The sequence below is a fragment of the Bradyrhizobium sp. RD5-C2 genome (genome assembly GCF_019972155.1).
Taxonomy (GTDB): domain Bacteria; phylum Pseudomonadota; class Alphaproteobacteria; order Rhizobiales; family Xanthobacteraceae; genus Bradyrhizobium.
Genome location: NZ_BOVL01000059.1, coordinates 55,430 through 111,212, shown reverse-complemented (window position 1 = coordinate 111,212; position 55,783 = coordinate 55,430). Strand labels below are relative to the sequence as shown.

Annotated in this window: 48 protein-coding genes, 1 tRNA gene and 1 pseudogene (1 of these 50 only partly in view); 20 read left to right on the top strand and 30 right to left on the bottom strand. The window is 63.0% G+C overall.

Annotated elements, in window-relative coordinates; translation table 11 throughout:
- Window positions 1-1,632: molybdopterin-dependent oxidoreductase (locus BraRD5C2_RS37700; RefSeq protein ID WP_223977251.1), on the bottom strand; the 1,632-nt coding region annotated here is incomplete at its 3' end.
- A 408-nt stretch (window positions 1,633-2,040) separates the two neighbouring features.
- Between BraRD5C2_RS37700 and BraRD5C2_RS37695 the strand changes: the two genes are divergently transcribed.
- The 7 genes from BraRD5C2_RS37695 to fabF all read left to right on the top strand — a co-directional run bounded on the left by BraRD5C2_RS37695 (window position 2,041) and on the right by fabF (window position 9,026).
- The gene (locus BraRD5C2_RS37695; protein ID WP_223977249.1) at window positions 2,041-2,700 is read left to right on the top strand and encodes a hypothetical protein; all 660 of its coding nucleotides are present in this window, start codon (window positions 2,041-2,043) and stop codon (window positions 2,698-2,700) included.
- Window positions 2,701-2,782: 82 nt separating this feature from the next.
- The gene (locus BraRD5C2_RS37690; protein ID WP_223977248.1) at window positions 2,783-3,601 is read left to right on the top strand and encodes a hypothetical protein; all 819 of its coding nucleotides are present in this window, start codon (window positions 2,783-2,785) and stop codon (window positions 3,599-3,601) included.
- A gap of 288 nt (window positions 3,602-3,889) precedes the next feature.
- A complete protein-coding gene (locus BraRD5C2_RS37685; RefSeq protein WP_223977246.1) occupies window positions 3,890-4,156 on the top strand; it encodes an HGGxSTG domain-containing protein in 267 nt (88 codons plus the stop codon).
- Between the two features lie 162 nt (window positions 4,157-4,318).
- Window positions 4,319-4,684 (top strand): hypothetical protein, encoded by a 366-nt coding sequence (locus tag BraRD5C2_RS37680; RefSeq protein WP_223977244.1) that lies wholly within the window; start codon window positions 4,319-4,321, stop codon window positions 4,682-4,684.
- A 127-nt stretch (window positions 4,685-4,811) separates the two neighbouring features.
- Entirely contained in the window at window positions 4,812-5,573 is a 762-nt protein-coding gene (locus BraRD5C2_RS37675; RefSeq protein ID WP_223977241.1) for a hypothetical protein, read from the top strand.
- 102 nt (window positions 5,574-5,675) lie between these two features.
- A complete protein-coding gene (locus BraRD5C2_RS37670; RefSeq protein ID WP_223977239.1) occupies window positions 5,676-7,328 on the top strand; it encodes a hypothetical protein in 1,653 nt (550 codons plus the stop codon).
- A gap of 441 nt (window positions 7,329-7,769) precedes the next feature.
- Window positions 7,770-9,026, top strand: coding sequence for a beta-ketoacyl-ACP synthase II (gene fabF / locus BraRD5C2_RS37665; protein WP_223977237.1), 1,257 nt, complete (start codon window positions 7,770-7,772; stop codon window positions 9,024-9,026).
- Between the two features lie 28 nt (window positions 9,027-9,054).
- Here the strand turns inward: fabF and BraRD5C2_RS37660 are convergent, their stop codons facing one another.
- From BraRD5C2_RS37660 to BraRD5C2_RS37645, 4 genes are all read right to left on the bottom strand, one after another.
- Window positions 9,055-11,742 carry a carboxypeptidase-like regulatory domain-containing protein gene (locus BraRD5C2_RS37660; RefSeq protein WP_223977235.1) on the bottom strand — a complete coding sequence of 896 codons (2,688 nt, stop codon included), beginning with the start codon at window positions 11,740-11,742 and terminating at the stop codon, window positions 9,055-9,057.
- Complete coding sequence (locus BraRD5C2_RS37655) at window positions 11,739-13,979, bottom strand: hypothetical protein (protein WP_223977233.1); 2,241 nt, start codon at window positions 13,977-13,979, stop codon at window positions 11,739-11,741. Before BraRD5C2_RS37655 ends, BraRD5C2_RS37660 begins: the two co-directional genes overlap by 4 nt.
- 24 nt (window positions 13,980-14,003) lie before the next feature.
- Window positions 14,004-14,432 carry a hypothetical protein gene (locus BraRD5C2_RS37650; RefSeq protein ID WP_223977231.1) on the bottom strand — a complete coding sequence of 143 codons (429 nt, stop codon included), beginning with the start codon at window positions 14,430-14,432 and terminating at the stop codon, window positions 14,004-14,006.
- Window positions 14,433-14,555: 123 nt separating this feature from the next.
- Window positions 14,556-15,152, bottom strand: a complete 597-nt coding sequence (locus BraRD5C2_RS37645) for a TetR/AcrR family transcriptional regulator (protein WP_223977229.1) — start codon at window positions 15,150-15,152, stop codon at window positions 14,556-14,558.
- Between the two features lie 94 nt (window positions 15,153-15,246).
- On the opposite strand from BraRD5C2_RS37645, the gene BraRD5C2_RS37640 reads away from it, so the two are divergent.
- From BraRD5C2_RS37640 to BraRD5C2_RS37625, 4 genes and pseudogenes are all read left to right on the top strand, one after another.
- Window positions 15,247-16,542 (top strand): MFS transporter, encoded by a 1,296-nt coding sequence (locus tag BraRD5C2_RS37640; protein ID WP_223977227.1) that lies wholly within the window; start codon window positions 15,247-15,249, stop codon window positions 16,540-16,542.
- 358 nt (window positions 16,543-16,900) lie between these two features.
- On the top strand, window positions 16,901-19,210 hold the full coding sequence (locus BraRD5C2_RS37635; RefSeq protein WP_223977224.1) for a tetratricopeptide repeat protein: 2,310 nt from the start codon (window positions 16,901-16,903) through the stop codon (window positions 19,208-19,210).
- A gap of 13 nt (window positions 19,211-19,223) precedes the next feature.
- Window positions 19,224-19,544 (top strand): annotated as a pseudogene (locus BraRD5C2_RS37630) (MFS transporter); the annotation flags it as partial.
- A gap of 102 nt (window positions 19,545-19,646) precedes the next feature.
- A complete protein-coding gene (locus tag BraRD5C2_RS37625) occupies window positions 19,647-19,931 on the top strand; it encodes a GlsB/YeaQ/YmgE family stress response membrane protein (protein WP_223977598.1) in 285 nt (94 codons plus the stop codon).
- 1,395 nt (window positions 19,932-21,326) lie between these two features.
- Here BraRD5C2_RS37625 and BraRD5C2_RS37615 read toward each other — a convergent pair.
- The 6 genes from BraRD5C2_RS37615 to BraRD5C2_RS37590 form a co-directional block, all read right to left on the bottom strand.
- On the bottom strand, window positions 21,327-21,521 hold the full coding sequence (locus tag BraRD5C2_RS37615; protein ID WP_223977220.1) for a hypothetical protein: 195 nt from the start codon (window positions 21,519-21,521) through the stop codon (window positions 21,327-21,329).
- 213 nt (window positions 21,522-21,734) lie between these two features.
- A complete protein-coding gene (locus tag BraRD5C2_RS37610; RefSeq protein WP_223977218.1) occupies window positions 21,735-22,115 on the bottom strand; it encodes a DUF6894 family protein in 381 nt (126 codons plus the stop codon).
- Between the two features lie 102 nt (window positions 22,116-22,217).
- Window positions 22,218-22,634 (bottom strand): hypothetical protein, encoded by a 417-nt coding sequence (locus BraRD5C2_RS37605; protein ID WP_223977216.1) that lies wholly within the window; start codon window positions 22,632-22,634, stop codon window positions 22,218-22,220.
- 548 nt (window positions 22,635-23,182) lie between these two features.
- Complete coding sequence (locus tag BraRD5C2_RS37600) at window positions 23,183-23,899, bottom strand: Crp/Fnr family transcriptional regulator (protein ID WP_223977214.1); 717 nt, start codon at window positions 23,897-23,899, stop codon at window positions 23,183-23,185.
- A gap of 7 nt (window positions 23,900-23,906) precedes the next feature.
- Window positions 23,907-24,134, bottom strand: coding sequence for a DUF6894 family protein (locus BraRD5C2_RS37595; protein ID WP_223977212.1), 228 nt, complete (start codon window positions 24,132-24,134; stop codon window positions 23,907-23,909).
- A gap of 589 nt (window positions 24,135-24,723) precedes the next feature.
- Window positions 24,724-24,798, bottom strand: a tRNA-Glu gene (locus tag BraRD5C2_RS37590).
- A 517-nt stretch (window positions 24,799-25,315) separates the two neighbouring features.
- Here BraRD5C2_RS37590 and BraRD5C2_RS37585 point away from each other — a divergent pair.
- The 3 genes from BraRD5C2_RS37585 to BraRD5C2_RS37575 all read left to right on the top strand — a co-directional run bounded on the left by BraRD5C2_RS37585 (window position 25,316) and on the right by BraRD5C2_RS37575 (window position 28,423).
- Window positions 25,316-25,768 (top strand): (2Fe-2S)-binding protein, encoded by a 453-nt coding sequence (locus tag BraRD5C2_RS37585; RefSeq protein ID WP_074130888.1) that lies wholly within the window; start codon window positions 25,316-25,318, stop codon window positions 25,766-25,768.
- A 1-nt stretch (window position 25,769) separates the two neighbouring features.
- Window positions 25,770-28,097 carry a xanthine dehydrogenase family protein molybdopterin-binding subunit gene (locus tag BraRD5C2_RS37580; RefSeq protein WP_223977210.1) on the top strand — a complete coding sequence of 776 codons (2,328 nt, stop codon included), beginning with the start codon at window positions 25,770-25,772 and terminating at the stop codon, window positions 28,095-28,097.
- Window positions 28,098-28,207: 110 nt separating this feature from the next.
- Window positions 28,208-28,423, top strand: coding sequence for a hypothetical protein (locus BraRD5C2_RS37575; RefSeq protein ID WP_223977208.1), 216 nt, complete (start codon window positions 28,208-28,210; stop codon window positions 28,421-28,423).
- A 127-nt stretch (window positions 28,424-28,550) separates the two neighbouring features.
- On the opposite strand, the gene BraRD5C2_RS37570 is transcribed toward BraRD5C2_RS37575, so the two are convergent.
- The 3 genes from BraRD5C2_RS37570 to BraRD5C2_RS37560 all read right to left on the bottom strand — a co-directional run bounded on the left by BraRD5C2_RS37570 (window position 28,551) and on the right by BraRD5C2_RS37560 (window position 31,514).
- Window positions 28,551-30,281 carry a methanol/ethanol family PQQ-dependent dehydrogenase gene (locus BraRD5C2_RS37570; protein ID WP_223977205.1) on the bottom strand — a complete coding sequence of 577 codons (1,731 nt, stop codon included), beginning with the start codon at window positions 30,279-30,281 and terminating at the stop codon, window positions 28,551-28,553.
- Window positions 30,282-30,404: 123 nt separating this feature from the next.
- Entirely contained in the window at window positions 30,405-31,052 is a 648-nt protein-coding gene (locus BraRD5C2_RS37565) for a QcrA and Rieske domain-containing protein (protein ID WP_223977203.1), read from the bottom strand.
- A 126-nt stretch (window positions 31,053-31,178) separates the two neighbouring features.
- The gene (locus BraRD5C2_RS37560; RefSeq protein ID WP_223977202.1) at window positions 31,179-31,514 is read right to left on the bottom strand and encodes a hypothetical protein; all 336 of its coding nucleotides are present in this window, start codon (window positions 31,512-31,514) and stop codon (window positions 31,179-31,181) included.
- Window positions 31,515-31,579: 65 nt separating this feature from the next.
- Between BraRD5C2_RS37560 and BraRD5C2_RS37555 the strand changes: the two genes are divergently transcribed.
- Together BraRD5C2_RS37555 and rpoH are read left to right on the top strand one after the other, a co-directional pair.
- Complete coding sequence (locus BraRD5C2_RS37555) at window positions 31,580-32,560, top strand: RluA family pseudouridine synthase (protein ID WP_223977596.1); 981 nt, start codon at window positions 31,580-31,582, stop codon at window positions 32,558-32,560.
- Window positions 32,561-32,777: 217 nt separating this feature from the next.
- The gene (rpoH, locus tag BraRD5C2_RS37550) at window positions 32,778-33,674 is read left to right on the top strand and encodes an RNA polymerase sigma factor RpoH (protein ID WP_021077401.1); all 897 of its coding nucleotides are present in this window, start codon (window positions 32,778-32,780) and stop codon (window positions 33,672-33,674) included.
- A gap of 548 nt (window positions 33,675-34,222) precedes the next feature.
- Here the strand turns inward: rpoH and BraRD5C2_RS37545 are convergent.
- From BraRD5C2_RS37545 to BraRD5C2_RS37505, 9 genes are all read right to left on the bottom strand, one after another.
- Window positions 34,223-34,828: a CarD family transcriptional regulator gene (locus BraRD5C2_RS37545; protein WP_223977200.1), complete on the bottom strand. Its 606-nt coding sequence runs from the start codon at window positions 34,826-34,828 to the stop codon at window positions 34,223-34,225.
- A 350-nt stretch (window positions 34,829-35,178) separates the two neighbouring features.
- Window positions 35,179-35,697 carry a hypothetical protein gene (locus tag BraRD5C2_RS37540; protein ID WP_223977198.1) on the bottom strand — a complete coding sequence of 173 codons (519 nt, stop codon included), beginning with the start codon at window positions 35,695-35,697 and terminating at the stop codon, window positions 35,179-35,181.
- A gap of 209 nt (window positions 35,698-35,906) precedes the next feature.
- Window positions 35,907-36,287, bottom strand: a complete 381-nt coding sequence (locus BraRD5C2_RS37535) for a hypothetical protein (RefSeq protein ID WP_223977196.1) — start codon at window positions 36,285-36,287, stop codon at window positions 35,907-35,909.
- Window positions 36,288-36,496: 209 nt separating this feature from the next.
- Window positions 36,497-37,282: a L,D-transpeptidase gene (locus tag BraRD5C2_RS37530; protein ID WP_223977194.1), complete on the bottom strand. Its 786-nt coding sequence runs from the start codon at window positions 37,280-37,282 to the stop codon at window positions 36,497-36,499.
- A 224-nt stretch (window positions 37,283-37,506) separates the two neighbouring features.
- Window positions 37,507-38,124 (bottom strand): peptidoglycan recognition protein family protein, encoded by a 618-nt coding sequence (locus BraRD5C2_RS37525; protein ID WP_374708096.1) that lies wholly within the window; start codon window positions 38,122-38,124, stop codon window positions 37,507-37,509.
- Window positions 38,125-38,156: 32 nt separating this feature from the next.
- On the bottom strand, window positions 38,157-39,371 hold the full coding sequence (locus BraRD5C2_RS37520; protein ID WP_223977193.1) for a GGDEF domain-containing protein: 1,215 nt from the start codon (window positions 39,369-39,371) through the stop codon (window positions 38,157-38,159).
- Between the two features lie 641 nt (window positions 39,372-40,012).
- Window positions 40,013-40,624 carry a LysE family translocator gene (locus tag BraRD5C2_RS37515; protein WP_223977191.1) on the bottom strand — a complete coding sequence of 204 codons (612 nt, stop codon included), beginning with the start codon at window positions 40,622-40,624 and terminating at the stop codon, window positions 40,013-40,015.
- 40 nt (window positions 40,625-40,664) lie between these two features.
- Window positions 40,665-41,504 (bottom strand): dienelactone hydrolase family protein, encoded by an 840-nt coding sequence (locus BraRD5C2_RS37510; protein ID WP_223977188.1) that lies wholly within the window; start codon window positions 41,502-41,504, stop codon window positions 40,665-40,667.
- A 153-nt stretch (window positions 41,505-41,657) separates the two neighbouring features.
- A complete protein-coding gene (locus BraRD5C2_RS37505; RefSeq protein WP_223977186.1) occupies window positions 41,658-42,059 on the bottom strand; it encodes a response regulator in 402 nt (133 codons plus the stop codon).
- 157 nt (window positions 42,060-42,216) lie between these two features.
- On the opposite strand from BraRD5C2_RS37505, the gene BraRD5C2_RS37500 reads away from it, so the two are divergent.
- Complete coding sequence (locus BraRD5C2_RS37500; protein ID WP_223977183.1) at window positions 42,217-43,083, top strand: SDR family NAD(P)-dependent oxidoreductase; 867 nt, start codon at window positions 42,217-42,219, stop codon at window positions 43,081-43,083.
- 278 nt (window positions 43,084-43,361) lie between these two features.
- Here BraRD5C2_RS37500 and BraRD5C2_RS37495 read toward each other — a convergent pair whose 3' ends face one another.
- The 4 genes from BraRD5C2_RS37495 to BraRD5C2_RS37480 all read right to left on the bottom strand — a co-directional run bounded on the left by BraRD5C2_RS37495 (window position 43,362) and on the right by BraRD5C2_RS37480 (window position 46,476).
- Window positions 43,362-44,207 carry an FRG domain-containing protein gene (locus BraRD5C2_RS37495; RefSeq protein ID WP_223977181.1) on the bottom strand — a complete coding sequence of 282 codons (846 nt, stop codon included), beginning with the start codon at window positions 44,205-44,207 and terminating at the stop codon, window positions 43,362-43,364.
- Between the two features lie 181 nt (window positions 44,208-44,388).
- Window positions 44,389-45,195, bottom strand: coding sequence for a lytic murein transglycosylase (locus tag BraRD5C2_RS37490; protein WP_223977179.1), 807 nt, complete (start codon window positions 45,193-45,195; stop codon window positions 44,389-44,391).
- An 89-nt stretch (window positions 45,196-45,284) separates the two neighbouring features.
- Window positions 45,285-45,911 (bottom strand): hypothetical protein, encoded by a 627-nt coding sequence (locus BraRD5C2_RS37485; RefSeq protein WP_223977177.1) that lies wholly within the window; start codon window positions 45,909-45,911, stop codon window positions 45,285-45,287.
- A gap of 154 nt (window positions 45,912-46,065) precedes the next feature.
- Window positions 46,066-46,476 carry an ester cyclase gene (locus BraRD5C2_RS37480; RefSeq protein WP_223977175.1) on the bottom strand — a complete coding sequence of 137 codons (411 nt, stop codon included), beginning with the start codon at window positions 46,474-46,476 and terminating at the stop codon, window positions 46,066-46,068.
- Window positions 46,477-47,000: 524 nt separating this feature from the next.
- Here BraRD5C2_RS37480 and BraRD5C2_RS37475 point away from each other — a divergent pair.
- Together BraRD5C2_RS37475 and BraRD5C2_RS37470 are read left to right on the top strand one after the other, a co-directional pair.
- Window positions 47,001-49,820: a CHAT domain-containing protein gene (locus BraRD5C2_RS37475; protein ID WP_223977173.1), complete on the top strand. Its 2,820-nt coding sequence runs from the start codon at window positions 47,001-47,003 to the stop codon at window positions 49,818-49,820.
- A 120-nt stretch (window positions 49,821-49,940) separates the two neighbouring features.
- Complete coding sequence (locus tag BraRD5C2_RS37470) at window positions 49,941-50,177, top strand: hypothetical protein (protein WP_223977171.1); 237 nt, start codon at window positions 49,941-49,943, stop codon at window positions 50,175-50,177.
- A gap of 255 nt (window positions 50,178-50,432) precedes the next feature.
- On the opposite strand, the gene rpoD is transcribed toward BraRD5C2_RS37470, so the two are convergent.
- Together rpoD and dnaG are read right to left on the bottom strand one after the other, a co-directional pair.
- Window positions 50,433-52,565, bottom strand: a complete 2,133-nt coding sequence (rpoD, locus tag BraRD5C2_RS37465; RefSeq protein ID WP_223977169.1) for an RNA polymerase sigma factor RpoD — start codon at window positions 52,563-52,565, stop codon at window positions 50,433-50,435.
- A 253-nt stretch (window positions 52,566-52,818) separates the two neighbouring features.
- Window positions 52,819-54,831: a DNA primase gene (gene dnaG, locus BraRD5C2_RS37460; protein WP_223977166.1), complete on the bottom strand. Its 2,013-nt coding sequence runs from the start codon at window positions 54,829-54,831 to the stop codon at window positions 52,819-52,821.
- A gap of 207 nt (window positions 54,832-55,038) precedes the next feature.
- Between dnaG and BraRD5C2_RS37455 the strand changes: the two genes are divergently transcribed.
- On the top strand, window positions 55,039-55,593 hold the full coding sequence (locus BraRD5C2_RS37455) for a chlorite dismutase family protein (protein WP_223977164.1): 555 nt from the start codon (window positions 55,039-55,041) through the stop codon (window positions 55,591-55,593).
- Window positions 55,594-55,645: 52 nt separating this feature from the next.
- Here the strand turns inward: BraRD5C2_RS37455 and BraRD5C2_RS37450 are convergent, their stop codons facing one another.
- Window positions 55,646-55,783 carry the end of a gamma-glutamylcyclotransferase family protein gene (locus BraRD5C2_RS37450; protein WP_223977162.1) on the bottom strand. The gene runs 261 nt beyond the window's last position, so 138 of the gene's 399 nt are visible here — the last part of the coding sequence; its start codon lies beyond the right edge, outside the window — the gene reads right to left on this strand; it ends in the stop codon at window positions 55,646-55,648.

Genomic DNA, 55,783 nt, shown 5'->3' with positions numbered 1-55,783 from the left:
CGGCTCGAAGAGCCCCCCCAGCCACTCTCGCGACGTGCGCCCCTCGGTGAACGGCTCGCGGGCCCCTAACCGCTCGGCGAGATCGGCGAAGATGTCGTAGTCGTCGCGGGCGAGGCCGAACGGCTCGGCGATCCGGTGCATCGCGACCATCAAGGGATCGTTGGTGGAATAGCCGATGTCCTCGCGCTCCAGCGTCATGGTCGCAGGCAACACGATGTCGGCGTGGCGCGCGGAGGCGGTCCAGGCGAGCTCATGCACGACCAGCGTGTCGAGCCGCGCAAACGCCTTGCGCAGGCGGTTGAGGTCCTGGTGATGGTGGAACGGATTGCCGCCGGCCCAATAGACGAGGCGGATATCCGGATAGGTTCGCGTCTCGCCGTTGTAGCGATAGGTGGTGCCGGGATTGAGCAGCATGTCGGCGATGCGCGCCACCGGAATGAAGTCGGCGACGCCGTTGCGGCCTTGCCCCAGCGTCGGTCCGGGTACCGCGTTGACGCGACGCCCGTAATAGCCGATTGCGCCGAGCGAATAGGCGTAGCCGCCGCCGGGCAGCCCAATCTGGCCGAGCGCCGCCGCCAGAACCATGCCCATCCACACCGGCTGCTCGCCATGCTCGGCGCGCTGCAGCGAGTGCGACACGGTGATCAGCGCGCGCCGTCCGGCAAGCCGCCGCGCGAGCGTCCTGATCGTGCCGGCGTCGATGCCGCAGATCGCGGCGGCCCATTCGGCGCTCTTCGGCACACCGTCGCTCTCGCCGGTCAGATAGCGCAGGAACACCGGCCAGCCCTCGGTGTAGCGATCGAGGAACGCCTGGTCGTGCAGGTCCTCGCTGACGAGCGTGTGGACGATGCCGAGCATCAGCGCGGTGTCGGTGCCGGGCAATGCGGTCAGCCATTCGGCGCCGGCCTCGACCGGCAGATCGTCGCGCAGCGGGCTGACCAGGATGAACTGGCAGCCGCGCCGGTGCGCTGCTTCCATCGCACCGCGCTCGACATGCTTGCTGATCGAGCCGCCCGCCACCATGGAGTTCTTCAGCGCCATGCCGCCGAACGCCAGCACGATGTCGGTCTCGGCCGCGATCTGCTCCCAGGTGACGTTGCGCTTGGTGATGTCCTCGTAGCCGGCGAGGATCTGCGGCAGCAGCACCGAGGACGCGCCGGAGGAATAGGTGTTCACCGAACGCACATAGCCGCCGAGTGCGATGTTGAGAAAGCGATGCACCTGGCTCTGCGCGTGATGGAAGCGGCCCGCGCTCGACCAGCCATAGGAGCCGCCGAACACCGCGCCGGGGCCGACCGTGTCGCGGATCCGTCCGAGTTCGCCGCCGAGCAGGTCGAGCGCCTGCTCCCAGCTGACCGAGACGAACTCATCGCGGCCGCGGCGATCGTCGGGACCGGGCCCGCGCTCGAGCCAGCCGCGGCGGATCGCAGGCTGGGCGATGCGCGCCTGATGGCGCAGCGCGCCGGGGAAGTTGTTGATGATGCCGTTCGGATCGGGATCGCCGCCATAGGGCCGGACTTCGAGACCTTGTTGGCCGAGCCGCGCCGAGAACACGCCCCAATGCGAGGTATGCGGCTTGAAACCATCGGACAGATCGAGGTCGGGATCGGGGAAGCCAATGGTCTCGCTCATCGGGTCTCGCTCATCTGTCAGGCCGCGCCTGGTCGCAACGTTCGGGGCAGTATAATGATCCAGCCGGCGCGCGGTACCCGAAAGCACGGCTATCGCCGTGCCGTGCCGGCATGACTGCGCCTAACGGTGGCGGAACTCCCCGCCGCGGGGGCGCGCAGCCAAAATATCGAAAACAACCCCATGCACAGTAAGCGGCTGGCCGCCGGCGCTCGACGTGGCACCTTGACACGTCGGGCAACTCAGGGGTACATTTCCAATATTCCGAAATCGTGCAAGCGCCCCTCGCCCGCAACAACGGGCGCGACGATTGCGCTTGCGACCAAAACCCCTCCCCACAATCGACATCGCACCGGCGCCCGCAGCGAGCGATCGCCTGCGCGTGCCGCGCGCGTTCTGGAGACCATCGACATGACGACTGCACCCGACATCACCGTGCCGACGATGCCCGCCGCAACCGGCCAGAGCCAAGCCACCGCGACGCCGCGCATAAAGCTCTCGCGGCGCGGATACGCGATCGACCATCCCGACCGGAAGCTCGGCGAAGCGCTGATGGCGAACGCGCTGGGCGCCGCCGATCGCGAGGCGATGGACGGCATCCTGCGGCAATTGGTCAAGGCCAGCGTCAGCGGCGGCAAGCCCTGCGAGCTCAACCTCGCCTTCATGATCTCGATGGTGAAGAGCATTGGCCCGCGGGATTCCATCGAGGCCATGCTGGTGGCGCAGATGGTGTCGGTGCATGTGATGGCGATGCGCTGCGCCCATCACCTCGCGCATGCCGACGACCTCGCCCAGCACGACAGCGCTGCGCGGGCGCTCGGCCGGCTCACCCGCACCTTTCCCGCCCAGATCGACGCGCTGACCCGCTACCGCAGCCAGCGCGAGCCCGCCATCACCGTGCAGAATGTGAAGGTGGAGGACGGCGGCAACGCCATCGTCGGCACCATCACCCAGCATGCGAACGTGATCGTCTCGGACCAGACCCCGACCGCCGCGGCGCGGGCACTGAGGCCCGCGGGCGCCGGGCGACGGCATGATGTCGCCGACGCCGGGCGGGACCCACAGGCATGAGTGGTCACATCAGAAATGGGGATATTGTACCCAGTAGCGCGGTGCTAGCATGAGAGAATCGTGCAACCCGGACGGGCGCAAAATGCTGCGACTTTCACTACCGTATGTTTTTGAGTTGGCAGAACAACTTGAAGGACTCTCTCGCCTCCCTGACGCAGACGCGAAGCTCGAGGACATCTACGTCACCCTAATTATCGGCGCAGGTGCGATCAATGGTCTGGCCGGCAGTGTGTATGCGCAATATTTGCGTTCATCGTATCCGCTTTCGCAAACTCTGCTTTCTAAGATCAATGCAGAGACTGCCAAAGGACTAGCGGACAAGGTCGACCGGTGGTCGCTCTGGAATATCAGGAACACTTACAGCCAGTATAAGACCGTTCTGCTAGCTGAATTCGGATCATTCAACACCTACCTAGTGACGCAGCACGGCGGCTACGACATGTATGCGCTGCTGGCAGCGGGAGAGACCATATTCCCCTCGGAACTGGCAATGAAAGTGCCAGAGGCGGTGATCGATGCGCGAGAAGCTGCGCGGGCTTTGGCATACGAGGTTCCTACTGCCTGCGGCTTCCATGCGTTTCGCGTAACGGAATCCGTTCTGCGCAAGTATTACACTCACGTCACGGGCGGCGCCGCTCCGCCCAAGGTCAGGAACATTGGCGTGTATCTGAATGCCTTGAAGCAGTCGAAGAAGGGCGATGAAAAAATTCTCGCGGCGCTAAAGCAGATGACCGATTTGCACCGTAACCCGCTTATCCATCCTGAGGTCGTATTGACGACCGAAGAGTCGATTGCAACGCTCGGCATTGCGAGAAGCGTCATTACTGCAATGCTCGCAGTATTGCCGGTGCAACTGCCGACAACCACTACGGCTGTTACGGCCTCAGGGACGTTTCCTTAGATGTCACTATTTCTTTTGAAATCACTCTCGAATAGCTCTCCGCTCTCATCAGCACCAGGCCCCGAGCGATTCGTTTAATCCACTCGGATTGCTTTCTGTCAGTCAGCTTAGGGTTTTGCTTTTCTGGCGCGCCTGCTTTTGGGCCAATGGCCGCGCTTGAAGATGCTATAATACCCTCAACGGTGTTAATGGTGATGAGCCGGTCGGCTTCGCGGCGCGACAGGCGCCGAAGATCGCGGGCTCCGGGCGACGGCGCTATTCCGCAGATGCGAGGCGGGACGCACAGGCATGAACGATCACATCAGAAGCACGGGCCCAATGCTGGCAAGCTTGCGCTGTGGCGCCAAGACCCGCCGCGGCGGCGCGTGCCGCGCGCCGGCGGTGCACGGCAAGACGCGCTGCCGCATGCACGGCGGCGCACCGGGATCCGGCGCGCCAAGGGCAAACCAGAACGCGCGCAAGCACGGCTCGTTCACCAGGGATGCGATCGCCGAGCGAAGGCAGATTCAGGTGTTGTTGGGGGAAGCGCGGAGGTTACTCGAAGGGATGAAGTGATTACTACGGTGACGGGGCACCAATTATATGTGCAACTGAGGGATCATCCGAGCATCATCCGCCCCGCGGGCGTTGAACCGAAGCCGCGATTGAGATGGATCGAAGGCACGACAGATATTTGAGTGCCTTGCCACCGTAACTCTGACGAAAGACCACGACCAGTTGTTCGCCGAAGCGACACATCTGTACCGGGTCGGAGAGCCGTGGTGGCCGGTCCGGCAGTTCGAGCAGGCAACGATTAAACCCCCGCAGAATGCACGTTATGAAACCGATGCGTGGCAGGAAACGATCGTCGACTACCTCAAGAGTAACCAAAAAGTCGCGATCGGCAAAGTCGCCATGGAGCTCTCGGCTTCGACAGGGCGCGTATCGGCAGGGCCGAGCAGGACCGGATCATCGCGATCCTTGCACTACTCAGCTGGCAACGGCTGGAAAGAGATTGGAAGGGTCGTCAGTGGTGGGCAAAAAATTGCACCGCAAGCCATCTTTGGTCGGCTGGGTTCACCTTCCAGTATTTGCTCTCGTTGAGTTCAGCTCTCTAATGCTGCCACGAAGCAAGGATTAAAGCCTTACAGGCTCGCCATTGATAAACACGTAATTTCAGGCCACAATCTGTAGTGATATTGGTACCGCCATGCCGTGGAGGGTGCAGGCAATGAGATGGTCCAAATCTTTCATTTCTGCAGCACTTATATCGTTCATTGGCTTTTCGGCCTTCGCGGAGCCTCCAAACGTTGGGCTGCATGGAGATCAAGCAGGCAACGTCAAAGACTGGCAAGAGCTAATCATCGATGATGGATTTACGCGCGCGTTTTGGACAAGATTCAAATCATTCGATGACGACGTGCATAATGCTGCCAAACAGAACAACGGAGTTCTGTTCTTTATTTTGGTCGACCACAACGAAAATACTACGGAGCGCATCGTAAAGATATTCAAGCCGCTCGCCACAGGTCCAGATTTTAGGCGGACACTTATCGTTAGCCTAGCTTCGTCACCCGATGTCTTGTTACCGGGCGCCGATGGCCACAAATCCGTTTACGGATATGCATTTGCACATCGGGGGAAGGATGGAATGATCTATAGAGCCATTGCAACCGATACCTTCTACAAGGTCGCCATGTCGGAAGCGATGAAGGTAAGGGAAATACAAGCAATTCGACAGGAGCGAGTGAAGGAGCAGGGCCGCGTGATAGATGATGAGCGTGCAAAGTGGCAGGCTCATCTCGAACGAGTCAAACAGCAGGAAGACATCGAGTCGCTGCGCCGAATGCTTGAGGGATCATACAAAGCAGGTGTCGGCGAGCCAACTCCCCCAGTCGATACTCGGCACTGGATGTACCTTGGACCGCCTAATTCAGCGCCGGGCTCCCCGTTTGTTCTTAGAGACGTTATTGAGCTGCCTCAACGCCCCTAACTAAGTCCATCGAGTGCCGGGTAGAGAGATATTGGTTCCAGCCATCATTACCGTTTAGGAGGAGCCACAGCCACCATGCGATGCATCAAATTTGTGGGCACAATGATTTCGCTGCTCATCGCTGCACTTTCTCCAACCCGTGCCGCAGAGCCTTATCGATTCACCGTCAACTCTCAATGTCCGTTCAGCAATCCGGCCAACTCTTGGAGGGATTACTTGTATGGCAAATTCAAGACTGAGAACTGGCTCGGTGCCGCTCCTCAAGTAACGAATCCGAAAAAGTACTCCGGGGTTGCAAGCGTTCAATTTCGAACAGCAAATGATATCAATGATCGCATTGCACTACCGGGAATTGATCCGGCGGCCTGCTACGGAATTTCGTATATTAGAAGCAGCCCGGACTTCCCCGACGGTTACCAGAGCATGCAAGCATGGAGCTACGGACATCCCAATATTCAGCCGAGTGATGCCCACATAATGAACGGGTTACCGGGCGATCCACGCAAATATGAGATCAACGTCAATGGCCTAATCCTCCGGTATGACGAAGGTGGTCGGGTATTCAATCTTAGAGGCGAATTCGTTGGGACGCTTCTCTGTTACCGATCAAATGAATGCGAACGATACAGATATACAAAGCCGGCGCCTGCTTCTACGCAGACTAAACCCTGTCCGGGCAAATCATGGACTGACGTTTCGTTTGAAATAGCGAAACGTATTCCCATGGAGACGGGAGCGAACGTTTTGAAGGGGTTGAGTTTACCCTGCTTTGTAAAGAGCCCATCGTTGCCTCCGGCTGAGGACATACAAGCCGCGCTTGAACAGTATCTTAGCTCAAACGGCAGCGACGAGTTGGATACGCTTTATAGTACCTTGGAAGGGGCGATTGGGTACGCCCATACGTCCGTCTCTAACGCGCCTAACTATGCGGTTCTGGGCAGCGTTTGGATAGCAGTCGCAAAGGAGGAGGCGGCTCGTAGAGTGGAGGCTTGGGACAAGCTCGTGTACGCCCTCACAACCGTAGTTGACGGTATAGCGGGGTATGAAGATCAAATCCGAGCCGCGGTGGATTCTAACTACACGGAAGTGGGACCGTCACCCAAAGGCGGTTGGTCTCATAAACGAAAAAGCGATGGAGCATGGCATGACCCATCGAGCACCGAAAACGCAGCTATCGACATACGTGTAACGGATGTGGCCAATACGGCCTCAAAATCTATATCCGGCAATGCCGCCTTGAATAGTCTTAAGGAGATTGGAGCCCAATGGCGTTGTTTAGGAGAGACCAATCCATTGGTCATCCCGGATGCGGAGTCCGAAGAAATCCGGGCGGAGGTCTCGTTTATTCTCAAACAACTGCTAACGAAGGTAGGTCTTACGGAAATTGAAGTTCAATCCGACCCCAAGATAGGCCTAGGAGCAACAGTGTGGCGATCTGGCGAGTTGCACGGAACGATGCTGATAGTTCCGGGCGAATGGGACATTCCCGCGCTTTGGTCGAAAGTTTATTCGTTTTACTGCAAGAAATGTACGGGCGGTGGAACCGACAATCTGAGAAATCCTGGCGAACGCATCGCGCAAGGAGTGCTTGTTGAGGTCTTAGTTGAGAGCGAACGAGTCCCGATCTATTTTGAATTGTTTCCGAGAGGAGAAAGTGCAGCGTATGTTTTTTCAATTACTGGACCACTGAAAGCCGGCAAGGTAGTCGAGGCGGCTGATGCGAAGGTCCACACGGTAATTGAGGCGCTAGAATAAGCTATCATGCCTGTCGGTGGAACCAAGGATGACCGATGCTGACTTCCTAACGAGGGTCTAGAGATTTTTGAGATCCTCTATGGGAAAGTCATCCGGGCCAGCATTGTGATCCATGATCGCATTGACGTAGGAACTGCGTCGCGCCTCTTTCGCACTCATGCCCGACTGCTTTGGCCTGAAAGAAGCTAGTCGAGGATGACGACACGGACGAGGCGGGATGACTACGATGCAAATAGTGAGTGCACTGCCACTGTAGTGACGATGTCGCCGGATTCAGCGTTGCGGGAGACGCAGAAGCCCCCGCGAGCGGCGTGACGCCGCACCTTGACGTCCGACCGGTCAAGATCATAGATGACATTCAACATATAAAACCGACCCGACGCCCGGCCGATCTCGCGTCCCGGCCACCCCGGTTCGCACGAAGGGCGCGACAGGAGCACCATGCGTCGAATTGTTGTGACGGGCCTGGGGACGGTGTCCCCGCTGGGCTGTGGCACCGAACTGGTCTGGTCGAGGCTGCTGGCGGGGCGGTCCGGGCTCACTGCATTGCCGGCTTGGGCGGCGGCGCTGCCGGGGCGGGTCGCGGGACAGGTGCCTGGCAAGGCCGCCGATGCTGAGGGCGGGTTCGATCCTGATCTGGCGGCGCCGCGCAAGGACCAGAAGAAGATGGACCGGTTCATCCTGTTCGCGCTGCTCGCAGCAAGCGAGGCCGTGGCGCAGGCCGGCTGGATGCCGAGCGAGGCGCAGGCGCGCACCGCGACGGTGATCGCATCCGGGATCGGCGGGTTTCCCGCGATCGCGGACGCCGTGCGCACCGCGGAGACGAGCGGGCTGCGCCGGCTGTCGCCGTTCACCGTTCCCTCCTTCCTGGCCAATCTCGCGGCCGGGCACATCACCATCCGCTACGGCTACAAGGGGCCGATCGGCGCGCCGGTGACCGCGTGCGCGGCGAGCGTGCAGGCGATCGGCGACGGCGCGCGGCTGATCAGGGCGGGCGAGGCTGATGTTGCGATCTGCGGCGGCGCGGAGGCCTGTATCGACCCCGTAGCCCTCGGCGGCTTTGCGGCGGCGCGGGCGCTGTCGACCTCGTTCAACGACACGCCGGCGCTGGCGTCGCGGCCGTTCGACCGCGACCGCGACGGCTTTGTGATGGGCGAAGGCGCCGGCGTGCTCGTGATCGAGGAGCTCGACCACGCGCTGCGGCGCGGCGCGAAGCCGATCGCCGAGCTCACCGGCTACGGCACGACCGCGGACGCCTATCACATCACCGCGGGTCCCGAGGACGGCGACGGCGCGCGACGGGCCATGGAAGCGGCACTGCGGCAGGCCGAGTTGCCTCCCGGTGAGATCCAGCATCTCAACGCGCATTCGACCTCGACGCCGGTCGGCGATCTCTCCGAGCTCGAGGCCATCAAGCGCGTGTTCGGGCGCGAGGGAGGCGTTGCCGTCAGCGCGACCAAGTCGGCGACCGGACACCTGCTTGGCGCTGCCGGCGGCGTCGAGGCGATCTTCACCATCCTGGCGCTGCGCGATCAGGTCGCGCCGCCGACGCTCAACCTGGAGAATGCCGATCCGGCCGCGCAGGGCATCGACCTCGTCGCCACCATCGCGCGGCCGATGGCCATCGAACACGCGATCTCGAACGGCTTTGGATTTGGCGGCGTCAACGCCAGCCTGGTGTTTCGACGCTGGTCCTGAACCGTTGGCGCGGCTTGCCGGACGGCGGCTACTGCGAGGCGGTCACGCTTTCCTTCTTCGCACAAGCGGACAGATCGAAGTCGAGCTCGGCCTCGTCCTGGCGGAGCTCGAGCTCGGCGCCGCGCTTCGGCGCGCAAGGACCGGATGCGGTGCTGGCGCTCACCGAAACCAGCGAATCCCGCTTGACCTTGCCGAGGATGTAATAGCCGCCCGCATCGCTCGCCGTGGTGCGCGTCGATCCATCCTCATTGCGCAGCGTGATCTCGACGCCCTGCTGCGGCCCGCCCGATGCTGCTACGACCTGCCCCGCAATCAGCAGGCTGCGATCCGCGGCAACCGCGTTGCCGGTCGGCCGCAGCCCCTGCATGGCGCCGATCTCGAGGATGTCCCCCGGCTCCGCGTCGATCAGCCTGATCTCGACGGAGCGGATTTTTCCAAGCGCCAGCGGCAGAACGCGCCACTTCTCGAAGCCCGGCTTCCAGAGAAAATCGTGCTGCGCGACGGTCACCGCGTGCCATTTGCCGTCGCGCTCGAACGGCTTGATCCATCGCCCGGTGTCGGCATCCTCCGGCGGCCTTGTGCCGGAGCCTTCGGCGACCGAAACCATCGCGCCGGCTTCGGTGCGCCAGACGAGCGCCAGCTTTGCTTTCGCGATCCTGCCGTCGTCCCTGTGGATCCGGTAGGACCAGGACAAATGCGTGATGTTGAAAAGCTTGAGGTCGCCGGGCACCAATGTGAGCGAGGCTTCGCGCGACGCTGCCGTGAGCTTCGCATAGGCGGGCGGCGCCTCGGACGCCTGACCGGCCGAAGCCTGCCATTGGTACGTGCCGCCCGCGACCTTCGTTTCGCCCGATCGTTCCAGCGGCAGCCTGTTGAAGAATGTCGTGGGCGTGTTGTCGTCGACGATCGTGATGCTCTCGCGGCCGGTTGCGTCGGCGGGGTTTCGCGTGAAGGACGTGATCGGCTTGCCGTCGATCGAGACGGTCGCGCGATCGGCGTTCGGGACGTAGATCGTGATGCCGTGCAGATCGCGGGTGCCGGCGTTCGGGTCCGGCAGCTTCTCCTGCAGGACCTTGTCGACGAACGACGAGATGTCGACGGCGGAGGTGTCCGGATTCACCGCGACGTGCTCTGCGATCTGGGAATGCACGATCCGGTAGTTCGACCAGACCGCGCTCGGCGGCACCCACACGCGCTTTGCTTCCGGCAGCTCGCCGGTCGGGTTGTAGTAGTCAAGTGCGAGGTTGCGAAACTCCTGCATGGCCACCGGAGGGAAAGGCGCTTCCGATGTCGCCGTGAACGTCGGGTCGAAACGGACGGTGCCGAAATGGGTATACCAATGGTGCTGAACCGAGGCGCCCTTGGCAATGAGATGCCGGCCAAGCGCGATCTGGCCCCCCGCGGTGGATCCCTGTGACGCTTCGCGACAATAGATGCTCACCGTACAGACATAGGCCTTGAGATCGAAGTCCTCGAGCCGGGGATCAAGCTTCGCGAGCGCGGCTTTCGACGCGTCAATCGTTTCACTGGTCACATCGCCAAAGCTGACGTGGCTCTTCGCAAGCGCGTAGAATCCCGGGAAGACCGAAGCGAGCGGGGCGACGCCCCGGTGGAATGACCACGTCTCGCTTGGGTCACCGTTCCAGATTGACGTGACGCTTCGGAATCCCGTCTGCTTCAGGATGTCGGCATAATAGCCGTGCGTGCCCGCCGCTCCCGCCAGCCCCATCGACTCCTGCCGGACGTCTGCGCCAAGCTTGTAATCCGGCTTGTAGTGCGGCCCTGGTCCCTCGAATGACGGGTGATAGCTCAGACCGCCATGCGAGGTGAACGACGAGGGGCGGATGTTGAGAAGATCGACCAGGTTCTTCTCGGCCAGCACCGACCAGCGGCTGAAATTGTCGCGCTCGATCGCGACCAGGTTGACGGCACAGGAATCGCCGCACGAACCCGACTTGATGCGCAGCCCCGTCAAGGCCGGAAACGGGCCGTCCCGCCCCGGCATGACGCCGACCGGCCAGGGTTCATTCAGGATGATGGTGACCGAGGTGGGCGCTGCCGACGGCGCCTTGCCTGAACTCATCCGAAAGCGTGCCGTGGTCTCGGCGGGAAACACATAGGTCGCGCCGTCGGCGAATTGCGCCTCGACGACCAGGTCAGCCGGCGGATCGCGGTCGAAGATCATCCGCAATTGCTGGTATCCGCGCGCGTCCTTGCCGCCAACCACTTCGAACGCGCGCATCCACTCGCCGGCCCCCTTCAGGTCCAGCGAGATTCCGCCGACCGAGAGCGGCAATGGCTCCGGCAAGACGCGCCGAAACTGCGGGAGCATGTCGTCGGACCATGAATGGATCGTATCGATGTTGCCGCGATGCCATTGCCGAAGCAGCAAGCCGTAAACGGAATGCCGCCCGACACGCGACGGCTGCGTGCTCAGACCGATGTAGGATTTGAACAGCGCGCTGACGTTGTCGCCACCGGTGGAGCTGCTGATCCAGAAGCTGTCGGTGATGGGAAGCCCGAGCTCTTCGTTGAGGTAGCGGTGGATCGCATGTCCCTCCCACGGCGTCTGATAGTCGACGTCGCTCGAGAACGTGATCATATTGCCGAACGGGTAAGGCAGCGGGCGGATATCCGCGGCAAGGAATTGCGCAGCAAAAGACGACGAGCCGGCGGCGATCAAGACAAGGCCTATGGCCAGCGCCCGACGCATCATTTGGTGATTCCGGAACGCGGCCTGGACAGCATCGCGGCGAGCTGGTCCGCGAAATGATACGCCAACCATTGATGTCCGCGAACCGAATAATGGGCATCGTGCTGATACGTCAGGTTCTCTTCCGCCGGCGGTATCGGGGGTTGCACGCAGTCGATCGACGCCTGCTCGCACAGCCTGGCGAAGTTCTCGAGCAGTTGCGCGGTGCCCTTGCGGACGGTGCGACCATCCGGCATCGCGAACGTTCCGTCGCAATTGTTGCTGCGGCGGCAGACAGCCTGATCATGACCGGTCGTCAGGACGAACCGCGTCTTTGGATAATCGGTGCTCAGCTTCCTTGTGATGGCCGCGAACAGATCGAACGATGCCTTGGCCTCAGGCGCAAAATCCGCATAGGGAATACTGAAGCTCTCGAAGATGCCGAGGCCCTTGATCAGCTGCTCGTTGGTCGGGGCGACGGCGTCCAGCGCCCAGCTCGGATCCCATGGCCGGAATGTCAACGCGCCGTTGGCGCCGAGATCAAAGTCGTCGAGCACGTTGTGCTCATAGCTCCATCCGAGCGTGCTCTTCAGAATCCTGGGGTTCATCTGCGTCGCGAGCCCGCTCATCTGCTCGATGAGAACGACGTCCGGGTCGAACTTCATGATGTAGTCGCGGATGACGCGGTAGTTGGCCGCAAGATCGCCATTGTCACGCCCGGCGGAAATGACCTCGACGCAGCGACCCAGACGCCGTCCGAGTTCACCCTCGAGCACCACGTTGAATTTCTCGGTGGCCTTGACCTGCAATGCGACGAACGTGCTGCCGCCGACTGCTGCAATGCGGAGACAGCGGTCGCGGTTATCCAATGCGCGATCGCGGTCGAGGTGTCCGAAATTGTTGGCGAAGGCCCGGCCGGCAAACTCGCGGGGAAATCCCGGACCGCCCGGCCATACTGTGCGGCGGTGCTTCGCGTAGTGGAAGATGGTCAGATTCTTCTGGTCGTCGACGTCGAACTCGGACTTGATGTCCGTTTCCGCGGCGTTCGGTTCCTTGCGGCCGGGGTTGTCGAACTCCGGGCGGACCGGAACGTCCACCACCATGGCGCCGGACAGCGGGCGAAACCAGCGTCCGAGCGACGCATAATAGTCCTCATCCGCAAACCGGTACCGCAACGATGCCGCAAGGCGCGTCGGGACATCCGAAAATGCAAAACTGCCATCGAGCCCAAGCTCGGTCGATCGCGTCTGATTGTCTTCAAGGACGAGTTCGATGCGTTGCCCGGCGGTGGCCAGTCCACCAACGACCTTCCCGGAGATATTCGAGGCCGCGGCGTCGGATGTCGCGGTATCCGATGCGGTCAAGGCGAGGCGTCGAATGGCAAGCTCGCCTGGCCCGGCGCCATCCAGAATGACGACCCATGACCTGACGCTGTGTCCCGAAGCGCCAGCGAGCACCGTTCTCACCGATCTCGGCAAGGGTGCGACGTAGCGGCCGTTGCCGGCCCCCCGCAATTGCCCGGGCGTGCCGGCCTTCTCGACAGGTCCGGCGAGATCTGACGGAACATCTGCCGGCTTGAGGGCGGGATCCGGCGGCATATCCGGACCCAGACGCACCGACCATCCGGTGAAGGTGTAATCATCGAGGATCAGGCCGACGGTGAGGGTTCCGGCCCGGATGGTATCGCTGTCGAGTTCGACCTCGATCTGCTTGGCGTTGATCGCAGGAGTGTTGTCCGGCGACCAGGCCAGCCACGACTTGCGCGCGGTCGTGGTCAGGACCGCGGATTTCACTCCGATCGGCCCGCTACGTTTTTGCGTCAGCGTGCCGCCGTAGACTTCGAGGAGGCCGGCCTTCTGATAGACATCGACGTCGTTCAAAAATGCCCATTCACCGAGCTGATGCGCGCTTCCCTGGATAGCATTCGACGACGCGGAGTCCGCGGTATCCGTCCTCAAGTCTGATAGGTGTTCGCGAAGGTCCGAGATCTCGTCCTTGATCTCCGCGCTCTGCTTTGACTGCGCTGCTTGAATGGCGGCCAGCTCAGAAGCCCGCTTCGCATGCTCGGCCTGGAGGTTGGCGAGCACGGCCGACTGTCTCAACTGCTCCCCCGGCATCGCCTTCAGGATGCTCACGTAGTAGCGCAGTTTCGGGTACACGCGCGGACCGATGACAGCGACGCCCGCGACTGCGGCGACCAGCAGAACGATGACCGTCCGCGCCTTCCACGAGCGCAAACCTCTGGATGGGAGCTCCGCCAATTAACCGGTCCTTTGAGATTGAAATTAGCGGAGGGTCTTCGGGTCGAGGTTGGTCGCTGTGACGCTGATATCGGTCCCTTCCCGCTTGAAGGACACTGTTCCAATCCTGACCATCCCGCCGTAGTTGGGGCGCGCGTATTCGTCCATGCTTGTCACGAGCGCGAAGATGACCTCGACAGTCGAAAAACTCCGATAGCGCTCGTCGTTCAACAGCTCGGAGACGTAGCGCTTTCCCGTTTCGACCAAGGTCGAATTGACATCATCGGCGGGCAAAGCGCGCAGCTTGTCGCGATCCGGCTGCAGGTTCAGCAGCATCAGCAACCGTTCGCCGCGCGGCGCGGCGACGATATTGCTCCGCGCAACGTCGAGCGCTTTCGGCGCCTCAGCGGAGACGCCGGACATTGGAAGAGCGACGAAAAACGTCATCAGGCAGGCGAGTAGCGGCTTCCACATACGCTTGGTCCACACCAGTTTGGCGTGGGGTAACAGACTTAAAATCTCAAGTCTACATATATGGGGTGGGGCTTACCAAACCCGCGCTTTCACTTGGTTAAATGGCGGACGGGACACCACGCCTCACGCCTTCGCCACGCTCGCATCGATCACGAGCTTGGCCACCGCGAGCGCCGACTGCGCCGGCCCCTCCTCCGACTGCTGGCCGGTGACGTAGATGCCTTCGATCAGCAGCAGCAGCGCATCGCCGAGCACCGCGGGGTGACGCGCGCCCATGCCGGCTGCGAGCTCGCGCAGGCGTTTGCGAAACACCTTCTTGTGCGCTTCGGCGACCTGCCGCGCGGGATTGTCCCGCGCCGGATATTCCACCGTCGCGTTGGTGAGGCCGCAGCCGCGATAGCCTTCGGCCACGGCGTTGGCCGACAGCACGCGGATATAGGCCAGCACATGCTCGCGCGGATCGCTGTATGATTTGCCGCCGGGCTTCTCGAACTTCTCCCAGAAGTTCGCCTCGTAGTCGCGCATGTAGGCGGCCGCGAGATCGTCCTTGGAGGCGAAGCTGCGATAGAGGCTCGGCTTGGTGACGCCGGCGCGGTCGACCACCTCGTCGACGCCGACGGCGCGGATGCCCTCGCGATAGAACAGCTCGGCCGCGGAGGCGCGGATCCGGTCGGCGGCGCGGACCGGGCGCTCCGCCGACGGTTCGACTGATTTCTTCATGGCAGCCATCCGGATCCTCCCAGCGCGACACGCTTGACAATGTTACTTACCGGTACGTATACACGGCCCATCGCAATACGTACCGGTAAGTAACATGCCAGACACCCCCATTCAAGCCGCCCCCACCTCGAGACGGCCGTTCGGCCAGAATTACGCGTTCGTCGTCGTCGCCGTGATCTTCCTTGCGCTGCTCGCGTCAGCCGGCCTGCGTTCAACGCCGGGCGTGCTGATGCTGCCCCTGCAAAAAGCCTTCGGCTGGGACGTCGGCGTGATCTCCTCATCCGCCGCGGTCGGCATCTTCCTCTACGGCCTCGCCGGCCCGTTCGCCGCGGCCGTGATGCAGCGCTTCGGCATCCGCCGCACGGTGCTGGGCGCGCTGGTGCTGATGTCGGCCTCGACCGGCATGAGCTATTTCATGACCGCGCCGTGGCAATTGTTCATGAGCTGGGGACTGCTCTCCGGCATCGGCTCGGGTGCCGTCGCCAACGTGCTCGGCGCCACCATCGTCAATCGCTGGTTCACCACCAATCGCGGCCTCGTCATGGGGCTGCTGACGGCAAGCACCGCGACCGGCACGCTCATCTTCATGCCGGGCCTCGCGGCGCTGGTGGAATGGGGCGGCTGGCAGCCGGTGTTGCTGACGGTGGCCGCGTGCTGCGCGGCGCTGATTCCGCTGGTGTATTTTCTGGTGCCCGAGCGGCCCGCCTCGGTCGGCCTGCGCTCGTACGGCAGCCAGCATGCCGATCATGCCGCGCCGCCGGCGCAAGGCAATCCGTTCACCGCCGCATTCAGCAACCTGGCGCGCGCGGCGAAGACGCGGGCGTTCTGGTTCCTGTTCGCCACCTTCTTCATCTGCGGCTTCACCACCAACGGCCTGGTCGGCACCCATCTGATCGCGTTCTGCGGCGACCATGGCATCGTCGAGGTGCAGGCGGCGAGCCTGCTCGCGCTGATGGGGTTCTTCGACCTGTTCGGCACCACACTGTCGGGCTGGCTCACCGACCGTTTCGATCCGCGCAAGTTGCTGTTTCTGTATTACGGACTGCGCGGCCTGTCGCTGATCTACCTGCCCTACTCGGATTTCTCGCTGGTCAGCCTGTCGGTATTCGCGGTGTTCTATGGTCTCGACTGGATCGCGACCGTGCCGCCGACCGTGCGCATCGCCAACGAGGCGTTCGGCGACAAGAACGCGCCGCTGGTGTTCGGCTGGGTGGTCGCAGGCCATCAGCTCGGCGCCGCCTGCGCCGCGTTCTTCGCCGGCTTCGTGCGCTCGGCCCAGGGCGATTATCTGCAGGCCTTCATGATCGCAGGCTTGACCGGCATTGTGGCGGCCGTGCTGTCACTGATGATCACGCGACGGCCGGCGCAACCGGTCCTCGTCGCGGCGTGAGCAGGCGCCGATTGAGAAGCAGCCCGGCTGTCCGGCGGACGCGCAGGTCGCCCATTGCGAGTGGGAGTCCCCCGTCCGCCGGTTGGCTTCGAGGCAAAGCAGATATCAAACGGCTTGCAGACGGCAGGCCGGCCAAGGACCACCCGTTTGAGCCCGACTATTGCCCGACTATTCCTGGGACCCGTTGCGCAACCGAGGGCAATCTGCCAATTTTCAGCCTTTCATGGACGGGCGATCCACATCGCGGGGCATCTGACATGTCTGGTCACGTGAGGGCCAAGACCTGAGGCTATTTCACCCGCTTGTTGCAACTGCTTTTGGAACCCCGGATCGGACCTGGAGCGTTTGAAGAAGTCGGATGCCCGATACAGGCGAACCTCAAAAATCCAATTCGAACGCCTTGCAGCTCGCCTTCGCGCAGGCTGTCGCGCTGCATCAGCGGGGGCAGCTGACGGCAGCAGAGAAGATCTACGAAGACATGCTCCGACAGCAACCAGACAACTTCGATGCGCTGCATCTGTTGGGCCTGGTTTCCGCCCAGACCGGCCGCAGCGAGCGCGGCGTTGACCTGATCCGGCGAGCAATCAGGCTCAACGGCAACGTCGCGGACGCGCACAACAACCTCGGCAACACGCTGCGCGATTTGCGTCGCTTCGACGACGCGCTCGCGAGCTTCGACAGGGCGACCGCGCTCAAGCCAAACCTTGCGCCTGCACTCTACAATCGCGGACTTACGCTCGCCGAGCTTGGACGCCACGAGGAGGCGCTCGCAAGCTACGATCGCGTGATCGCGCTCGTGCCCGAGCATGCAGATGCCCATCGAAACAGGGGCGCCGCGCTGAGAAAGCTGGAGCGGCTCGAGGAGGCCCTGGCGAGCCTGGACCGGGCGATCGCGCTGAAGCCCAACGATGGCGGTGCACACAACGATCGTGGCAACGTGCTCAATGACCTCGAAAGGTTCGATGATGCGCTCGCGAGCTACGACCGGGCGCCGGGACTGGCCGGCGCGTGTTACAACCGCGGCAACGTGCTGATCAAACTGGATCGTCTCGAAGAGGCAATTGCAGGTTTCGACAAGGCGATCGCGCTGCGGCCCGACTATGCCGAGGCCTACAACAACCGCGGCACGGCGCTGTTGAAGCTCATGCATCATGAGGCGGCGCTCGCCAGCATCGACAAGGCGATCCAGCACAAGGGCGACGATGCGGCTGCCTACGCCAACCGCGGCAAGGTTCTATCTACTCTGGCGCGCTATGACGAGGCACTCGCTGCCTATGACAGGGCCGTCGCGCTCAAACCGGACCAGGCCGACATCGAAGGCTATCGTCTGCACGCCAAATCCCACATGTGCGACTGGGTCGACTTCGATGCCGAGTGCAGCCAATTGATCGAGTCGATCAGGAAGCGGGACGCGACGACGCCGCCATTCCTGTTTTGTAGCGTTCCTTCATCGGTCACCGACCAACTGCTCTGCGCCACGCGATGGACCGCCAAGAATCATCCTCCGTCTGACAGACAGCGCTGGCGGGGCGAGCGCTACCATCACGATCGAATTCGGATCGGCTATTTCTCGTCGGATTTTTGCAACCACGCGACAGCGGTTTTGATGGCAGGAATGTTCGAGTGCCACGACCGGTCGAAATTCGAGACGGTGGCAATCTCATGGTCGCCCAACGACCCGACGGAGATGCGCCGTCGGCTGGAGGTGTCGTTCGATCGATTTGTCGAGGTCCGGGACATGAACGACGATGAGGTCGCCGACCTGATCAGACGATTGGAAATCGACATCCTGGTTGATTTGAAGGGCTTTACCGCGGGATCCCGCACCAGAGTGCTTGGCCGCCGGCCTGCCCCCATCCAGGTCAATTATCTGGGTTATCCGGGAACGCTTGGTGCCCCGTTCATCGACTACGTCATCGCCGACCGTACCGTGATCCCGGATCATCATCGCGAATTCTACAGCGAAAAGGTGGTCGCCCTGCCCAACAGCTATCAGGCCAACGACGACAACCGGGGCATTGCCGATCGCGTGTTTACGCGCGGCGAGGTCGGGTTGGCACCGACGGGTTTCGTGTTCTGTTGCTTCAACAATAACCACAAGATCACGCCTGACATGTTCGATCGGTGGATGAGGATTCTCGGCCGCGTCGAGGGCAGCATGTTGTGGCTGCTCGAAGGCAACGCCCGCGCCGCCGCAAATCTGCGAAGAGAGGCTGTCACGCGTGGCGTCGCTGCGGAGCGCCTTGTGTTCGCACCGCGCCTGTCGATACCCGACCATCTCGCACGCCATCGCCTCGCCGGCCTGTTCCTCGACAGCACTCCCTACAACGCCCACACGACTGCCAGCGATGCGCTATGGGCCGGCCTGCCGGTGCTGACCATTCTCGGCGACACGTTTGCCAGTCGTGTCGCGGCGAGCTTGCTCCATGCGATCGGCCTGCCCGAGCTCATTGCGGAATCGCCGGAGGACTACGAGCGCATGGCGGTCGATCTCGCGACCGATCCTTCGAGGCTCGCTGCGCTCAAGACCAGGCTGGCGGCCAATCGGCTAACGGCACCGTTGTTCGACACCAGGCGGTTCACCCGGCATATCGAGGCCGCCTACACCGCGATGCATGAGCGCCACCGGGCGGGCATGGCACCAGACCATATCGTCGTCCCGGCGTGATCGTTGCTGCGTCCTGCCCTACTCGGACTTCTCGCTGGTCAGCCTGTCGGTGTTCGCAGTGTTCTATGGGCTCGACTGGATCGCGACCGTGCCGCCGACCGTGCGCATCGACGAGGCGTTCGGCCACAAGAACGCACCGCTGGTGTTCGGCTGGGTGGTGGCAGGCCATCAGTTCGGCGCCGCCTGCGCCACGTTCTTCGCCGACTTCATGCGCTCGGCGCAGGGCGATTATCTGCAGGCCTTCATGATCGCCGGCGTCACGGGCATCGTCGCGGCCGTCCTGTCACTGATGATCACCCGGCGGCCGGCGCGAGCCGTGCTCGCCGCGGCGTGAGGATGTGCTGGAAGGACCAAGCGCAACTGAAACCATCAATCGTGACGGAACTATTGGCCGCAGTCAGCATTGCTCACCATCAAGTTACGGGAAGGCAACGTCATGCATCTCTCCAATCAAGGTCTGCTCGTCATCCTCGTGGTCGGCGTCGTGGCTGGTTGGTTAGCAGGCAGGCTCATGGCGGGCGGCGGCTTTGGCCTGATCGGTGACCTGCTCGTCGGTCTGGTCGGTGCGTTCATCGGTGACTGGCTCATGCCGCAACTCGGTATCCACCTTGGCGTCGGCATCGTTGCACTGATCGTCAACGCCTTCATCGGAGCCGTTGTGCTTCTGCTGATCCTGCGATTGGTCGGGGGCGGTTTTGGCGGCAGGCGCCGCTGGATTTGACAATGCTTGCTGGCGACGGGCTCGCGCGATCCTGAGCTGCCATGCCCCCTCCGTGGACTTGGTGGCTGGGAGAGCGATAGCGAACGCCCCGCTCAAAATCATATCGTGAGACGGGCTATTCTTTGGGAACAATACGAAGCAGCGAACCTTGCCTTTTCAGAAATGATCGCAAGAGTTGACCCAATGAACATTCTTCCTGTTGATCGCGCGCTAAGGATATACGGCGTGCTCGCCGACCGTTGCGAGACGAAGGGATCCCGTGAACAGCTTTCCCGATATCTGATGAAACTGTACATCGCTGGCGAGAGGGACCAGCACCGATTAACAGTGCACGGCATGTCGTACCTTCGCGACCTGGATCGGAGGATCGATTCCAGCAATTGAACGCGGAATTTGCTGGCGGCGACTAGCGCTTCTGTGCAGCACGCTGTGTCCGCAGGGAATTACGCCGCGTGATCCTGGCGATCGCAGCGCGGACGGCGTCTGCCCTGGTTTTTTGTTTCTTCAGTGGTGGCGTCTTCTGTTGTTCGCCGGCCGTTGGCGTCATCGCCAGCTGGTGAGTTGGCGCTGTCGAGCTATGCTCGGTAGGCTGCATGCTCATTGGGCCAGCAGATGGTGATTTAAGCATCGGCATAAGGGATAACTCCTCCCGTGGAGTTAGTTTCAAAGGCCCCCAGGTTAAATGCGGAGGATCGCACTAGCTGAGTTTGGACAACACGCGCGTCTTGAACGCGTGTCGCGGCTATCTTCATCTGTTGCAAGTGACGTATCCCGGCGCCGACAATGGCGCATTTCTCACACACAGCTCACCCGCTCAGATCAGGCAGGAGCATGAAGCGCTCTCAGTCATCCGTTCGATGATGACCCTTCAATGATCCAGCGACCCGACCGTTCCAAGCCCGGGCGATTCTGATCACTTCGGCGGTTGAAGCTCGGAGGATCGTAGCCATTCGGTCAGATGCGATCCGGTTTCAGCCTGTCTGGCCTTCTTCAAAAGGGCTTCCCGGTCACGCCCAGGTGCGAGGACGTCAGCTTGTAGGCGGAGGCGCTGTGCCTCATCGGCCAGGCGGATCTCAAGCGATTGGGTCTGCTTAAATCGGTTTCGTTTCGTAGCCATTGCGCGGTTCCCTGTTTCTGTTGGGCGGGAGCGCAAAGCGGGCGTTCTCATCACCGATATAAGCCACGGGCCGGGCGGTGATGGGACATAAATTGCCAGACAGCCAAGGATGCGTTCTATATCGCACGTTATACTGTGGACCCTTATTCACCCACGTGAGAACCAAGGCAGCTGAAAAAATAATGCGAGACTAAAGTCTCTCTGGAGATAGGTCATAGCAGCTGCGTTGAAGGAGCGACAAAAATAGGCCCGGCTTCCGCCGGGCCTATTTCTATTCGTTACTTCTGCTGCTGGCTCTTGGAGTGCGCCTCATCACTGTGCTGATGGGCGGTCTGCGAATGCTGCTTGGCAGCGGAGGCGTGCTCTTTGCCCTTGGCGTGATCGCCCTTGCCGTGATGGTCAGCGGCGGACCGGTGCGCCTTCGCTGCATTCTCGTGGTGTTCTGCAGCCTTGTTATGCTCGTCTCGTGCCATGGTGGTGTCCTTGTCGTTAGCTCCCAGCTGCCACCAAGTCCCCCATGGCGCCAGGGTTCCTCCGTTTAGGGCATCGCACAGAGTATGTTTCTCTCGCTCCAACAGGAGCAACGGCTATGCTGGAGCGATTGGACCCAAACGACGTATCAATATAGGCAGAATGCCGCCCAATCCAAAAAGTCAATCATAGCACCAAAGGCCCGAAGCAGGCGTTTACGCGTCAACGCCGTCTTCAGCAGAAACCACAAGCCTGAAGAGCACCTTTTCCGACGCGTCGGTTACTTCCAGGCTCCAGTCGTGTCCCGGCTTCAGCTGGCCGTCGAGATCCTTCAGGGTCTCCCCCGCCATCGTCGTGGCTTCCTTCCAGGCGGCGTGGCGATCCGAAAGCTCCTCCCCAACCTCGTCGCGGTTGGGGCCGTCATGATAGACATGAAAGAAATACAGCGGCATTTGGTATCCTCTGGCCACGCCTATTACGAAGGCCAACGTCAGCGTATCTGCCTCGTTCCCAACGATGCGCTCGACCGGGAACGAATTTGTCGGCGTTTGGAGCACGAGCGGGATCCATTCAGCCGGAGGATCGAAGAGGAGCATCGAGTACCAGATCAGTTGCTCGAAGAAATTACCCAGCCGGGCCGCCGCGCTGCCTAAGAATGGACAATGGCGCCACCCGTGCCATCAAGTCAGAGCATTGCTCTACGCCCTGCGGCGAGCGGATCGTTCTTTTCCGCTGCGACAACGCGGCCGATCACGACGACGTCTCCCGGGAAGATCAGATGATCTCGGCGCATCTGTCGCCGCTTGCGTAGTGGGTTCGCTGAGTGACGGATCGATTGGTCGAAGCGGCAGCGCCTTTCGAAGAGTCGCCGCTTCGAGCGCGACAAGGAACTGCCTTCCCTCTTCCGTGATTTCCCAGCCCGCATCATCGCACAGCACGAACTTGGCCGAGAAAATATTCAGGTGCGGCGCGTGTTCGGCCAATCGCTTCATGCGATCGGTCCAGTCCTTGCCGCTATTCATCAAGATTGCAACGGCGTGCCGCAGGTCGGCGACGGAGGCTCGCCCGGCAGATTGGCCGGCCAGCACTTTCAAGACGGTCAGTTGGAAGGACACTTCCACGTCTCCGGTCTGGCTGGCCACGGAGTATGGAAGAAATTGGTTAATCGCCAGCCAAGTGCGCGAAAAGCCTCGCAACGAAAGCTAACGATGACCGCTTGTGCGACAGCCGGTCCGGTCCGCCCGTTAACCGCAATGAGCAAGGTTAAGAACTGAATTGCGTTGCTGCCCCTCGGTCTACGACCAATCATCGTGCCAGCCGCGCGGATTGGCGTCGGTCATGCGTATCGCGCGGTCAGGGGCCGCCGTTCTCCGGGAGAGACTGTGGCCCCGCCCAATCTGGCGCCCCGATGACAGACACCAGTTGCAAGAAAACCAGGATGCCCGGCGCAGAACGGCCTGTCAGGGTCGTGTTCGCTTGTGCGGACTGCAACGCAGTCCACGAAGCCAGCCAAATATCGCGGCCTGCGACTAACTACTTCAGATGCGAGCTATGCAATGGCATCGTTCTTCGGTGGACCGGTAGCTACGATTACGTACAGTGGAAGTCCTTTCCGAGAAGCTGGGGTGGACGTTGACCCTCTCGCGGCGCCTGCATAGACCAACTACGCCGATTTCGAACTTCGTTGCAGATAGTCAGCGTTGAAATCAGCAAGCGCTTCCAGTTCTCCGCGGTTCGGAAGCGTCACCATCTCTCCACGCCATTCTAACAGCCCTCGCCTCCGAAGAGCCTGCAACGTTCTGTTGGTATGAACTGTCGAAAGGCCACAAGCTGATCCAATATCTGCCTGCGTCAGCGGGAAAGCAAAGCTGCCCCTGTTGAGCAGGCCTACAAACTCAAGACGTACGGCAAGTTCGCAGAACAGTTGTGCAACGCGATGAAGGGCATCCAAGGCGCCGAGGTTGCCGACCCAATGCCGGAAGATTGCCGCGTCAATAAGTGTCTCGCGCCAGAACGTATGGACCAACGAGGGCTGCTTGTCGAACATCGTCCGTACCGCCGCGTGCGGCACTGTCCCTACGATGCTTTGCCCGACGCTGATCAGATCGTGATCCATCGTCGGCAAGTACAAAGTCATCAAATCGGGAATGTCGCCCGGAACGTGCAGCGAAAGTATTTGGCTTCGATCACCGACGATTTTGCGGCGACATAGAAAGCCGCTAATGAGCACGACACAGGTAAACGCCCCGTCACCTTCCTTCAGAATGGTTTCTCGATCATCAAGCTTTCTGACGGTGTGAGGAAGTGCGTTCAATACAGCAAGCTCTTCCTGAGCAAGGCCAGAAACTGCCTGCAAGCGCGCGATCAGTCGTTGATGCATTGCGGGATCACGTGGTTGAGATAGTCGCAGTAGCGGTGCCGACGACCTCCGAGCCGTCTCTTATGTCGATCGTCAGACGGAACTCATGTCCGTCCCTTCCCTCGTCGAAGGCTGCATCGCCGAGGGCAGCAAAAGCCATCGCTCGTGCAGCGTCGAGACTTTCGAGTTCGTGCCCCGTTTCGTCGATCGCGGCTTCGCTGTCCGAGGGGCGATAATCGAAGAAATATCGTGTCATAATCCGCAACGTGCTAATTCCGCTTCCGTTCCTGGGTCACCTGCCGCCCCACGTCGAGAAATGTCGATTGCCCATCAAGCGCAACCTCAGGAAGGCCTGAAAAAGCGAGTCGTCTGCACGTGACCTAGCTACAGCGGATTTGAGACTTGCCTTGTTTGCCATAGCTCGACCGTGGCGGGCACCCCCGCCGGCCTTAATTCGTCTTCACACGATTGCTGAGCCATTGCGTGAGATGCAGCGCGCAGCACCGCATAGCGCGCCAAGGCGCAGGGACGGGCGCCATGCGGGATGGACGGCACGCAGGTCGCGGGAGCACGAATCGACGCCTTCCGAAGAAGCCACTCCACGCAGTCATCGATCGGACGGGTATCCTGGAAATGCGTCCGGCGATCCAGCCCGGTGGCGGAATTTCAGCGGTCATCTTCAACCGCTACGCGAAAACGCGCTACGCCAAAGTGGCAGGATTGAACGTCTTAAGGCCGGGTTTTCGCGCGTTCACCGGTCGCCAGCGTGCGTCATCTGTCGCTGATGTATATTCAACGCATATTCGACGTAAGCGGGTGCCGGGCTATTAAGAGATTGATTTTGTTGGCGCTCCCTAGGGGAATCGAACCCCTGTTTCAGCCTTGAGAGGGCCGCGTCCTAACCGCTAGACGAAGGGAGCGTTGAGAGGGAAGGCAATAGCCTCGAAATCGGCCTGCCGCAAGATGGCTTGTGCATTGCGGCGGGGATTTTGTCATCCATGCTTACCATGCCATGCCTGCGGTTTCGGCACGGAACGGGGTCCCAAACCGGCCAGCCCCGGAGCCCCCGGTGCATCGGATCTGCACGGTACGGCAGTGCGGTCGCCGATCGCATGGCCACCTGCGGATGTCATGTCTGCATCGTGCACGGCCCTGCTTTCGCCAAACGGAAATGCAAAACACCTGGCTGTGAAGTCACCCGGCGGCCTGCCTCTGCTAACATCGCAGCTCTTCACCATGCTGCGCCGGGCAAGGCGCTCGAGACGCGAGAGGAGTGCTTGGAACAAAGCGCAGACGCTTTGACGTTAAGGCATTGGCGCACGGCAATTTGGCTCACGAATATCTTGGCAAAAACAAACATCAGCGCGGTCGCAGGCAATGGAAGATGTTCCGCCCTGTCCGCACCGGTCAACAGCTTAGGCAGAGCGAGGACAGACCATGATCAAGCTAAAAATCAACGGCCAGGAACAGAATTGGGACGGCGACCCGGATCTTTCGCTGCTGTGGTATCTGCGTGACGAAGCCGGCCTCACCGGCACCAAGTTCGGCTGCGGCCAGGCCCTGTGTGGCGCCTGCACCGTGATCATCGACAAGGAGGCGGTGCGCGCCTGCATCACCTCGGTCTCCGACGCGGCCGGCCGCGAGGTCACCACCATCGAGGGGCTGCACCCGACCGGCGACCATCCGGTGCAGAAGGCGTGGCGCCAGGTCAACGTTCCGCAGTGCGGCTACTGCCAGGCCGGTCAGATCATGCAGGCCGCGGCGCTGCTGGACCAGAACCCGAAACCCAATCACGACCAGATCCGCGAAGCCATGTCGGGCAATATCTGCCGCTGCGGCTGCTACCAGCGGATCGAGAATGCCGTCCATCTCGCATCGACGGGGGTGTGACATGAACATTCGCACCAATATCCCCACTAATTCTCGCAAGCTTCGCGGCTTCGAGAAGCACGTGAAGGTCGAGAACCTGTCGCGCCGCAGCATCCTCAAGGGTCTCGGCATCGCCGGCTCTTTCGTGCTCGCCGCACCCGTGATGACGCGCCAGGCGTTCGCCTATGAGACCGGCGCCGGCAAGATGCCGCACGGCGTCGTGGTCGATCCGCGCGTGTTCGTCGCGATCGCCCCCGACGGCGTCGTCACCATCCTGGCGCATCGCGCCGAGATGGGCACCGGCGTCCGCACCAGCCTGCCCTTGATCGTCGCCGAGGAAATGGAGGCCGACTGGTCGCGCGTCCATGTCCAGCAGGCGCATGGCGACGAGGTCAAGTTCGGCAACCAGGACACCGATGGGTCGCGCAGCACGCGGCACTATCTGATACCGATGCGCCAGATCGGCGCCTCCGCGCGTTCGATGCTGGAAGCCGCCGCCGCCAAGAAATGGGGCGTGCCGGTGACCGAGGTGAAAGCGCAGAACCACGAGGTGGTTCACAGCGCGAGCGGACGCAAGATCGGCTTCGGCGATCTCGCGGCCGACGCGGCCAAGGAGTCGGTGCCAAGTATCGAAGGCCTCAAGCTGAAGGACCCGAAGGACTTCCGCTATCTCGGCAAGGGCCAGGTCTCGATCGTCGACCTGCACGACATCACCACCGGCAAGGCGCATTACGGCGCCGATACCCGCCTGCCCGGCCTGAAATACGCTGTGATCGCCCGTCCGCCGGTCACCGGCGGCAAGGTCAAGTCGTTCGATGACAGCGCGGCGATGAAGGTGCCCGGCGTCGAGAAGGTGATGGAGGTCAAGGGCTGGCCCTGGCCGTCAAAATTCCAGCCGCTCGGCGGCGTGGCCGTGATCGCGCGCAACACGGGTGCCGCGATCAAGGGCCGCGACGCGCTGAAGATCGTCTGGGATGACGGCGCCAACGCCAAGTACGACTCTGTCACCTATCGTGCCTCGCTCGAGGAAGCCGCGCGCAAGCCCGGGCTCATCGTGCGCAAGGAAGGCGACGTCGATGCGGCCTTGAAGAGCGCCGACAAGGTGATAACAGGCGAATATTATCTGCCGCATCTCGCCCATGTCAGCATGGAGCCGCCGGTCGCGGTTGCCGACGTCAAGGGCGACAAGGCCCAGATCTGGGCGCCGGTGCAGAGCCCCGGCGGCACCCGCGAGGATGTCGCCAAGACGCTCGGCATCCCTGAGGACAATGTCACCGTCAACGTGACGCTGCTCGGCGGCGGCTTCGGCCGCAAGTCGAAATGCGATTTCGCGCTCGAGGCGGCATTGCTGTCGAAGGAACTCGGCGCGCCGGTCAAGGTGCAGTGGACCCGTGAGGACGACGTCCATCACGACTTCCTGCACACCGTCTCGGTGGAACGGATCGAGGCCGGTCTCGACAAGAGCGGCAAGGTGATTGCGTGGCGGCACCGCAGCGTGGCGCCGACCATCGCCTCGACCTTCGCCGCCGGCGCCAACCACGAAGCGCCGTTCGAACTCGGCATGGGCCTGATCGACAACCCGTTCGAGATCGCCAATCTGCAGTGCGAAAATCCGGAAGCGGCCGCGTTCACGCGGATCGGCTGGTTCCGCTCGGTGTCCAACATCCCGCGCGCCTTCGCGGTGCAATCCATGGTCGGGGAAATCGCGCATGCGACGAACCGCGACCAGAAGGACATGCTGCTGGAACTGATCGGAAGCCCACGGATCGTCAACCTGTCTTCGGTGAAGGATCCCTGGAACTACGGCGAGCCCTATGACAGCTACCCGATCGACACCGCGCGGCTGCGCAAGGTGGTCGAACTGGTTGCGGAAAAGGGCGAGTGGGGCCGGACCGTGCCGAAAGGCCACGGTCTCGGCATCGCGGTGCATCGTTCCTTCGTCAGCTACATCGCGACCATCGTCGAGGTGGCTGTCGACGACAAGGGCAAGCTCACGGTGCCACGGGTCGACACCGCGATCGATTGCGGCACATACGTCAATCCGGAACGGATCGCCTCGCAGATCGAAGGCGCCGCGATCATGGGGCTGAGCCTCGCCAAATACGGCGAGATCAGCTTCAAGGACGGCAAGGTGCAGCAGAGCAATTTCGACGATTTCCCGGTGATCCGGATCGACGAGTCGCCTGCGATCACCAACGTCTACATCGTGCCGCCCGGAGCAGACACCCCGCCGAGCGGCGTCGGCGAGCCCGGCGTGCCGCCGTTCGCGCCGGCCCTGAGCAACGCGATCTTTGCCGCCACCGGAAAACGCATCCGCGCGCTTCCGATCGGCAAGCAGCTGGAGACCTGAGACAGGAACGTTAGCTGGAGCGGGCCGTTCTCATCGGTCACATGGAGAGACCGATGAGAACCCTACCTCGAACATTCAGGACGCTCGCGGCAACCTTGTCCGCGGGCGTCTTGCTTTTTACCACACAGGCAGCGTTTGCGCAGACCGCCTCGCCGCCGAGCACGACTGCGACGCGTCCGGCCAAGGTACTGCCGGACCAGACCTCAGTTCCGAGCAATGCGCCGCCCGCGAACACCGGCCAAACCACCGGTGAGGCCAGCCGTGATCCCACGATCAAGAAGATGAACGAGGACGAGAAGCAGAAGGTCGACACCAAAGGCAAGTAACGAGAAGCGGACCGGGAAGCGGCGGATTCCCCCCTCGCCGCTTCCCGATCGCATCGCCCCCTATCGGTGAGAAGCGCTTCCTGAAGCTTCGGTTCTGAATCAACAGAACCGAAGCTTTGGTTGCGCCTTACTTCTTGTCGAGCGCGAACACCCAGATCACGCCGCCTTGCGGGACGTTGTTCTCGAAGCCCGCGACCTTGCCGGCCAGCGCGTCCTGGATGCGTTGCGCGTCGACGCCCCAGCCCGACTGGACCGCGATGTATTGCGTGCCATCGACCTCATAGGACATCGGCATCGCCATGATGCCGGAGTTGGTCTTCTGCTCCCACAACAGCTCGCCGGTCTTGGCATTGAAGATGCGGAAGGCGCGGTCGTTGGTGCCGCCGGCGAGAACGAGATCGCCCGCAGTGGCCGTCACCGCACCGAACAACTGCGACGTCTTGTAGTCGTGCTGCCAGACCTTCTTGCCGGTCGCCGGATCCCACGCCTGCAACTCGCCGAAATGATCGGCATTGGGTGCGGGCGTCAGTCCGATGTCCTCCGGCTTGGTGCCGAGCCAAAGCTGGCCGGGAACCAGCGGCTGCTTCTCGCCGGTAAAGCCGCCGCAGAAGTTTTCGTTGGCGGGAACGTAGACGAGCTTGGTGTTCGGGCTATAGGCCGCCGACGGCCAGTCCTTGCCGCCCCACAGCGACGGGCAGAACTCGACCCGCTTGCCGAGCACGGGCTTGTGGTCGGGATCGAGGATCGGCCGGCCGGTCTCGGCCTCGATGCCCTTCCAGACATTGGTCTTCACGAACGGCCAGCCGGCGACATAGTTGATCTTGTCCGGCTTGCGCTCCAGCACCCAGAAGATCGCATCGCGCCCCGGATGAACCAGGCTCTTGAACGACTTTCCGTCGCGCTGCATGTCGATCAGCATCGGCGCATCGACTTCGTCCCAGTCCCAGGAATCGTTCTGGTGATACTGGAAGTGGGTCTTGATCTTGCCGCTGTCGGGATCGAGCGCGATCACCGAGCTGGTGTAGAGGTTGTCGCCGGCATGCATCGAGCCGGGCCATGGCGCGGCGTTGCCGACGCCCCAATAGACCGTCTTGGTGTCCTTGTCGTAGGTGCCGGTCATCCAGGCCGATCCGCCGCCCGACTTCCAGTCGTCGCCGCTCCAGGTCTCGTGACCGGGCTCGCCTTCGCCGGGGATGGTGAAGGTGCGCCAGAGCTCCTTGCCGCTGTTGGCGTCGTAGGCGACGACATAGCCGCGTACGCCGAACTCGCCGCCGGAGCCGCCGACGATCACCTTGCCGTCGACCACCAGCGGCATCAGCGTCAAATACTGTCCCTTCTTGTAGTCCTGGACCTTGGTGTCCCAGACCACCTTGCCGGTCTTGGCGTCGAGCGCGACGACATGATCGTCGGTGGTGGCGAGATAGAGCTTGTCCTCCCACAGGCCGACGCCGCGGCTGGTCGGATGCAGCTGGAACAGATCGTCGGGAAGCTGCCGCTTGTAGCGCCAGTACTCGTCGCCGGTCTTGGCGTTGAGCGCGATCACCTGCCCCATCGGGGTCGCGACGAACATCACGCCGTTGTTGACGATCGGCGGCGCCTCATGGCCCTCGATCACGCCGGTCGAGAAGGTCCAGGCCGGCTTGAGGTCCTTGACGTTGGATGTGTTGATCTGGTTGAGCGGACTGAAACCCTGTCCGTCATAGGTCCGGCGATAGAGCATCCAGTTGCCGGGTTCGGGATTTTCGAGACGCGCAGAGGTGACGGAACTGTAGTTTTCGATCGGCCCTGCGACGGCGTAGGTCGAAATAAGGCACGTGAATGCGACACAACTCGACAGTAACCACTGCTTGCTTGTCATGAGATGCTACCTCCCTGCTCTGTTTTGTTTTTTCAGTTTTTGTTTTGAGCATGATCTCTTCGGAAAACCGCTTCGCACTTTTCCGGATCATGCTTTAGGTCATGCAGAACTCCCGGTGCGGCCTCATCCTCCCTGCTGAGCACCCACCTTCCCGACGAATGGCGCTGCGACCGTGATCGCGCCGTCGGCGACCGTCAGCGGCAAGGCCGCGAGGCGACGTGGCGCCGGCCCGAACACGACCTGCGCATTCTGCCGCGGATCGTATTCGGAGTTGTGACAGAGGCATTTCAGAACGTTCTTGTCGCCCTGATCTTGCTTCAACCAGGCAGTGATCGGACATCCGGCATGCGTGCAGATGACCGAGTAGCAGACGATGCCGTCAGGTGCGCGGGCGCGCGTGGCATCGTCGAGTTCGCTCGGATCGAGCTTGACGAGCACGACCTCGTTGAGCCGCGAACCCTTGCGGACGACGGAACTCTTCGGATCCTGCGGCCAAGCGCGAATGGGCGGTCCGCCGAGCTTCAGATCATCCGACTTGATGACCTGGCCGGCCTTGTCGCCTTCGGCGCGGACCAGGACGTCGGCCTTTTGTGGTCGCTCACTGGCGCCGGGCTGATCTTCATCGTCGGCGGCCGCGGGCTCGATCGCGGCGAGACAGGCGCAGCCCGCCAGTGCCGTCAGGAGCGCGCGACGCGTCGGGTCCGCGTACGAACCCGATGCATCGGATTCAACTCTCTGTTCGCTGGAAGCGCTGGGGTTGGACTCCGGCATGGCGCAAGCTGAGCGTGCAACTCAGCCGAAAAGATGGCGGCACACCTTCTCGATGCGCGAACGCATGCGCAAAAAACATGCTGCAGCTTTTGGTTGATCGACTGCGCCGCTTCGCGACTGCTGCGATCAGGGCTCGTTGACGAACGTCAACCTGCCGACAGGTTTCAGTGTCTTTGCATCAAATGTGCGGATCTCTGTTGCACCGCCTATATCAAGCGTGAGCACCAGCCGTTCACCGGCGACGCCGGTTGCGACGATGCGGGCGCCCTTCGGCAGCGCAGCAGTGACGTCGGATACGGAAACGGGGCTTCCCTCGCTGCGATAAAGGCGGTAGCCGATGGCAATCAACACCACGGCCACGGCCAACGCCGAGGTCAGGCCCGCGATCAGCATCATGCGCCGCACCCGCGCGATCAGCGCGGCCTGGTCGGGGGTCGGTTCGGTCACAGCGGTGTCGGTCATCACAAGGCTCTATATCTTTGCAACAGGTCGATTTGAATCAGGTTTCTTCGAATGGCGGTCGGAAGCTGGAGGTCATCGTCGCAGGCGACGAGGGCTCGGCCCGGCTTGACCGCGTGCTCGCGCAGCGTACTCCGGAGCTGTCGCGGTCCCGGCTGAAGGCGCTGATCCTCGCCGGTTCCGTGACCGTCAAGGACGCCGTCGTCCGCGACCCCGCTTATCATGTCGCCAACGGCGATACGATCATAATCGACGTGCCGGAGGCGGTGCCCGCCGAGCCTCAGGGCGAGGACATCGCGCTAGATATCGTGTTCGAGGACGACGACATCATCGTCATCAACAAGCCCAGGGGCCTCGTGGTGCATCCCGCGGCCGGCCATGCCTCGGGAACGCTGGTCAACGCGCTGATCGCGCATTGCGGCTCCAGCCTGTCGGGCATCGGCGGGGTCAAGCGGCCGGGCATCGTGCACCGCCTCGACAAGGACACCACGGGACTGATGGTGATTGCCAAGAACGACAAGGCCCATCAGTCGCTGACCGCGCAATTCGCCGACCACGGCCGCACCGGGGCGATGGAGCGCGGCTACATGGCGTTCGCTTGGGGTGTGCCGAACCGGCCCCATGGCACGATCGACGCGCCGATCGACCGCCACCCGCATGCCCGCGAGAAAATGGCCGTGCGCCAGGGCGGCCGCGAGGCGGTCACCCATTTCGACGTGCGCGAGAGCTTTGCCGGCCGCGACGGCAAGCCGGTCGCCTCGCTGTTGGCCTGCCGGCTCGAGACCGGGCGGACCCATCAGATCCGGGTCCACCTCGCCCATCTCGGCCATCCCCTGATGGGCGACAGCGTTTATGGCGCGCACTTCAAGACCAAGGCCGGACAGCTTGGTCCGGAAGGTAAGCACGCACTTACCGCCCTCGACCGCCAGGCCCTGCACGCCTATCTGCTGGCTTTGGAACACCCCCGCACCGGGGAACTTTTACACTGGGAGTCGGCTTTGCCGGAGGATTTGCTTCTCCTGCAGCGGGCGCTGGCAGCGGCGGTATGACGCAGCCCTCCCGGAAAAGCTCCGTTATGACAACAGGTTATACCTGCCACACGGGGACGTGACGTCAGCAATCCTTCCCTATCACGGACAGTTTGGTGTATGTTGCACCTGCGTTGAATATCCAACGCGGAACATCGCAGCATGGCCGGCTTTAACCCAGCGGCCACCTGCCGGGCCCGCCGCTATCGGGGGCCTGAACCACTGGAGGGCGCAAGTAATGGCCCGTACAGCTACGTTGCCGGTCCTCAATGGAGAATCCGGCCTTTCACGTTACCTCGCCGAGATCCGCAAGTTCCCCATGCTGGAGCCCCAGCAGGAGTACATGCTCGCCAAGCGTTGGCGCGAGCATGACGATCGCGACGCGGCGCATAAGCTTGTCACCAGCCATCTCAGGCTCGTGGCCAAGATTGCCATGGGCTATCGCGGCTACGGCTTGCCGATCTCCGAGGTCGTCTCGGAAGGCAATGTCGGCCTGATGCAGGCGGTGAAGCGATTCGAGCCCGAGAAGGGCTTCCGTCTCGCCACCTACGCCATGTGGTGGATCAAGGCGTCAATACAAGAGTACATTCTGCGTTCCTGGTCGCTCGTCAAGATGGGCACCACCGCGAACCAGAAGAAGCTGTTCTTCAACCTGCGCAAGGCGAAGAGCAAGATCTCCGCGCTGGAAGAGGGTGATCTCCACCCCGACCAGGTGAAGCTGATTGCCAAGCGCCTCGGCGTGACCGATCAGGACGTGGTCGACATGAACCGCCGCCTCGGCGGTGACGCGTCGCTCAATGCCCCGATCCGCGACGACGGCGAAGCCGGCGAATGGCAGGACTGGCTGGTCGACAACTCGCCCAACGCCGAAGCCTTGATGGCCGAGAGCGAGGAGTTCGATCATCGCCGCCAGGCCCTGAACGGTGCGATCGGCGTGCTCAACCCGCGCGAACGCCGCATCTTCGAGGCGCGGCGTCTGGCCGATGAGCCGATGACGCTGGAAGACCTCGCCGCCGAGTTCGGCGTGTCGCGCGAGCGCGTGCGGCAGATCGAGGTCCGCGCGTTCGAAAAGGTGCAGTCGGCCGTCAAGGGCACGATCGCCCGGCAGGAAGCCGCACTCGAAGCCGCGCACTGATCGCGCGGCGGCAAGCCAACAGACACGAAAGCCGGCGGCAACGCCGGCTTTTTTGTTTTTGTCTGGTGGATGGATGGCGCGCAGCGATACCCGGCATCCTGCCGCGCTCTTGGCCATGTCGGCTAGGGGCTAGATGCTGACATGCAGGTGGCGCTGGCGCTTCGAAGGCAGCACTGGTCGCGTCTCACGATCGCCCCGCTACCCCTTCTGGGTAAGCAACGTTTGCAGGACAACGCAGTTTTCTATTCGTCAGGATTTTGCACTTTACATCCTGGGGCTAGAGCCAACGCTGCCCGCGTGTATTTTAAGCGGGCGGCGTTGTGCCCTGGTCGTAACCGGTGTGCGGCAAGATGGACCCGGCCGAGACAAGGCTCGACAAGTGAGAAGCGATCAGCATCGCGAAGCTTGTCTCCTATGAGGAGCGCGTGAATGCCGGAAGTATCGCTGAGCCACGAGCCGCCTCGCCGCTAAGCTCCAGCGCACTCCAAGCCCCGGCGGAGCGTCTCGCTGAAGATTCGCCAGAAGCGTCCCGGTCTCCACAGACTGCTCTAAGCGCCTCGCCTTGCCGTAGTCACCATCAGACTTTCAAGCTCTCTGACGGCCGCTTCTTCGGTGACGCCGTCGACAACGGCAACCTCTCCCGACAGGCGCTCGAGCGCAGCCGTATAGAGCTGTCGTTCGCTGTAGCTTTGGCTGGAATTGAACTCCGGCCGATAGAGATCGCGCATCGCTTCTGCGATGGCGAGAATATCTCCCGACTTGATCTTGCTCTCATATTCCTGAGCAAGCCGGGACCAATTACCGCGCGCTCTGCGAGGCGGTTGACTCAGGATACTTCGCGCTTGCTGGATGGCCGCCGGATCGGAAAGCTCACGCATCCCGACGCTTGCCGCCTTTCTTGTAGGAACTCGCAGCGTCATTTTGCTCTTCGCAAAATAGACGACAAAGAACTCAAGCTGAGCTCCTGCCACCGCTTGTTCCTCGATCGCGACAATCTGGCCGACGCCGTGAGCCGGGTAGACGATCAGATCAGTTGCCTTGAATCCAAAGCGCGTCTCGATGCAACGGCTCCCACTCGTTTGATCGACGGAGGGTACCGGTATGGAATGCGCAGGATTTGAACGATTGGATTGCGATTGACCGCTAAAATTCATTTCGTGATTTACCCCGCAGCTCGAGGAATTGGCTCCACCGCCATTTCCCGCTGTGATCAATCAGTACGTCAGAACCAAAATGCTCGACTCAAAATCACTAATTGCAGTCCCTCACTAATAGGCCGCGAGCGAGAGCGCCGCCACGAGAAATGCGATCAGCTGACATTCCCTTCGATAGCTGTGGTTTCCTGGCAACTTGTTCCCTATCGAGGAATCAACGGAGTTCGTTTGGGTCAAAAGGCGATGCCCGGTGGCGGCTTCAGAAATCTGCTGCGGGCGATAGTTCTTGCGCCGCAAGACTTCCAGAAAAATGAAGGGCCAATCAAAACGTCCGCCCGGAGTGTCACTTGTTACTTACAGCCGCGGCAAATCGTAAGCTTGCTCTTTAGCTTGTCATCGTCGCCGGGATCGACCGATTGGTGGTCAGAGACACGATCAGCTTCCTGATCGGGCGCGGGATGCTTCGCCCGGTGCGACTTGACGGGTCGCGTCGGCCGGCTTGACGTGTCGTCCTCGATGCCGACGCTAAAGCCATCGTAATCGGTGACAGGTCTGGCCGACGGCCGCGACCTGTCGATCACTTGAGCCTGCGAAACGCTGTCGGGCTCTAACGGCGTGCGCTCGACGGTAGCAGATCGTGGGGCAGTCGGGCGTGGCGGCAAATCTTTAGCGGCACGGGGCGCCGAATTCTTAGCGGTCGCCGGCGAAGGCCAGACGCTGTTGGTTGCGGCCGTGGATGCCGTTCCCTCATTCGACGGCGGCGGCGCAATCGAAAGCGGAGGAGAAAGCGAGGTCTGACATCGCGCGCCGTCTTGTGACCAAACTCCCGCCGCCAACAAACCAAGGGCAAACAGTGTTGCGTTCTTCATAACCCGTCCTGCAAATCATTTGGAATGAAAACATTGATCACGTGGCTCCGATCGCCACGCTTCGGCAAAAATTCCACATCTGGCATGGCGGTCAAAATTGACGAAAGTGGGGAGCCGTGGGCGGATACAGGCGCGCTTCGGCCCACCCTCGCTGCTCGCCCGAGGCGCTCCCGGTCATGTCGGCCAAAGGCCAGAAGCAGCCGCGCTGCCTATCGGGTTGAGGGCGTCCCCTCGCTCGGTGGACACTCCCGATAGCCGAAGCGCTCGATCAGCACGCGACCTTCCAGCGTATGGAATGCATCGCTATCCATATGATGGCCTTCGAGCAGATAGCGCCGCAATCCTTCGTCATACTGGGAAAGTAGCGCGCGGCTCGCACGCGTATCGGGACCGGTGCGGTTTTCCGCAAGGTCGTGGCCGGCGTGAAACATCAGTTGAGCATCGCGCTGAACACAGACATTCCGGATGCCGAGGAACAGCGTGCAAGCTGATTTGCAAATCCCTTCGATGCGAAATTCATCGCCGCTCGCGTTGTATTGACGAACGATCTTCAAGAAGTCCGGAATGTAACCACCGTCGGCAAACGGCACGGACGACCCCGCCGACCACGCAGGGGAAGCCAAAGCGCACAGTATCGCGGCGCAAATCCAAAACCATCGAAGCATCGAGCGCCCCCAAGTTCGATGACCACCCATAGCCTGATCGAACGCGACAGAGCAACGAATGTCGGCGTCGGGTCAAAGCCGCTCATGGCGACCGAACCGGGGGACTTGCGGTCCAACCCGGAGAGCCGAAGGTTTCATTTTTCGGCCAACATGGGAGCAGCTTGTGCCGGAAGCACGATCACTTTCGCGCCGACCTTCACCCGATCATAGAGGTCCATGACGTCGTCGTTGGTGAGCCGAATACAGCCGGACGACACCCGCTTCCCGATCGTGTCGGGCTTGTTGGTGCCGTGAATTCGATATTCGGTATCGCCCAGATACATCGCCCGGGCGCCGAGCGGATTGCCGGGCCCCCCTGCCATGAACCGCGGCAGATAAGGCTGGCGCGAAATCATCTCTGCCGGCGGACGCCAGTCCGGCCATTCTGTCTTGCGGGCCACGGTCTGTTCACCGGACCACGTGAAACCTTCGCGGCCGACGCCGATGCCGTAGCGCATCGCCTGCCCGTCGTTCAGAACGAGATAAAGGAACGTGTTTCCGGTATCGATGACGACAGTGCCCGGCGTCTGGTGACTGGCGTAATCAACCACCTGCCGAACAAATCTTCCGGGAGCGTCAGCGGCTTTTGGTGTTTCGATCCGGGGCGCGGGCGCTGGGACCGGAATTGGAACCGGAGCTGGCGCTGGAGCCTGCACCGGCGCCGCAACGTGAACAGGAGCCGATGGTGCAGGAGCCGATGGCGCAGGACTGGATGGCGCCGGGACCTGATGCGCGGCTTGCTTCCGTACCGGTTGAACGCTCGCCGGCCGCCACAGCAGACCGTACCCCAATGCGACAGCCGCCACGGCGCCAATTGCAAACCGTCCCGCCACCGGTTGCGCGAGCGCTTCAGTCTTCTTACGTTTGGCCCGCTTTGCCATGTCTTTCTCCCGATCCCTGTGCTTCGAACAGGTACCCAGCAAATTTTAACAAGCTTCGAAGCGATTTCGCTCAGGCCGGAAATCGCCAAGCGTCGTTAACGCGAGCGCTGGTTTGGGAAAGGCTCAGCGAAAGCGGGGAACCCGGCACGCGGCGGCGTCAAGCCGGGCGATGACGACTAAATGCTGGGCCGAGCGTCCTCGTCCAAGCATGACGACGACCCGCCCTACTCGCCCCACTCTCGCGCCATGGTCGCGAGCGCGCAGCCTTCGCAATAGCGGGCGTCCTTGAAGTCGATCCAGTTGTGCGCATAGACGTGGTCGAGCGGAATGCCGTAACGCGCGCGCAGCACCCTTACCAATACCCGCCATGCGGTGATCTGCGCGTCGGTCGGGCTCTTGGTAACGTCGGGATAATTGCCGGCGAACTCGACGCCGATCGAGGTGTCCTTGTTCACCTGGCGATAGGTCTTGCCGTTGTCGACATACTTGTTGTCGTTGCGGTCGGCGCCGTCGGTGTGGGTCGGGACCAGATTGTCGGCGACCGCCCAATAGACCGTGCCGTCGGTCTCGACCCAGACCATCACGCCGCGGCGGGTCGGGTTCTTGTGCTGCTCGGCGGCGCCATTTCGCGCCGAGCCGGCCGGGCCTTCGGTCTGGTGCACGATGATGTTGCGCCAGGGATGCGATTTGGCGACGTCGCCCCAGGGCGACAGCCAGACCATCTTCAGACCGGGGATCTCGGGCGTGCCCTGCGATCGCGCGATGGTCGCGAGATCGGGGCCTTCGGCTGCTACGGCGGAGGACAGGACGAGCGCAAGGAGTGCGGTGAGCAGGCGAGGCATCACGGAAATATCCATCGCCCCTCGTAGCATGCTCAGGCGCGCTGGCGCAGGCTCGCCTTCACCAGATGGACCATCTCGGACGGCAGCTTCGGCTCATAGGTCGCATAGCCGTTCTTGCCGCCCTTCTTGGCATCGTAGAGCGCGTGGTCAGCGGCGGCGACCAGCCGGTCGGGATGCAGGCCGATCTCGCGGGTCCATTGCGCGATGCCGATCGAGACCGCGATCGGAATGTCGTTGCCGGTGCACTGCTCGGCGTCGGCGCGGCAGACCTCCAGCACGCGGCGGGCAATCATCGCGCCCTCGCGCAGCGTCGAGGACGGCAGCACGATGCAGAACTCGTCGCCGCCGGTGCGGGCCAGCATGTCGCCCGGGCGGAGCCTTGTCTGGGCCATCAACGTGAAGTGCTGCAGGCAGGCGTCGCCGGCGGCGTGGCCATGGGTGTCGTTGATGCCCTTGAAGCCGTCGAGGTCGATCACCAGCAGCGCGAAGGCTTCGCCGTTGCGGTCGGAGCGCGCGCATTCCTCGGTCAGCCGCTGCAAGAGATGGCGGCGGTTGCCGACGCCGGTGAGATCGTCGAGCAGCGCGAGGTCGGCGACCTCGTTGCGCAGCCGATCGATCGCCATCAGCAGGAAGCCGAAATTGAGCGCCATCGACAGGAATACCATCAGCAGGATCACCAGCGACTGGCTCGCATTGAAGCGAACGAAGGTGAACTCGCCCGGCTCCAGCACGGCGCCGACGAGGCGCAGCGCGTAAATGCCGATCAGCACCAAGGCCACTATTCCGGCAAGCCGCGCGCCGGGGCTGACGCGGCCGTTCTCGGGCGACAGCAACAGCTTCAGCGTCAGCGCAAGCGGCGTGACCTGGGCGATGGTGTAGACCAGGATGCGCATCGGCATGCTGTTATAGGCAAAGATGAAGACGCCGAGGCCGACGAAAGCGAGTGCGGTGGACAGCGCAGTGCTGCGCCAGCCGACCGGCTTGCCGTAGAAGCGCTCGATGCCCATCGCGGCGAGGCCGGCGGCGAACACCATTAGCGTCCCCGCCGCGAGCAGCGGCAGCAGCGAGTCCGTCATCATCACGCGGAGCATCGCGCAGGCCGCACCGGCGGACGCGACGAAGGCGGACGCGGTCCAGAACCGCGCCGCGCCGAAAGCCGGATAGCTGCGCGCGACATAGGCCCAGATCAGGCCGAGCGCGAGAAAATTGATAACGAATACCGTCCAAAGCGTCGGAACGCTCAACATCGCCCCTGTTCGAGGCCCGTATCGGCCTCGCCTCTTCTGAAATGACCGTCCGCCCCTTGAGGCGTTTTCTCCCAATGGCAATCCCCGTTGCCTTGGGGACAGGATGCGGCCGCGCCGCTTAACGGACTCTCACCCGCCTCGCGCCAATTCGAGCCGTGGTTTTGAATTGATGAAGATTCCCGAACCGGCCGTTTGCGTGTCGTTAAGCATGACGGTTGCGACGCCGCCGCGATGCGTGACACGCGCACACTGGCGAAAAACTGGCGAAAACACGTAACAGCTGTGGATAACACGATGACAGCGCGGTGACAGCACGCGGCAGCAGCCTCCGAATCTGCTGAGTTTGATACTGAGGATGTTGCGAGGCTGGCCCTCCGCCAAGCATGCCTCGGAGTCGCGTTCAATCCATGAAACCCTGAGAGGATACTATGGCTAAGAAAGCGAAGAAGGCGAAGAAGGCGAAGGCGAAAAAGGCCACCAAGAAGAAGGCCGCCAAGAAGTAACCAATTTTCTCGCCCGGGTAGCGGCTCCTGCCCTGCCCGGGCACCCGATCCGGACCACCACCCCAGGCAAAGACGCAAGGCAGCAGGCGCAAGGCCTGCTTTTTTATTGCCTGCCGCAAGCCGCGAGCGAATACGAGCTCAGCGCTCCGCGAAGGCGAGCTTGGCGCCGAGCAGGGCAAAGCCCGCGGCAAAGCTGCGCCGCAGCCAGGCCATCACCTTCGGCCGGGTGATGACGCGGTCACGCACCGAAGCCGCGAACAGTCCGTAGACGGCGAACACCGCAAAGGTCATCGCCATGAACACGCCGCTCAGCTCGACCATCCGCGCCAGCGGATGGGGTTCGTCGACGGCGATGAACTGCGGCAGGAACGCCAGGAAGAAGATCGACAGCTTCGGGTTGAGGATGTTGATCAGGATCGCGGTCATGATCACCCGCCCGCTCGAGCGCGGCTTGATCTCGGTGTCGACGGCGAGCGCGCCGCGCTCGCGCAGCGCCTGCCAGGCCATATAGAGCAGATAGACCACGCCGCCCCATTTCAGCGCCGCGAACGCCATGGCGCTGGTGTGCAGGATGGCGGCAAGGCCGAGCATCGCCGCGATCATCTGCGGCACGATCCCGAGCGTGCAGCCGAACGCCGCCGCCACGCTCGCGCGCGAGCCGCGGGTCAGCGCCACCGCCAGGGTGTAGAGCACGCCGGTGCCGGGCGAGGCGACCACGATCAGGGTGGTCAGCAGGAAGGACCAGGTCATTTCAAATCCTTAAAGCGGGAGCTCGTCATGGGAGGACACGTCATTCCAGATGCTGCTTCAAATAGTCCAGCACGCGCGGAAATGCATCCTTGCGCGCCTCGGGATCGGTGCCGATCACGGGAATGGCGCCGTCCGGCATCGTATAGGCCGGCAGCTTGGTGCGCGGCAGGTCGGGCGCGTCGAAGGCATGCACCGCGCCGGGATAGCTCTTCAGCTTGACCGGATTGCCGCGCGCCTTCGCCGCCGCGATGAAGGCGTCGCAAGGCTTGAACGGCGTCCAGACATCGCCCTCGCCGATCAGCACCAGGAGCGGCACCCAGGTGGTCCAGCTGTTCGGCTCGACGGTGGTTAAGGGCCTCGACTGGTAGGTTTCGGAGCAGGCGCCGGGATAGAGCGACACCGCGACCGCGAAATCCTGCGCCAACGCGGCCGGCCGCCCGATGCTGTTGTCATTGATGGAAAGCAGCGCCACGCCGCCGCACTGCGACCAGCCCATCAGCGCAATCCGATCGGGCTTCACGAAGGGCTGGGCCTGCAAATATTGCAGCGCGCCGTAAGTATCCTTCGGCCGCTCGCGCCACATCCGGGGGCGGTTGGGACCGCTCGAGCAGGTCTGACCGAGCCCGCGCGGCGTCGCGCTGTCGACGATCAGTGTGACATAGCCCTGCACCGCCAACGCCCGCGCCCAGGCACGATAGAGCCCGAAGATGCGGCCCTTGTTGTCGTTGAGACCGGAGCAGCCGTGCATCAGCACCACCGCCGGTCGCGGCGCGTCGCCCTCGCGACGGTCGAGATGACCGATCAGGTCAGTCGTACCGTCGAGCGAGGGGAAATTGACCAAGGTCTCCGCCGCGGCAGGCGTCGCGGCCGCAGCAGCCATTGCGGTCGCGAGCGTGAACCAGAGCAGTCCGATGGCCGACCACGGGCGGGGCATAAGCCGCCAATATCACGTCCCTCCCCCAGGGCGGAAGCAGCCACCGGCCGCCCACCCTTCGGCCGCGCTGACAACTCCGTTACGAGGACCCTTGTTCTGTCAGGATCTGCGCGACCCGCCGCCCGATAGCTCCGACGCCTTCATCTCGGCGACCCGGATGACGTCCAGCGGCGCCCAGGGCTTGGACCAGAACAGGGCGCCGTCGGGCAGGCGCTGGCGCAGCGGCTTGCCCGAGGTCACGATCACATCGAGATCGGGGTTGTATTTCTTGGCGGCAAAGGCGAGCTCGATCCCGGTCATGCTCCCGGCCAACTCGACATCGGTCAGCATCAGCACAACAGTGTCGCCATTGCTCCGCAGCACCAGTTCTGCGGCCTCCGCGCTCTCGCAGGAGATGACCTCGAAGTCGCTCTCCTCCAGCAGCAATTCGATCATCTGGCGCTGCATGGGGTCGTCCTCGACAACCAGGGCCTTCGCACGACAGGGTCTCGATTGTCCCATGGCTGACCTCCCTTGGATTGAATGCCTCGGTTTCAGAGTGTGACGAGGGTCAAACACCTCGGCGCTGGATAGTTCGGTTCCAATCTGAGAAAAGTGGGGAAGCCCGCCGTGTTCCTCACGGCTCCCGCCACCCTTCGTTGAGATGGAGCTGACCCGTATGACCGCGATCTCTGGATCTGCCGCCGCCGTGACCGGAGCCGCCAGCGGCATCGGCCGCGCGCTCGCGCATGAACTGGCGCTGCGCGGCTGCGATCTCGCAATCGCCGACCGCGACGAGGCCGGCCTGCAGGCCACCGCCGCCGACATCGCCAAGGTCAGCCCGCGCAAGGTCACCACGCATCGCCTCGATGTCAGCGAGCCCGGCCAGATCGCGGCATTTGCCGAGGCCGCCGGCGCCACCCATCCCGGGCTCAACATCGTCGTCAACAATGCCGGCGTGGCGCTGCTCGGCGAGTTCGGCGAGATCGAGCAGGCCCAGATGGAGTGGCTGTTCAATATCAATTTCTGGGGCGTGGTGCACGGCACCCGCGCTTTCCTGCCGCTGCTGTCGCGGCAGCGCGAGGCGCATATCGTCAACATCTCCTCGATCTTCGGCATCCTCGCCCCGCCTGGCCAGAGCGCCTATTGCGCAGCCAAGTTCGCGGTGCGCGGCTTCTCGGAAAGCCTGCGTCACGAGCTTGCGGTGGCGAACAGCCCGGTCAGGCTCTCCGTCGTGCATCCCGGCGGCGTCGCCACCAACATCGCGCGCAACTCGCGCTCTGGCACCGGCATCACCGACAATGCCCGCCGCGCCGAATCGATCGAGCGTTTCGACGCGCTAGCCAAGACCACGCCGACCGCAGCCGCACAGCGCATCATCGCTGGCATCGAGAAAAACCAGCCGCGCATCCTGATCGGCAAGGACGCCCGCTTCATGGACCTGCTGCAACGCTTCCGCCCGGGGACGTATTGGAAAGTGTTGCAACGGATGATGGAGAAGACCGCAGCGCGGCGGCTGGCGCGCGAGGTGGCGAGGGCCGGTTGAATGGGTGACGTTGCCAGGTGAGGCGCCGTCCCTGCGAACGTCATCAGACCCGTCATCCTGAGGTGCGAGTGGAGCGAGCCTCGAAGGATGCACGGCCCGACCGGTGGCCGTCGCCCCTTCGAGACGGCCGCTGCGCGGCCTCCCAGGATGACGGGTGAAGCGATTACACGGCCATTACAACTTCGTCATTGCGAGCGAAGCGAAGCAATCCATGCTTCAGTACGGGGCGCGACTGCGCCTGCAGCTAATCCGCCCCACGAAGCGCGCTGCGAAGCAGATCACCCCAGCTGCTTCTTCACCCCGAGCGCCAGCCGAAACAGCGGATCGCTTCGCTCGGACGGATAGAGCGCGCTCTTCGTCACCTGCGGAAAATTGTCGTTCTTCCAGAACGACGCCGGCGCGAACGAAAATTTGGCGACCAGCCGCCGGCCGAAATCCATCTCGTACGGGAAATAGTTTTCCTTCTGCTCAGTGCCGGACATTTCAGGGTATTCGCCGAGCAGATAGCCCTCCTGGATATGCGGCCGCACCGCCGCCGGCGGGCAGACGCTGGAGAGCCGCACGATCTGCAGGCCGGCCTCGGCGCTCGCGGTGATCGCGCCGCTGAGGTTCGGCACGCCGAGCACATAGAGGAAGGCGGTGCCGGTCTCCGCCAGCGATGCGAACGACGCGGCGATCCGGATCGAATGGGTGACGTCGAGCAGCGGCGTGGTGCAGACCTCGTAATGCTGCAGGATCGACCAGCGCAGGATGCGATGCCGCTTCAACCGCTCCAGCCCGAGCAGCTTGGCTTTCGCGTAGTCCGCAATCAGGATCTGCTCGGCGCGGGCCAGCGCCGCGAACCGCGACGCCAGCGTCTCGCGGTCCGGATTGCCGCGGCCGGCGCGGAACAGCGTCGGCTTCAGCGACGAGTTGCGCTTGACGTTCCTGAAGTCGGCGCCCTGGCCGCGAAACAGCAGCACATGGTCGCGGTTGAGGAATTGCAGCTCGGCGATCTTGGTCGCGAGTTCGAGATAGGAGCCGACGCGATGCCCCGACCCCTCCCGCACCGCCGAGTTCTTCGCGACCTGGCATCCGCGGCGGTCGAAGAACGACCAGATTTTTTGGCTGCCGATCGTTTCCATGGGGGCTCCGCACTCTCAACCCGTCATTCTCGATGCGCAATTGCGCATCTGAGGGGCTCGCGTAGCGAGAGCCCGGAATCCATTTCTCAACACGTTGTGCGGCCCGATGGATTCCGGGCTCGCGCCAAGAGGCGCGCCCCGGAATGACAGTGGTGGAGATGGCGGCCGCGCGCCTTGCTGGTCACCGCCCCACAAGCTGATCGGCAAAATACCCGATGGTCTTGCGATAGATCACCGCCCTGTTCCACTCGCGCATCGCCTCGAAATTGGCGCTGCCTTCGCCGTAGGGCGCGCCCATCTTGAAGCCGTTCGAGTGCAACAGATTCGCGGTCGAGGCCAGTACGTCGGGCACCGAGTGGCGCAAATCGACATGACCGTCACCGTCGAAATCGACGCCATACTTGATGTAGGACGACGGCAGGAACTGAGTCTGCCCGATCTCGCCGGCATAGGCGCCGATCATGTCATTCAGACGGAGGTCGCCGCGTTGCAGGATCTTGAGCGCGGCGAGCAGCTCGCCCTGGAATAGGTCGGTGCGGCGGCAGTCATGCGCCAGCGTGGCGAGCACCCGGAACACCGGCAGCTTGCCCATGTCGCCCTTGCCGAAATCCGTCTCCAGTCCCCAGATCGCGACCAGGATCTGGCGCGGCACGCCGTACTGCTGCTCGATCTTCGAGAGCAGCGCGGCGTGACGCTGCAACATGGCGCGGCCGCCATTGATGCGCCCGGAGCCGACGCGGGTTGCGACATACTGCTCAAAGGTCTTGTTGAAGGTGTAGCGCTGCCGCCGGTCGAAGGCGAGCACCCCGCCATCCTGCTGCACGCCGCCGAGCGCCTGCGAGATCACATCCTGCTGGATGCCGGCGCTGGCTGCCTCCTGCGAGAACGACTGGACGAAGGCCGGGAAACTGCCGCCGCAGCGGGCGGCATAGGAGGGGGTGGCAAGCAGCAAGGCGCCGAACACAACCGCCAAACGACACCTGAGCATGCAACAATCCCTTCCGCTTCGAATGGCCGATCATGCCCGCTAAAATCATGCCCGTCAAAACGACCTGCGCGACGCGACAGTCGGATCTCTCACCAGCCCTCAGTCACCAGATAGAAATGGCCGTCGAGTTGTTTGACCGCGACCGAGAACCCCGCGGGAGGGTTCAACAGCGAGCAGAGCGGCGTGCCGGGACACAGCCGGTTCACCCGGTCGCGCCACGCAAGCGAGCGTTGCGCAGGCGTGCGAGCAATTTCGTCGGACTCGTCAAAGACCAGCGTATGGACGAAATTGGCAACGCCGGCCCCGCCGGTCTGTCCCCAGTCGAAGGTCGCCAGTCGAGGTTCGCCAGTCTCCGGGAGCTTTTCGATCTGCGCGATATAGTCGCGCTTTCCGATCTCGAAGCGTATCAGCTCGGGGCTGACGCCGACCGCTCGGACGCCCGCGAAGAAGAGATAGGCGGCAACCGGCGCCACAAGGATCGAGGCCACGCGCCGCCATCGCCTCAGCCAGAGATTTCGGATCAGGGCGGCCGTGCAATAGAGCGTGACGGCAACGGCCGGCAGGAACAACGCCGGCACCAGCATCAGCCAAAGATTGAAGATGCGGTCCAGATCGCTACCGAACGCAAACAAAAGCCCGACCAGCATCACCCATACGAAATAGGTGAAGCTGAACCGATCGGCCGCGGCCTGTTTCTCATGGGAGGCGGCGCTCATCATTCATCCCGCGCAGTCTGCCGGGCTCCAGTCTCGCGCTCTCGCTTCTCTCAGCACCTTCGAGGCGCTATGCGCCCGTTACCGGCGATGAGGCGGAGCCCGCAGGCTGGCGGCGGATCACGGTCGCAGCGCGGCGAAGCTGTGCAGATTTCCCTCAATCCTTGAGCTGCCGTTCCAGATCGACGAAGTCGATCTCCGCCCAGCGCTCGGAGATCTTGCCGTCGTGAATCCGCCAGAACGTCATGCCGCGGAATTCGACGTGGCGGCCGGTCGGGGCAACGCCGCGCCACGGGCTGCGGTGCCGGCCGCGCCAGACGAAGCGGCCGGCGACGATGTCGCGCTCGGCCACCAGGCACTCCGCCACCGCCGACAGATCGGCGAAGGTCTCGTGCATGGCCGTTGCATGCGCGATCACCTCCTCGGCGCTCATCCGCTTGCCGGCGGCATGATCGAAGAAGTCGCACGCCAGCTGCGCGCGGATCGCATCGGGATCGAGCCGATTGGTCACGGCGTCGTAATGCGCGAGCACCAGCGCCTTGTTGGCGTCGAGGGTGGCGTTGGACATCGGCGGGGCGCCTTCGAAGGAAAAGTTGCAGAAAAGGAAGGATGCGCCTCATACGCGAATCGGGCGGGACGGTGCAAGTGACGATGGTCAGAAAAAAACGCCGCTTTCGACCCGCGCGCGCTTCCGTCCCAAAGCGAAAGACGGTCGCCCGGAAAGTGCGCCGACCTGCGCGCGGGCTGCCGCTCCTGAAGCCCGCACGATGCGGAAGACACAACCAGCGGGCATGCGCGCCGGTAACATCATCCGATGGCTTGACCATGCCGGTGGCATGCAAGCAGCGGCGCACGGCATCCGGCGGCGCATGGCGCAGGAGCAATTCGGGGCGCACGCATGAACGCCACAGGCATCGGCGGCGACCAAGAAGCACGAATTCGGCTGACCGGTTCCGCGCCACGCGCGACCGGCCGCCGTGTCTTGTTCATGCAAAGGCGCGCCGCTAAAGCGTCGTCAGCCTGTTGCGACGAAGCCGTCATTTGCGGGGAACGCGTTTCGATGACGGACGACACGATGAGGATGCGCCATCGATGACGATCACCGGGGGTTTCGTACGCGCGCGCAGGATAGCCGCATCGCTCAGTATCATCCTCATGTTCGGCGCTGTTCAGATCGGACCGATCGATACCGCCGCAGCGCAGAACGCCCCCGCCAAGCGCGCGCCGGCGCAAGGCGCCGCCAACGCACAGGCGATCACCGCGCAGATGAAGAACGCCATCGCGCTGACGCGCGGCGGCAAGTTCGACGCGGGCTATGCACAGCTGCTTGCAGCACTGGATGCGGCAGACAAGCTCGACGACGCGCAATTCGTCATGGAGCAGTATTTCGAGGTGACCGCCGCGCTGCGCGCGGTCAAGCGCGACGACCTGGCCGAAAAACTGTTCGTCCGCGCGTTCAAGGGCAAGGCGGCGGCGCAGTCACCGCCCGGCAATGCCGACGTGCTCCTGATGTACGCGATCCTCTTATCCGACCACGCCGGGATCGCGGAAGCCGTCCCGCTCTACATGAAGGCGATCGCGGCCTTCAACGCCTATTGGGGCGAAGGCTCCGAGGAATCGCTGATCGCCAACGACAAGCTCGCGGTCGCGCTGTCGGCCAACGGCTCGGCGGCGTCGGCGACGAATTTGGGCCGGCACAATTTTGAGCTGTCCGAGAAAGCGCTCGGGCCCGACCATCGTACCACCTGGAAGCTCGCCAACAATTATGCCGACATGCTGCGGGAGATCGGCGCGCCGGCAAAAGCGCTCGAGCTCGATCTGTTCGCGATCGAGAAACGCGCGAAGCATTACGGCGAGAACCATCTCAATACGCTGGTGACGGTCAACAACGCCGGACAGGATTTTCTCAATCTCGGCCGCTTCGACGATGCCCGCCGCTATTTCCGCCGGCATCGCGCGATCGCGACCATGCTCGCGCCGAAGGATCCGAGCTTCGCCGGGCAGGCCGATGCCTGGCTGTTCTACACCGACATGCTCGCCACAGGCGATGCCGCGATGCCGCAAGCCGACCTGCAGCGGCTGGAGGCGATCGTTGCCAATGAGGCGAATTTCGCGGATTTCCTGCGCATCAAGGCAGCAGGGCTGGCGGCCGGCAAGCGCGAGCAGCGCGGCGAGCGAGACGCGGGCATGCGGCTGCGCGAGACCGCGCTTGCGATTTCGACCCGCGCCTTCACCGCGCAGCATCCGCTCAGCTTCGAGACCAAACTCGGCATCGCGACAGCCTTGATCGCAACCGATCCGAACCGCGCCGCGCGCGCGTTCACCGCGCTCGACCGCGAGATGTTCGACTGGATGAAGCGCGAGGTCGGCACATCAGGCGATCGCGCCGTCGCCGAGGCGATCCGCGCCCATGCCGACCATCTGCTGTTCGCGTTCGGCCGCTTCGCCACCGGCGCCGGATCGTCGGTGGCACAGCCAGCCTTTGCCGCCGCGGTGCTGCGCTGGAAGACGCTCGGCGGCGGCGATGCCACCGCGCTGCGCCGGCTCGAGACGCAGATGGCGGGCAAGGACGAGGAGACCGCGGCGCTGCTGCGCGCGGCGTTGCGGCTCAACGGCGAGAAGCAGGAGCTGTTCTCGTCGGGCAATATCGACGACTGGGCGAGATCCGTGTGGCAGCGGCAGGACGCGGCCGAGAAGGCGCTGAACAAGCGGCTCGACGCGATCGGCGCGAAGCTGCCGCAGGATCCGATCCGTCCCGCGCAGCTGCTCGCGCCTGACGAAGCCGTCATCAACTATTTCATCACGCGGCAATGGAAGGCGGATCGCCAGTCCAAGGAACCGCTGTCCGCGACCGTGCTCTACGCCATCGTCGAGACCGCAACGAGCGAACCCCGCGTGGTCGATCTCGGCGATCCCGGCCGCATGGTCGACACCGGCGTGCGGACCGAGATCGCGCGGCTGCGCACGATGCAGGCCGCCGCGCCGGATCCCGACGCCGAAGCACCCGACACCAGGGGGCTCGGCACCAAAGGTCGCTTCCAGAACCTCCGCGCACGGCTGTTCGCGCCGCTGGAGCCTTTGCTGAAGGACAAGGCCACGCTCTATGTGGTGCCGGACGGCTTCCTGTTTGCCGTGCCGTTCGCGCTGCTGCCCGGCGCCGATGGCGGGCTGCTGGAGGACAAGTTCACGATCCGGATGCTGACCAGCCCCGACGGGCTGATCGCGATCCATGCGCGCGAAAAGCTCGACCGGACGGGCGCGATGCTGCTCGCCGGCGGCATCGAATACGGCCAGCCGGGGCCGATGCCCCTGCCCGGCACGAAGACCGAGATCGAGACGATCGCAAGACTCGCCCGCGCGCGCGGCGCGCCGGTCGAGGTGCTGACCGGACGCGGCGTCAGCGAAAGCGCGCTGCGCGAGGCGATCGGCAAGGCCCGCATCGCGCATCTGGCGACCCACGGCTTCTATCACGACAGCACGGCGTCCGGCCTCGATACGCTCTGGCAGAGCGGCATCGTGCTGTCCGGCGCCGGCGACAGCCGATGGCCGCTGCGTGATGAGAAGGACGGCTATCTCTATGCCTTCGAGGTGATGGACTGGGACCTGTCCGGCCTTGATCTGCTGGTGCTCTCGGCCTGCGAGACCGGCCGCGGCGACGAGAGTTTCGTCAGCGGCCTGCGCGGTCTGCCGACCGCGCTCGGCATCGCCGGCGCCCGGCGCGCGCTGCTGACGCTGTGGCCGGTCGCCGACGAGGGCACCGCCAATTTCACCGTGCGCTTTTATGAGCACCTGGCGGAGGGCCTGACCTATTCGGATGCGCTGCGCCAGACCCGGCGCGATGCGCGCGACGGCAAGGTCGTGGGCGCCAAGGACGCGAGCGTGTGGGCGGCGTTCGTGCTGTTCGAGGGCTAAGGCACAGGCCGCATATGAACGGCGCAAGGGCCCTATGCCGCCGAATCGTGCAGGGCAGATCGGCACGCGCGGCAGGTAATTTGCTTTGACAGCGGCGGCCTGATCGGAGACAAGCCGCCCATGCCGAAAAAACCCGGGACCAATCCCAAAGGCGAATTCGCCTTCTTCAACGTCTTCTATGAAGACGGCTCGCAGCGCTCTAACCGCCGCGTGCCATCGGAGCTGCTGGGCGGGCTGGATGGCGACGAGCCGGTGCGCGCCTTCCTGCGCGAGCAGGACCGCGAGATCGCCGAAAAGGGCGGCCGCCCGCCGCTCGAGATCAAAACCATCGAGCGGGTTGGGACGAAGAAGAAGTAGCGGCGCGGGTCTCCGTCAGGCCGACCAACTCTGCAGTGCTGGGTTCCTCTTTCGTCATTCCGGGGCGCGCGAAGCGCGAGCCCGGAATCCATTTCACCACGAAATCTGCGGCCCGATGGATTCCGAGCTCGGCGCTGCGCGCCGCCCCGGAATGACGAGGGTGTTGATGACCGGGCAAACAATAAACGGCGGGCCTTTGCCCGCCGCTTTTGTCTCGATGGATGCCCGGGTCAAGCCCGGGCATGATGACCCGAATTAGTTGTCCAGGAAGCTCCGCAGCTTCCGCGACCGCGATGGGTGCTTCAGCTTGCGCAGCGCCTTGGCTTCGATCTGGCGGATGCGCTCTCTCGTCACCGAGAACTGCTGGCCGACTTCTTCCAGCGTGTGGTCGGTGTTCATGCCGATGCCGAAGCGCATGCGCAGCACGCGCTCCTCGCGCGGGGTGAGCGAGGCCAGCACGCGCGTCGTGGTTTCGCGCAGGTTCGACTGGATCGCCGCGTCGATCGGCAGGATCGCGTTCTTGTCCTCGATGAAATCGCCGAGATGCGAATCCTCTTCGTCACCGACCGGGGTTTCGAGCGACAGCGGCTCCTTGGCGATCTTGAGGACCTTGCGGACCTTCTCCAAGGGCATGCCGAGCTTCTCGGCGAGCTCTTCCGGGGTCGGCTCGCGGCCGATCTCGTTCAGCATCTGGCGCGAAGTGCGGACGATCTTGTTGATCGTCTCGATCATGTGCACGGGGATGCGGATGGTGCGGGCCTGGTCGGCGATCGAGCGGGTGATCGCCTGCCGGATCCACCAGGTGGCGTAGGTCGAGAACTTGTAGCCGCGGCGATATTCGAACTTATCGACCGCCTTCATCAGGCCGATATTGCCTTCCTGGATCAGGTCGAGGAATTGCAGGCCGCGGTTGGTGTACTTCTTGGCGATCGAGATCACGAGACGGAGGTTGGCTTCCACCATCTCCTTCTTGGCCTGACGGGCCTCGCGCTCGCCCTTCTGCACGCCGTGCACAATCTTGCGGAATTCGCCGATCTCGAGCCCGGTGAGCGCCGCCAGCGACTGGATCTCGTGGCGCAGGTCCTTGATGCGGTCCTTCTCGTGATGGACGAAGTTCTTCCAACCCTTGGCCGACAGCTTGGAGACGCGGTTGAGCCAGCGCGGATCGAGCTCCGAGCCCTGGTAGTTGCGCAGGAAGTCCTCGCGCGCGACGCCGTGGCTGTCGCCGAGTCGCAGCAGGCGGCCCTCGAACGAAACCAGCTTCTTGTTGATGTCGTAGAGCTGCTCGACCAGTGAATCGATGCGGGCCTGGTTGAGGCGCAGCGACTTCACCTCGACGATGATCTCGTCCTTCAGCTTCTTGTACTTGCGCTCCTGCGAGGGCGACAGCGACTCGCTCTGCAGCTGGTTGGCGATGTCCTGCTCCTGCAGGCGGCGCAGCTTCTTGTACTCGGATGCGATCTTGTCGAAGGTCTCGACCACCTTCGGCTTCAGCTCGGCCTCGATGGCGGCGAGCGACATCTGGTTCTCGAACTCGTCGTCGTCCATGTCGGACTCGGCAGCGGCTTCGGCCGGATCCTTCTCCTCAACACCGGCTTCGCCACCGGCGGGCGCGGCGCGGAACGGGGTCGGCGACGGCGGTGCTGCTGGCGGCGCGACATGGGCCGGCGCGCCGGCCTGCACATCGCCGCCATTGCCTTCAGCGGCGGCGCCCTCGGCGCCGTTGTTGCCGATCAGGTTCGGATTGATGCCGCCCTTCGACTCGGGGCCGGCATAGGTGGCTTCGAGATCGATGATGTCGCGGAGGAAGATCTTTCCTTCGTTGAGCTCGTCGCGCCAGATGATGATGGCCTGGAAGGTCAGCGGGCTTTCGCAGAGGCCCGCGATCATCGCCTCGCGGCCGGCCTCAATGCGCTTGGCGATTGCGATTTCGCCTTCGCGGGAGAGCAATTCCACCGTGCCCATCTCGCGCAGATACATGCGCACGGGATCGTCGGTGCGCTCGCCGGGCTCCGACTTCTTGACCTCGGTGACAGCCTTCTGCGTGACCTCGACGAGTTCGTTGTCGGTCTCGTCGTCGCCGTCGTCCTTCTCGTCCTCGCCTTCGCTGTCATCCGCCTCGGTGACGTTGATGCCCATGTCCGAGAGCATCGACATGATGTCTTCGATCTGTTCGGGCGAGGTCGTGTCGGAGGGCAGCACTTCGTTGAGCTGATCGAAGGTCACGAAGCCGCGCTTCTTGGCCTGCTTGATCATCTTCTTCACCGCGGCATCCGACAGGTCGAGCAACGGCGACGGCGCGTCAGCGGCATCCTTCTCAGGAGCATCCGCTGCCTTGTCGTCTTTTTCCTTGTCCTTAACCTGCAGCGTCTTTGCCTTGGTGGCCATTCACTAAGCTCCCGAAACGCGGTCATGCAAAATGGCGCCACGCACGCGCATCCGCACGAAATCTAGATTTACTCTCTCGACGCACAAAGGGCGGCGCAAAATCTCGCCACCCCTCTGATCCGTCTCGACGGTTTCCATCTTGAAATAGCCGCGAGGCTATTAAGTTTCGCTTAACCCTGTTTTTGCAGCCAAACCATGGATTTGGCGAGTCTTTTTGCGGGTTCGGCCAGCGCCGTCCGCAGCATTTTTATTATCAGACGTTACGCTGGAACCGGCCCGATAATTCGCCGAACCCTTCAATCAGGGCTTCGGTCCCATCGGCTTCTGCCATCCGGGCCTGGATATCCTGCAACCATGCCAGATTGGCCTCGCTGGAGTCTTCAGCCAAGGCGGCTTCCGCATCTTTTCTTTCCCTAAGTAAGGCGTGGGTTTTCTGATGCAAGGCAACGAGTTGACGCCAGGTCGATAAAACATCCTCGCGCGCCGCGCCGATCTGCGCGCCCCACACCGCCTGGGTCGTGATCACCCGCTCAACCCTTTGAAGTATCTGCGATAATCCGCCCGCTTCGAGGTCGGCGCGCATCTTCTCGGCCTGCTCCTCGACATCAGGAGAATGGTGATGGTCGTGGGCAAAGGCGGCGATAATCGCGGCCCGCAGCTTGTGGGCCTCGGGATGGGCAAGCTCCAGCGCCGCCACCTCCTCGAGATGGTCGTGCAGCAGCCAGGGGTGATTGATCAGCGATTGCAGGATCAGCGCCTCGCGGCTCGATATCGCGCTGCGCTGACCGCGCATGATCGGGCTGTTGGCCAGTTGCTGGCTCGCGGGCTGATAGGGGCCCCGTGAAAACCCGGGGGTGGCGCCGCCCTTGGCGCCGAACCGGCCGCCCTGACCCGGGCCGCGAGGGGCAAACTGGCGGGGTGATTCGCCGCCGCGTCCGCCTCCGAAATTGCCCCGGTTGCCGTAGCCGCCGCGGCCGTAACCGCCGCGTCCGCCCTCCGGGGCAAAATTGCGTTGCAGCCGCTCCTGCAAATCCTGCCGGTAATAACGCCGCACCACCTCGTCGCGGATGCCATTGGTGAGCTCGCCGATCCGCGCCTCGAGTGCTGCGCGGCGCTCGGGGGTGTCGAAATTGCCGCCCTCGATCTCGCGCGACCAGACCATTTCGGCGAGCGGCCGCGCGGCGCCGATCACATCCTCGATCGCGCCGCGGCCGCCGGAGCGCGCGAGGTCGTCGGGGTCCTGCCCTTCCGGCAGCAGCGCGATACGCAAGCTCTTGCCGGGCTTGAGCTGCGGCAAGGCAAGGTCGGCGGCGCGATAGGCGGCCTTCTGGCCGGCGCGGTCGCCGTCGAAGCAGAGGATCGGCTCGTCCACCATCTTCCAGAGCATTGCCAGCTGGTTCTCGGTCAGCGCGGTGCCGAGCGGCGCGACGGCGCCGGGAAAGCCCGAGGTGACCATCGCGATGACGTCGACATAGCCCTCGACGACGATCAGCTGCGCGCCGTCATGCGCGGCCTGGCGCGCGGTGAACAGGTTGTAGAGATTGTCGCCCTTGTGAAACAGCGGGGTTTCCGGCGAGTTCAGGTACTTGGCCGGAACGTCCTTCTCCAGCGCGCGGCCGCCGAACGCGATGACGCGGCCGCGGGCATCCGTGATCGGGAACATGACGCGGTCGCGGAAGCGATCGAACGGCACCGGCTTGTCCTCGCCGGACACCAGAAGCCCCGCCTCCACCATGTCCTCGGTGGAGATGCCTTGCGCGCCGAGATGCTCCTTCAGCGCAAAACGGTCCGGCGGCGCATAGCCCATCCGGAACTGGAACTGGGTCGCCGGTGAGATGCTGCGGTCGGCAAGATAGCCGCGCGCCTTGGCGCCGTTGCGCGAGGCCAGCGTGTCGGCGAAGAACTTTGTCGCCAGTTCCATCACGTCGTGCAGGGTGCGGCGATGCTGCTCGTGGCGCGCCGCATCGGGCGTCACGGCCGGCAGCGCGACACCCGCCATCGCGGCGAGACGTTCCACCGCCTCAGGGAACGTCACGCCCTCGGTCTTCATCAGGAAGTCGAAGATGTTGCCATTCAGCCCGGACGAGAAGTCGAACCAGGCCTGCTTCTGGTCGTTGACGAAGAACGACGGGGTCTTCTCCTGCTGGAACGGCGACAGCCCCTTCCACTCCCGCCCGGCCTTCTTGAGCTTGACGCGCCGGCCCACGACTTCCGAGACCGGAAGCCGAGCGCGCAGCTCATCGAGGAATTCGGGCGTGAAACGCATCAGGTGATTCTGGCCTCGGGCAACGAATCGCGGACAACCGGTTAGCCATATAGCGGCAGGCTAAGACATGCCGAACAATGTGGGGCTTTTCCGGGCTATTCACAGGCCAGCCCGTGCGGCTCCGTCGAGCGGGCTACCCCCGAATCCGCGGTGGAGAGCCTGCACGGCAAGCTTGCCCCCTCCCCGCTTCCGGGATTGGATAGCAACATGTTCACGACATTCAGAGGCGGACAGAGCGGCGGCTGGCAGGTCACATCCATCACGCGGGTGAAGGGCGAGACGCTGCCGAAGGTCCCGGCGCTGTCGATCGTTGCGAGCGACTCGATCGCACTGCCGCTGTTGCCCGCGCAGACCTCCTGGCGGCTCGCCGGCGTCGCCAGCTATTTGCGCTACACCCAGAAGGAGGAGCGCGAGAAGCTTGCCGCCGTGCAGGCCGGGCTCGGCCGCAGCGAGGCAACGCACGCGGCGCTGATCCCGATCAGGAAATCCGCGGCGTGGTGGGAGCTGACGCAGCCGGAGCGCCGCGAGATTTTCGAGGACAAGTCGCACCACATCGCCGGCACCTTGAAATTCCTCCCCGCCATCGCCCGCCAGCTGTTTCACGCTCGCGACCTCGGCATGCCCTTCGACTTCCTGACCTGGTTCGAATTCGCCCCCGAGCACGATGGCCTGTTCGACGAACTGGTCGGCATCCTGCGCGCGACCGAGGAATGGAGCTATGTCGAGCGCGAGGTCGACATTCGCGTCGAGCGGGAAATCTGAGATCTTGTGCCCCGGACGCTGCACAGCACGCAGTGCGTGCGGGACACGAGCGCTAGTGCTCCAGAAACTTCCCTGACGCGATCCGCGGCAGCTCGGTGACAGGCCAGTTGTAGAGATAGGTCCACGCCTCGTTCACGCTGCCATCGGCGCGCGTGACCTTGAGCATCTCACGGACATATTCGGTCGGCGG

Excerpts from the sequence above, each read along its gene's own strand:
- BraRD5C2_RS37570 (WP_223977205.1), bottom strand. The coding sequence starts at position 30,281 with ATGACAAGCAAGCAGTGGTTACTGTCGAGTTGTGTCGCATTCACGTGC.
- BraRD5C2_RS37640 (WP_223977227.1), top strand. The coding sequence starts at position 15,247 with ATGCCAGACACCCCCATTCAAGCCGCCCCCACCTCGAGACGGCCGTTC.
- BraRD5C2_RS37545 (WP_223977200.1), bottom strand. The coding sequence starts at position 34,828 with ATGAATTTTAGCGGTCAATCGCAATCCAATCGTTCAAATCCTGCGCAT.
- BraRD5C2_RS37635 (WP_223977224.1), top strand. The coding sequence starts at position 16,901 with ATGCCCGATACAGGCGAACCTCAAAAATCCAATTCGAACGCCTTGCAG.
- BraRD5C2_RS37675 (WP_223977241.1), top strand. The coding sequence starts at position 4,812 with ATGAGATGGTCCAAATCTTTCATTTCTGCAGCACTTATATCGTTCATT.
- BraRD5C2_RS37530 (WP_223977194.1), bottom strand. The coding sequence starts at position 37,282 with ATGGCAAAGCGGGCCAAACGTAAGAAGACTGAAGCGCTCGCGCAACCG.
- BraRD5C2_RS37475 (WP_223977173.1), top strand. The coding sequence starts at position 47,001 with ATGACGATCACCGGGGGTTTCGTACGCGCGCGCAGGATAGCCGCATCG.
- BraRD5C2_RS37610 (WP_223977218.1), bottom strand. The coding sequence starts at position 22,115 with ATGCTCCTCTTCGATCCTCCGGCTGAATGGATCCCGCTCGTGCTCCAA.
- BraRD5C2_RS37615 (WP_223977220.1), bottom strand. The coding sequence starts at position 21,521 with ATGGCACGAGACGAGCATAACAAGGCTGCAGAACACCACGAGAATGCA.
- BraRD5C2_RS37565 (WP_223977203.1), bottom strand. The coding sequence starts at position 31,052 with ATGCCGGAGTCCAACCCCAGCGCTTCCAGCGAACAGAGAGTTGAATCC.
- BraRD5C2_RS37505 (WP_223977186.1), bottom strand. The coding sequence starts at position 42,059 with ATGGGACAATCGAGACCCTGTCGTGCGAAGGCCCTGGTTGTCGAGGAC.
- BraRD5C2_RS37670 (WP_223977239.1), top strand. The coding sequence starts at position 5,676 with ATGATTTCGCTGCTCATCGCTGCACTTTCTCCAACCCGTGCCGCAGAG.
- BraRD5C2_RS37515 (WP_223977191.1), bottom strand. The coding sequence starts at position 40,624 with ATGACCTGGTCCTTCCTGCTGACCACCCTGATCGTGGTCGCCTCGCCC.
- BraRD5C2_RS37480 (WP_223977175.1), bottom strand. The coding sequence starts at position 46,476 with ATGTCCAACGCCACCCTCGACGCCAACAAGGCGCTGGTGCTCGCGCAT.
- BraRD5C2_RS37485 (WP_223977177.1), bottom strand. The coding sequence starts at position 45,911 with ATGAGCGCCGCCTCCCATGAGAAACAGGCCGCGGCCGATCGGTTCAGC.
- BraRD5C2_RS37510 (WP_223977188.1), bottom strand. The coding sequence starts at position 41,504 with ATGGCTGCTGCGGCCGCGACGCCTGCCGCGGCGGAGACCTTGGTCAAT.
- BraRD5C2_RS37600 (WP_223977214.1), bottom strand. The coding sequence starts at position 23,899 with ATGCATCAACGACTGATCGCGCGCTTGCAGGCAGTTTCTGGCCTTGCT.
- BraRD5C2_RS37490 (WP_223977179.1), bottom strand. The coding sequence starts at position 45,195 with ATGCTCAGGTGTCGTTTGGCGGTTGTGTTCGGCGCCTTGCTGCTTGCC.
- BraRD5C2_RS37540 (WP_223977198.1), bottom strand. The coding sequence starts at position 35,697 with ATGAAGAACGCAACACTGTTTGCCCTTGGTTTGTTGGCGGCGGGAGTT.
- dnaG (WP_223977166.1), bottom strand. The coding sequence starts at position 54,831 with ATGCGTTTCACGCCCGAATTCCTCGATGAGCTGCGCGCTCGGCTTCCG.
- BraRD5C2_RS37595 (WP_223977212.1), bottom strand. The coding sequence starts at position 24,134 with ATGACACGATATTTCTTCGATTATCGCCCCTCGGACAGCGAAGCCGCG.
- BraRD5C2_RS37500 (WP_223977183.1), top strand. The coding sequence starts at position 42,217 with ATGACCGCGATCTCTGGATCTGCCGCCGCCGTGACCGGAGCCGCCAGC.
- BraRD5C2_RS37585 (WP_074130888.1), top strand. The coding sequence starts at position 25,316 with ATGATCAAGCTAAAAATCAACGGCCAGGAACAGAATTGGGACGGCGAC.
- BraRD5C2_RS37660 (WP_223977235.1), bottom strand. The coding sequence starts at position 11,742 with ATGATGCGTCGGGCGCTGGCCATAGGCCTTGTCTTGATCGCCGCCGGC.
- BraRD5C2_RS37685 (WP_223977246.1), top strand. The coding sequence starts at position 3,890 with ATGAACGATCACATCAGAAGCACGGGCCCAATGCTGGCAAGCTTGCGC.
- BraRD5C2_RS37495 (WP_223977181.1), bottom strand. The coding sequence starts at position 44,207 with ATGGAAACGATCGGCAGCCAAAAAATCTGGTCGTTCTTCGACCGCCGC.
- fabF (WP_223977237.1), top strand. The coding sequence starts at position 7,770 with ATGCGTCGAATTGTTGTGACGGGCCTGGGGACGGTGTCCCCGCTGGGC.
- BraRD5C2_RS37645 (WP_223977229.1), bottom strand. The coding sequence starts at position 15,152 with ATGAAGAAATCAGTCGAACCGTCGGCGGAGCGCCCGGTCCGCGCCGCC.
- BraRD5C2_RS37560 (WP_223977202.1), bottom strand. The coding sequence starts at position 31,514 with ATGACCGACACCGCTGTGACCGAACCGACCCCCGACCAGGCCGCGCTG.
- BraRD5C2_RS37455 (WP_223977164.1), top strand. The coding sequence starts at position 55,039 with ATGTTCACGACATTCAGAGGCGGACAGAGCGGCGGCTGGCAGGTCACA.
- BraRD5C2_RS37580 (WP_223977210.1), top strand. The coding sequence starts at position 25,770 with ATGAACATTCGCACCAATATCCCCACTAATTCTCGCAAGCTTCGCGGC.
- BraRD5C2_RS37625 (WP_223977598.1), top strand. The coding sequence starts at position 19,647 with ATGCATCTCTCCAATCAAGGTCTGCTCGTCATCCTCGTGGTCGGCGTC.
- BraRD5C2_RS37695 (WP_223977249.1), top strand. The coding sequence starts at position 2,041 with ATGACGACTGCACCCGACATCACCGTGCCGACGATGCCCGCCGCAACC.
- BraRD5C2_RS37525 (WP_374708096.1), bottom strand. The coding sequence starts at position 38,124 with ATGCCTCGCCTGCTCACCGCACTCCTTGCGCTCGTCCTGTCCTCCGCC.
- BraRD5C2_RS37650 (WP_223977231.1), bottom strand. The coding sequence starts at position 14,432 with ATGTGGAAGCCGCTACTCGCCTGCCTGATGACGTTTTTCGTCGCTCTT.
- rpoD (WP_223977169.1), bottom strand. The coding sequence starts at position 52,565 with ATGGCCACCAAGGCAAAGACGCTGCAGGTTAAGGACAAGGAAAAAGAC.
- BraRD5C2_RS37470 (WP_223977171.1), top strand. The coding sequence starts at position 49,941 with ATGCCGAAAAAACCCGGGACCAATCCCAAAGGCGAATTCGCCTTCTTC.
- BraRD5C2_RS37690 (WP_223977248.1), top strand. The coding sequence starts at position 2,783 with ATGCTGCGACTTTCACTACCGTATGTTTTTGAGTTGGCAGAACAACTT.
- BraRD5C2_RS37520 (WP_223977193.1), bottom strand. The coding sequence starts at position 39,371 with ATGTTGAGCGTTCCGACGCTTTGGACGGTATTCGTTATCAATTTTCTC.
- rpoH (WP_021077401.1), top strand. The coding sequence starts at position 32,778 with ATGGCCCGTACAGCTACGTTGCCGGTCCTCAATGGAGAATCCGGCCTT.